At 61.8% G+C, this 56,170-nt stretch carries 55 protein-coding genes, 2 riboswitches and 1 other annotated feature (1 of these 58 running past the window's edge); of the genes, 45 read left to right on the top strand and 10 right to left on the bottom strand.

Features of this window, described 5'->3' with window-relative positions:
• The first annotated feature begins 58 nt into the window (after window positions 1-58).
• From rdgB to LKD23_RS00500, 12 genes are all read left to right on the top strand, one after another.
• Window positions 59-700 (top strand): RdgB/HAM1 family non-canonical purine NTP pyrophosphatase, encoded by a 642-nt coding sequence (rdgB, locus tag LKD23_RS00555; RefSeq protein ID WP_227619858.1) that lies wholly within the window; start codon window positions 59-61, stop codon window positions 698-700.
• Between the two features lie 249 nt (window positions 701-949).
• Complete coding sequence (locus LKD23_RS00550) at window positions 950-1,246, top strand: YhbY family RNA-binding protein (RefSeq protein WP_227619857.1); 297 nt, start codon at window positions 950-952, stop codon at window positions 1,244-1,246.
• A complete protein-coding gene (nadD, locus tag LKD23_RS00545; RefSeq protein WP_227619856.1) occupies window positions 1,246-1,923 on the top strand; it encodes a nicotinate (nicotinamide) nucleotide adenylyltransferase in 678 nt (225 codons plus the stop codon). Before LKD23_RS00550 ends, nadD begins: the two co-directional genes overlap by 1 nt.
• Window positions 1,877-2,452: a bis(5'-nucleosyl)-tetraphosphatase (symmetrical) YqeK gene (gene yqeK / locus LKD23_RS00540; protein ID WP_227619855.1), complete on the top strand. Its 576-nt coding sequence runs from the start codon at window positions 1,877-1,879 to the stop codon at window positions 2,450-2,452. Before nadD ends, yqeK begins: the two co-directional genes overlap by 47 nt.
• Before the next feature lie 98 nt (window positions 2,453-2,550).
• On the top strand, window positions 2,551-3,963 hold the full coding sequence (locus tag LKD23_RS00535; protein ID WP_227619854.1) for an LCP family protein: 1,413 nt from the start codon (window positions 2,551-2,553) through the stop codon (window positions 3,961-3,963).
• A 15-nt stretch (window positions 3,964-3,978) separates the two neighbouring features.
• Window positions 3,979-4,359, top strand: coding sequence for a ribosome silencing factor (gene rsfS / locus LKD23_RS00530; RefSeq protein ID WP_149793852.1), 381 nt, complete (start codon window positions 3,979-3,981; stop codon window positions 4,357-4,359).
• Between the two features lie 161 nt (window positions 4,360-4,520).
• Window positions 4,521-7,070, top strand: coding sequence for a leucine--tRNA ligase (leuS, locus tag LKD23_RS00525; RefSeq protein WP_227619853.1), 2,550 nt, complete (start codon window positions 4,521-4,523; stop codon window positions 7,068-7,070).
• Window positions 7,071-7,192: 122 nt separating this feature from the next.
• Complete coding sequence (rpsU, locus tag LKD23_RS00520; RefSeq protein WP_005928271.1) at window positions 7,193-7,369, top strand: 30S ribosomal protein S21; 177 nt, start codon at window positions 7,193-7,195, stop codon at window positions 7,367-7,369.
• Window positions 7,370-7,496: 127 nt separating this feature from the next.
• Window positions 7,497-8,000, top strand: coding sequence for a YqeG family HAD IIIA-type phosphatase (locus LKD23_RS00515; RefSeq protein WP_227619852.1), 504 nt, complete (start codon window positions 7,497-7,499; stop codon window positions 7,998-8,000).
• The gene (locus LKD23_RS00510; RefSeq protein ID WP_227619851.1) at window positions 7,997-8,866 is read left to right on the top strand and encodes a TIM barrel protein; all 870 of its coding nucleotides are present in this window, start codon (window positions 7,997-7,999) and stop codon (window positions 8,864-8,866) included. Before LKD23_RS00515 ends, LKD23_RS00510 begins: the two co-directional genes overlap by 4 nt.
• Window positions 8,867-8,996: 130 nt before the next feature.
• On the top strand, window positions 8,997-9,554 hold the full coding sequence (efp, locus tag LKD23_RS00505) for an elongation factor P (protein ID WP_015563681.1): 558 nt from the start codon (window positions 8,997-8,999) through the stop codon (window positions 9,552-9,554).
• A gap of 84 nt (window positions 9,555-9,638) precedes the next feature.
• Window positions 9,639-10,223, top strand: a complete 585-nt coding sequence (locus tag LKD23_RS00500; protein WP_227619850.1) for a CD1247 N-terminal domain-containing protein — start codon at window positions 9,639-9,641, stop codon at window positions 10,221-10,223.
• 101 nt (window positions 10,224-10,324) lie between these two features.
• On the opposite strand, the gene argS is transcribed toward LKD23_RS00500, so the two are convergent.
• From argS to LKD23_RS00480, 4 genes are read right to left on the bottom strand one after another with little or no spacing between them, the layout of a single operon-like run.
• On the bottom strand, window positions 10,325-12,139 hold the full coding sequence (gene argS / locus LKD23_RS00495; protein ID WP_227619849.1) for an arginine--tRNA ligase: 1,815 nt from the start codon (window positions 12,137-12,139) through the stop codon (window positions 10,325-10,327).
• A gap of 33 nt (window positions 12,140-12,172) precedes the next feature.
• A complete protein-coding gene (locus tag LKD23_RS00490) occupies window positions 12,173-12,640 on the bottom strand; it encodes a YwiB family protein (protein ID WP_227619848.1) in 468 nt (155 codons plus the stop codon).
• 15 nt (window positions 12,641-12,655) lie between these two features.
• Complete coding sequence (gene murI / locus LKD23_RS00485) at window positions 12,656-13,480, bottom strand: glutamate racemase (RefSeq protein WP_227619847.1); 825 nt, start codon at window positions 13,478-13,480, stop codon at window positions 12,656-12,658.
• Window positions 13,473-14,573, bottom strand: a complete 1,101-nt coding sequence (locus LKD23_RS00480) for a D-alanine--D-alanine ligase family protein (RefSeq protein WP_227619846.1) — start codon at window positions 14,571-14,573, stop codon at window positions 13,473-13,475. Before LKD23_RS00480 ends, murI begins: the two co-directional genes overlap by 8 nt.
• Before the next feature lie 305 nt (window positions 14,574-14,878).
• Here LKD23_RS00480 and rpmG point away from each other — a divergent pair, with 305 nt between their 5' ends.
• The 9 genes from rpmG (at window position 14,879) to LKD23_RS00435 (ending at window position 21,571) form a co-directional block, all read left to right on the top strand.
• Entirely contained in the window at window positions 14,879-15,028 is a 150-nt protein-coding gene (gene rpmG / locus LKD23_RS00475) for a 50S ribosomal protein L33 (RefSeq protein ID WP_005920501.1), read from the top strand.
• A gap of 17 nt (window positions 15,029-15,045) precedes the next feature.
• Window positions 15,046-15,297 (top strand): preprotein translocase subunit SecE, encoded by a 252-nt coding sequence (gene secE / locus LKD23_RS00470; protein ID WP_227619845.1) that lies wholly within the window; start codon window positions 15,046-15,048, stop codon window positions 15,295-15,297.
• A gap of 28 nt (window positions 15,298-15,325) precedes the next feature.
• Window positions 15,326-15,856 (top strand): transcription termination/antitermination protein NusG, encoded by a 531-nt coding sequence (gene nusG / locus LKD23_RS00465; protein WP_022257697.1) that lies wholly within the window; start codon window positions 15,326-15,328, stop codon window positions 15,854-15,856.
• A 137-nt stretch (window positions 15,857-15,993) separates the two neighbouring features.
• Window positions 15,994-16,419, top strand: a complete 426-nt coding sequence (rplK, locus tag LKD23_RS00460) for a 50S ribosomal protein L11 (RefSeq protein WP_227619844.1) — start codon at window positions 15,994-15,996, stop codon at window positions 16,417-16,419.
• Between the two features lie 57 nt (window positions 16,420-16,476).
• Complete coding sequence (rplA, locus tag LKD23_RS00455; protein ID WP_227619843.1) at window positions 16,477-17,169, top strand: 50S ribosomal protein L1; 693 nt, start codon at window positions 16,477-16,479, stop codon at window positions 17,167-17,169.
• 67 nt (window positions 17,170-17,236) lie between these two features.
• Window positions 17,237-17,375, top strand: a sequence feature (ribosomal protein L10 leader region).
• A 40-nt stretch (window positions 17,376-17,415) separates the two neighbouring features.
• Window positions 17,416-17,931 (top strand): 50S ribosomal protein L10, encoded by a 516-nt coding sequence (gene rplJ, locus LKD23_RS00450; RefSeq protein WP_227619842.1) that lies wholly within the window; start codon window positions 17,416-17,418, stop codon window positions 17,929-17,931.
• Window positions 17,932-18,002: 71 nt separating this feature from the next.
• Window positions 18,003-18,377, top strand: a complete 375-nt coding sequence (rplL, locus tag LKD23_RS00445) for a 50S ribosomal protein L7/L12 (RefSeq protein ID WP_227619841.1) — start codon at window positions 18,003-18,005, stop codon at window positions 18,375-18,377.
• A gap of 131 nt (window positions 18,378-18,508) precedes the next feature.
• Window positions 18,509-18,594: riboswitch (ZMP/ZTP riboswitch) on the top strand.
• A 50-nt stretch (window positions 18,595-18,644) separates the two neighbouring features.
• Entirely contained in the window at window positions 18,645-20,306 is a 1,662-nt protein-coding gene (locus LKD23_RS00440; protein WP_227619840.1) for a formate--tetrahydrofolate ligase, read from the top strand.
• A 239-nt stretch (window positions 20,307-20,545) separates the two neighbouring features.
• Complete coding sequence (locus LKD23_RS00435) at window positions 20,546-21,571, top strand: hypothetical protein (protein ID WP_227619839.1); 1,026 nt, start codon at window positions 20,546-20,548, stop codon at window positions 21,569-21,571.
• Window positions 21,572-21,625: 54 nt separating this feature from the next.
• Here LKD23_RS00435 and LKD23_RS00430 read toward each other — a convergent pair whose 3' ends face one another.
• Window positions 21,626-22,648, bottom strand: a complete 1,023-nt coding sequence (locus LKD23_RS00430) for a SpoIID/LytB domain-containing protein (protein ID WP_227619838.1) — start codon at window positions 22,646-22,648, stop codon at window positions 21,626-21,628.
• Window positions 22,649-22,796: 148 nt separating this feature from the next.
• Between LKD23_RS00430 and LKD23_RS00425 the strand changes: the two genes are divergently transcribed.
• The 6 genes from LKD23_RS00425 (at window position 22,797) to gpmI (ending at window position 30,201) form a co-directional block, all read left to right on the top strand.
• Window positions 22,797-23,579, top strand: a complete 783-nt coding sequence (locus LKD23_RS00425; RefSeq protein ID WP_227619837.1) for a hypothetical protein — start codon at window positions 22,797-22,799, stop codon at window positions 23,577-23,579.
• 197 nt (window positions 23,580-23,776) lie between these two features.
• Entirely contained in the window at window positions 23,777-24,808 is a 1,032-nt protein-coding gene (gene gap / locus LKD23_RS00420; RefSeq protein WP_227619836.1) for a type I glyceraldehyde-3-phosphate dehydrogenase, read from the top strand.
• 223 nt (window positions 24,809-25,031) lie between these two features.
• Window positions 25,032-26,270 (top strand): nucleotide sugar dehydrogenase, encoded by a 1,239-nt coding sequence (locus LKD23_RS00415; protein WP_227619954.1) that lies wholly within the window; start codon window positions 25,032-25,034, stop codon window positions 26,268-26,270.
• 235 nt (window positions 26,271-26,505) lie between these two features.
• Complete coding sequence (locus LKD23_RS00410; RefSeq protein WP_227619835.1) at window positions 26,506-27,714, top strand: phosphoglycerate kinase; 1,209 nt, start codon at window positions 26,506-26,508, stop codon at window positions 27,712-27,714.
• 84 nt (window positions 27,715-27,798) lie between these two features.
• The gene (gene tpiA, locus LKD23_RS00405) at window positions 27,799-28,569 is read left to right on the top strand and encodes a triose-phosphate isomerase (protein ID WP_227619834.1); all 771 of its coding nucleotides are present in this window, start codon (window positions 27,799-27,801) and stop codon (window positions 28,567-28,569) included.
• A 105-nt stretch (window positions 28,570-28,674) separates the two neighbouring features.
• Window positions 28,675-30,201, top strand: coding sequence for a 2,3-bisphosphoglycerate-independent phosphoglycerate mutase (gene gpmI / locus LKD23_RS00400; RefSeq protein WP_227619833.1), 1,527 nt, complete (start codon window positions 28,675-28,677; stop codon window positions 30,199-30,201).
• 71 nt (window positions 30,202-30,272) lie between these two features.
• Here gpmI and LKD23_RS00395 read toward each other — a convergent pair whose 3' ends face one another.
• The 3 genes from LKD23_RS00395 to mtaB form a co-directional block, all read right to left on the bottom strand.
• Complete coding sequence (locus tag LKD23_RS00395) at window positions 30,273-30,764, bottom strand: pilin (protein ID WP_227619832.1); 492 nt, start codon at window positions 30,762-30,764, stop codon at window positions 30,273-30,275.
• Between the two features lie 273 nt (window positions 30,765-31,037).
• Window positions 31,038-32,591 (bottom strand): 4Fe-4S dicluster domain-containing protein, encoded by a 1,554-nt coding sequence (locus LKD23_RS00390; protein ID WP_227619831.1) that lies wholly within the window; start codon window positions 32,589-32,591, stop codon window positions 31,038-31,040.
• A gap of 246 nt (window positions 32,592-32,837) precedes the next feature.
• Window positions 32,838-34,133 carry a tRNA (N(6)-L-threonylcarbamoyladenosine(37)-C(2))-methylthiotransferase MtaB gene (gene mtaB, locus LKD23_RS00385; protein ID WP_227619830.1) on the bottom strand — a complete coding sequence of 432 codons (1,296 nt, stop codon included), beginning with the start codon at window positions 34,131-34,133 and terminating at the stop codon, window positions 32,838-32,840.
• Between the two features lie 176 nt (window positions 34,134-34,309).
• Between mtaB and LKD23_RS00380 the strand changes: the two genes are divergently transcribed.
• The 8 genes from LKD23_RS00380 (at window position 34,310) to plsY (ending at window position 41,929) form a co-directional block, all read left to right on the top strand.
• Window positions 34,310-35,566 (top strand): D-alanyl-D-alanine carboxypeptidase family protein, encoded by a 1,257-nt coding sequence (locus LKD23_RS00380; protein WP_227619829.1) that lies wholly within the window; start codon window positions 34,310-34,312, stop codon window positions 35,564-35,566.
• Window positions 35,567-35,786: 220 nt separating this feature from the next.
• The gene (locus LKD23_RS00375; protein WP_227619828.1) at window positions 35,787-37,118 is read left to right on the top strand and encodes a glucose-6-phosphate isomerase; all 1,332 of its coding nucleotides are present in this window, start codon (window positions 35,787-35,789) and stop codon (window positions 37,116-37,118) included.
• A 63-nt stretch (window positions 37,119-37,181) separates the two neighbouring features.
• Window positions 37,182-37,586 (top strand): ATP-binding protein, encoded by a 405-nt coding sequence (locus LKD23_RS00370; protein ID WP_227619827.1) that lies wholly within the window; start codon window positions 37,182-37,184, stop codon window positions 37,584-37,586.
• A 213-nt stretch (window positions 37,587-37,799) separates the two neighbouring features.
• Complete coding sequence (locus tag LKD23_RS00365) at window positions 37,800-38,231, top strand: YceD family protein (protein WP_227619826.1); 432 nt, start codon at window positions 37,800-37,802, stop codon at window positions 38,229-38,231.
• 26 nt (window positions 38,232-38,257) lie between these two features.
• Complete coding sequence (rpmF, locus tag LKD23_RS00360) at window positions 38,258-38,437, top strand: 50S ribosomal protein L32 (protein WP_015563707.1); 180 nt, start codon at window positions 38,258-38,260, stop codon at window positions 38,435-38,437.
• A 102-nt stretch (window positions 38,438-38,539) separates the two neighbouring features.
• A complete protein-coding gene (locus tag LKD23_RS00355) occupies window positions 38,540-39,871 on the top strand; it encodes a DUF512 domain-containing protein (protein WP_227619825.1) in 1,332 nt (443 codons plus the stop codon).
• A 33-nt stretch (window positions 39,872-39,904) separates the two neighbouring features.
• Window positions 39,905-41,248: a ribosome biogenesis GTPase Der gene (gene der, locus LKD23_RS00350; protein WP_227619824.1), complete on the top strand. Its 1,344-nt coding sequence runs from the start codon at window positions 39,905-39,907 to the stop codon at window positions 41,246-41,248.
• Between the two features lie 18 nt (window positions 41,249-41,266).
• Window positions 41,267-41,929, top strand: a complete 663-nt coding sequence (gene plsY, locus LKD23_RS00345) for a glycerol-3-phosphate 1-O-acyltransferase PlsY (RefSeq protein ID WP_227619823.1) — start codon at window positions 41,267-41,269, stop codon at window positions 41,927-41,929.
• A gap of 73 nt (window positions 41,930-42,002) precedes the next feature.
• Here plsY and LKD23_RS00340 read toward each other — a convergent pair whose 3' ends face one another.
• Window positions 42,003-42,593, bottom strand: coding sequence for a transporter (locus LKD23_RS00340; protein WP_227619822.1), 591 nt, complete (start codon window positions 42,591-42,593; stop codon window positions 42,003-42,005).
• Window positions 42,594-42,883: 290 nt separating this feature from the next.
• Window positions 42,884-43,252 (bottom strand): RidA family protein, encoded by a 369-nt coding sequence (locus LKD23_RS00335; RefSeq protein ID WP_015563712.1) that lies wholly within the window; start codon window positions 43,250-43,252, stop codon window positions 42,884-42,886.
• Window positions 43,253-43,560: 308 nt separating this feature from the next.
• On the opposite strand from LKD23_RS00335, the gene LKD23_RS00330 reads away from it, so the two are divergent.
• From LKD23_RS00330 to cobJ, 10 genes are all read left to right on the top strand, one after another.
• The gene (locus tag LKD23_RS00330; RefSeq protein ID WP_227619821.1) at window positions 43,561-46,260 is read left to right on the top strand and encodes a helicase associated domain-containing protein; all 2,700 of its coding nucleotides are present in this window, start codon (window positions 43,561-43,563) and stop codon (window positions 46,258-46,260) included.
• 41 nt (window positions 46,261-46,301) lie between these two features.
• Window positions 46,302-46,519, top strand: a riboswitch (cobalamin riboswitch).
• A 176-nt stretch (window positions 46,520-46,695) separates the two neighbouring features.
• The gene (locus tag LKD23_RS00325; RefSeq protein ID WP_227619820.1) at window positions 46,696-47,940 is read left to right on the top strand and encodes a sirohydrochlorin cobaltochelatase; all 1,245 of its coding nucleotides are present in this window, start codon (window positions 46,696-46,698) and stop codon (window positions 47,938-47,940) included.
• A gap of 123 nt (window positions 47,941-48,063) precedes the next feature.
• On the top strand, window positions 48,064-48,909 hold the full coding sequence (locus LKD23_RS00320; protein ID WP_227619819.1) for an iron transporter: 846 nt from the start codon (window positions 48,064-48,066) through the stop codon (window positions 48,907-48,909).
• 30 nt (window positions 48,910-48,939) lie between these two features.
• Entirely contained in the window at window positions 48,940-50,073 is a 1,134-nt protein-coding gene (locus tag LKD23_RS00315; RefSeq protein WP_227619818.1) for an ABC transporter substrate-binding protein, read from the top strand.
• A gap of 13 nt (window positions 50,074-50,086) precedes the next feature.
• Window positions 50,087-51,106 carry a FecCD family ABC transporter permease gene (locus LKD23_RS00310; RefSeq protein WP_227619817.1) on the top strand — a complete coding sequence of 340 codons (1,020 nt, stop codon included), beginning with the start codon at window positions 50,087-50,089 and terminating at the stop codon, window positions 51,104-51,106.
• A complete protein-coding gene (gene cbiD / locus LKD23_RS00305) occupies window positions 51,103-53,067 on the top strand; it encodes a cobalt-precorrin-5B (C(1))-methyltransferase CbiD (protein ID WP_227619816.1) in 1,965 nt (654 codons plus the stop codon). Before LKD23_RS00310 ends, cbiD begins: the two co-directional genes overlap by 4 nt.
• Window positions 53,028-53,729, top strand: coding sequence for a precorrin-2 C(20)-methyltransferase (gene cobI / locus LKD23_RS00300; RefSeq protein WP_227619815.1), 702 nt, complete (start codon window positions 53,028-53,030; stop codon window positions 53,727-53,729). The genes cbiD and cobI overlap by 40 nt, the downstream gene beginning before the upstream one ends.
• A gap of 5 nt (window positions 53,730-53,734) precedes the next feature.
• Complete coding sequence (gene cobM / locus LKD23_RS00295; RefSeq protein WP_227619814.1) at window positions 53,735-54,502, top strand: precorrin-4 C(11)-methyltransferase; 768 nt, start codon at window positions 53,735-53,737, stop codon at window positions 54,500-54,502.
• Window positions 54,499-55,491 carry a cobalt-precorrin 5A hydrolase gene (locus LKD23_RS00290; protein ID WP_227619813.1) on the top strand — a complete coding sequence of 331 codons (993 nt, stop codon included), beginning with the start codon at window positions 54,499-54,501 and terminating at the stop codon, window positions 55,489-55,491. The genes cobM and LKD23_RS00290 overlap by 4 nt, the downstream gene beginning before the upstream one ends.
• Window positions 55,488-56,170, top strand: partial view of a precorrin-3B C(17)-methyltransferase gene (gene cobJ / locus LKD23_RS00285; RefSeq protein WP_227619812.1) — the 5' portion only. Its footprint extends 61 nt past the window's final position; the window shows 683 of its 744 coding nt (coding positions 1-683); it begins with the start codon at window positions 55,488-55,490; its stop codon lies beyond the right edge, outside the window. The genes LKD23_RS00290 and cobJ overlap by 4 nt, the downstream gene beginning before the upstream one ends.

Raw genomic sequence — 56,170 nt, 5'->3', positions numbered from 1 at the left:
ACAGTAGTGCCCTGCTGCCGAGGGCAGGGGGCAACAGACATAGAAAGGGAGCAACCCGATGAGAATTTGTGCAGCTACCGGCAACGCCGGAAAGCTCCGCGAGCTGCGGCGCATCCTCGAGGCACAGGGCCACGAGGTGGTCAGCCAGAAGGAGCTTGGCATCACCATCGAGCCGGACGAGACCGGCACCACCTTTGAGGAGAATGCCCTCATCAAGGCCGAGACCATCTGCAAGGCCAGCGGCCTGCCCACCATCGCCGACGACTCCGGCCTCTGCGTGGACGCGCTGGGCGGTGCGCCCGGCGTCTACAGCGCCCGCTACTGCGGCCATCACGGCGACGACGAGGCCAACAACGACAAGCTTCTCGAGGAGATGAAGGACGTCCCGGCGGAGCAGCGCGGCGCGAAGTTCGTGGCAGCGGTCTGCTTCATCCTGCCCACCGGCCAGCATCTCACCTGCCGGGGCGAGTGCCCGGGCAGGGTGGCCTTCGAGCGGCTGGCCGGGGACTACGGCTTCGGCTACGACCCGCTGTTCATCCCGGCCGAGTGCGGCGTGGGCAGGACCGGCAAGCGCCCCAACACAGAGGGCCGCAGCTACGCCCAGCTCACCCCCGACGAAAAGGACGCCATCAGCCACCGCGGCAATGCGCTGGCCCAGATGGAGAAGCAGCTGCCGGAGTTTTTGAAGAAAGCGGAGTGATGTTCTCTTTTGCCGCCAAAAGAGAACCAGAAAACCGCCAGCGATTTCGACGCGCTGGATCCACGAGAAAGGGGCTGCTCGCCCCTTTCAGACCCCAAAGGAGTAGTCGAAACGGAAAAAAGCTAGCCGCTTCGCTAAACGCTTTTTTCTCGTTTCTCCGATTTGAAGTCGCTGCGCGACGGATGTTCCTTTTTTGCAACCAATACTGAATATTAAAATAAAACGAATCACAAAGGAGAAACTACAATTATGCTGACGAGCAAACAGCGCGCGATCCTGCGCGGCAAGGCAAACACCATGGACCCCGTATTCATCGTGGGTAAGGGCGAGATCGACGAGACCATGATCCAGGGCGTCAAGGACTGCCTCGAGGCCCGCGAACTCATCAAGCTGAAGGTGCTGGAGAGCAGCATGTACAACGCCCGTGAGGCTTCCGTCAAGCTGGCGGAGGCCACCGGCGCCGACTGTGTGCAGGTCATCGGCTCCAAGTTCGTGCTCTACCTCCAGAAAAAGAAGGACAGCGCCTACGCCGACCTGCTGAAGTAATGCGGGTCCTGCTTTACGGCGGCTCCTTCGACCCCCCTCACTACGGCCATATGAACAACCTCCGCGCCGCCGCCGCCCGGGTAAGGCCCGACCGCGTGGTGGTCATGCCGGCGGGCGTCTCGCCCTTCAAGCAGGGTACGACCGCCTCCGGCCCGCTCCGGGTGGAAATGTGCGGGTGCTTTGCCGCGCTGGCCCGGGAGCTGGGCTTCGGCCTCGAAGTCAGCGGCTGGGAAGTGGAGCAGGCCGCGCTGGGCAGGAAAAATTACAGCGTACTCACGCTGGAAAAGCTGGCCCGGGAGAACCCCGGCGATGAGCTGTATCTGGCCATCGGCAGCGATATGCTGCTCAGCTTCGACGGGTGGTGCCGCTGGGAGGACATCCTGAAGCTGGCCCGTCTGGTGGTCACGAGCCGGAACGTCGGCGACGACCCGGCGCTCCACGCAAAGGCCCGCCAGCTGGACGAAAGCGGGAGCCGCATCCTGTTCGCGCCGGTGGAAGCTCTGCCCATGGCGTCCAGCGCCCTCCGCGCCCGGCTCGCGGCCGGAGAGGAATGCGAAAAAGAGCTTCCGGCCTCGGTGCGCCGGGTCATCCGGCGCGAGGGGCTTTACACCAAAGGAGAAGAAGTCACAAATGAACCAGAAACAGGCAAAAGAGCTTGTGCGCAGCCGGTTGAGTGACAAGCGCTACGAGCATACCCTGAATGTGAAAAAGATGGCCGTCAAGCTGGCCAAGCGCCACGGCGTGGATGAGAACAGGGCCGCGCTGGCTGCGCTGCTCCATGACGCTGCGAAAGAGATCTCCAAAGACGAGATGCGTGCGCTGATGCGCCAGTATCCCCAGTACGCCGAGGGCGGAGAGGCCCGGCCCACCCCGGTCTGGCACGGCATCTGTGCCGCCATCCTCGCCCGCACCCAGTGGGGCGTGGAGGACGAAGCCATCCTCTCCGCCATCGCCTGCCACACGGCGGGCAAGGCGGGGATGTCCAAGCTGGATAAGGTGGTCTATCTGGCCGACATGACCAGCAAGGAGCGGGACTGGCCCGGCGTGGGCAAGCTGCGGAAGCTGGAGCTGAAGGACCTCGACGCTGCTATGCTGGCGGCCCTCCGGCAGACCAACGATTTCGTCCTCTCGCAGGGCAAGCCGCTGGACCCCGAATCCGCTGCTGCCTACGAGGACATCCTGAACCATCAGAAAAAAGAATGCTGATTGCGAATCGTGGGGAAGAATGGTATACTAAAAAGAGCACAGGAGCTTTGGCCGACGGCCGGCCTGCTCCCTAAAACGCTTGGAAGGAATAAGATGGAATGAGTCAGAATCCGCGTCATATCAAGACAGACCGTTCACTCAACCGCCCGACGGAACAGCGGGCCGAAAAAGCCTCCGCGTCCCGGCCTGTGCAGCCTGCCCAGCCGGACTTCTTTGCAGAGGAAGGACCCGCAGAGCCGCTGCGCCGCGCAGGCGCAGGCGGCGGCGCAAAGCCGCCCCGTGCCCCGTCTCCCGCAGGCAGAAGCGAGCCGCCCCGCCGCCGCAAAAAGAAGAAAAAGACCCCGCTCTGGCTCCCGCTGGTCGTGACGCTGGCGGTGCTGGCCGTCATCTCAGGCGTGGTGGTGTATGCCGCCAGCATGGTGAACCGGGTGGAGGAGAATATCCGCCCGGAGGAGGATGCTCCCTCCATCATCGAGGAGATCCAGACCCTCGAGGAATACAAGGGCGATGTGGTGAACATCCTCGTCTGCGGCATCGACTACGAGGAGGGCCGCAACTACTCCAACGACCCCACCTCCAACGACGGCATGACGGACATGATCCTCTACTGCCAGTTCGACATCAAGGGCGGTGCGCTGCGGATGCTGCAGATCCCCCGCAACAGCCTCGTGACCGCCAAGAGCCGCAAGGTCGCCCTTTCGAACGGCAAGACCTACGCTGCCACCAACTATCAGATCAACTCCGTGGCCCTGTCCAACGGCGGCAGCATCGCAGCGCTGGCTGAGGTCATCTATGACCAGTACAAGCTGCCCATCGACTACTATGTGACGGTGGATATGCAGGCGCTGGTGGAGATGGTGGACAACTTCGGCGGCATCGAGGTCTATATCCCCCACGATATGTCCTTTGCAGGCAGCGCTCTCAAGAAGGGCTACCGCAATCTGGACGGCACATCGGCGGAGTTCTTCGTCCGCTGCCGCCACGGTCAGGGCTACTCCAACTCGGACATCGACCGCCTGAATATGCAGCGCTACTTCTACGCCGGCCTGTTCAAGCGGGTGCGCAGCATGGGCATCACTGACGTGCTCAACCAGCTGCCGCTGGTCTTCAACAACTATATCCACACGGATATGGATCTGACCACCATCGCCAAGATGCTGGTGTCCTTCACCCGCATCGACAGCGCCAACATCATGCTGGCGCAGACCCCTGTTTTCATGGGCGTGCCCAATGTGGGCGCGACCGAGAGCTTTGACGGCTACTCCTGTGTGGTGCCGGACGCCGGTTCCATCGCAGAGCTGCTCAACACCTATTTCCGCAATTATACCGGCCCGGTGAGTGCCGACGAGCTGAACCTCGTGACGGACAGCTGGCCCCACGGCACCGCCTCCACCAGCGCCAACGTCCAGTTCGTGGGCCAGCTGGATAAGGAGTCGGACGACGCCATCCTCAGCGGCGACACCGATGTGGCAGGCGCGACCACCACCGACGGTCAGCCGGTCGGACAATGATAAGGAGAAACATCTATGGATAAGAACATCGACAGCAAGACCCTTGCCATTGAGATCGCAAAGATCCTCGACAAGAAGAAGGCGCAGGACGTGCGGGTGCTCAAGGTGGACAGCCTGACTGTCCTCACCGACTACTTCGTCATCGCTTCCGGTACGTCCACCACACAGGTCGGCTCTCTGGCCGATGAGGTGGAGTACGAGCTTTCCCAGAGCGGCATCGAGCCGCACACCACCGAGGGCTTCGACTCCAAGAACTGGGTGCTGCTGGACTATTCCAGCGTCATCGTCCATGTCTTCGTGCCCAACACCCGCACCTACTACGACCTCGAGCACCTGTGGGCCGACGGCGAACCCATCGACATCTCGGAGTATCTGACCCCGGATAACAGTCTGTAAGGAGAACGGCCTTGCCCTCTCCGTCAGCGCTGCGCGCTGCCACCTCTCCCAAAGGGAGAGGCTTCTGGCTCCCCCTTTGGGGGAGCTGGACGCGAAGCGGCCTGAGAGGGCAAGCCGCCTGAATATTTTGTAGCAAAGAAAGTCTGGAGCTGATTACAAAAATGAAGTATGATTACAAGGCCGTGGAGGCCAAGTGGCAGAAGGTGTGGGAGGACGAAAAGACCTTCCACGTTGAGATCGACCATGCCAAGCCCAAGTTCTATGCACTGGTGGAGTTCCCGTACCCCTCGGGTGCGGGCCTGCACGTTGGCCATCCCCGCAGCTACACTGCGCTGGATGTCGTGAGCCGCAAGCGCCGCCAGAACGGCTATAACGTGCTCTACCCGATGGGCTGGGACGCTTTTGGTCTGCCCACCGAGAACTTCGCCATGAAGAACCACATCCACCCGGCCATCGTCACCAAGAACAATGTGGACCACTTCCGCCAGCAGCTGAAGGCTCTGGGCTTCTCCTTCGACTGGGACCGTGAGATCAACACCACTGACCCCGAGTACTACAAGTGGACCCAGTGGATCTTCCTGCAGCTGTACAAGAAGGGTCTGGCCTACAAGAAGGAAATGAACGTCAACTGGTGCACCGGCTGCAAGTGCGTACTGGCGAACGAAGAGGTCGTCAACGGCGTCTGCGAGCGCTGCGGCAGCGAGGTCGTCCACCGCGTCAAGAGCCAGTGGATGCTGAAGATCACCGCCTATGCCGACAAGCTCATCGACGGTCTGGATGGTCTGGATTACATCGAGCGCGTCGCCACCCAGCAGAAGAACTGGATCGGCCGCAGCCACGGCGCAGAGGTCAACTTCGGCACCACCGCAGGCGATACCCTCACCGTCTACACCACCCGCTGCGATACCCTGTTCGGTGCGACCTACATGGTCGTCTCTCCCGAGCACGCCATCGTCAAGGAGTGGCTGGAAAAGGGCATCCTCAAGAACGCCGACGCAGTCAAAGCCTATCAGGCCGAGGCGGCCCGCAAGAGCGACTTTGAGCGCAGCGAGCTGAACAAGGAGAAGACCGGCGTCCGTCTGGAAGGCGTCATGGGTATCAACCCCGTCAACGACAAGGAGATCCCCATCTTCATCTCCGACTACGTCCTGTCCACCTACGGTACCGGCGCCATCATGGCCGTGCCTGCCCACGACACCCGTGACTGGGAGTTCGCCAAGAAGTTCGGCCTGCCCATCATCGAGGTCGTCAAGGGCAACACCCCCTCCAACCTCGACGAGGCGGCCTTCACCGATGTGGCCACCGGTACGCTGGTCAACTCCGGCTTCCTCGATGGCCTGTCTGTCACCGACGCCAAGAAAAAGATGATCGAGTGGCTGGAAGCCAACGGCAAGGGGCAGGATAAGGTCAACTACAAGCTCCGCGACTGGGTCTTCAGCCGTCAGCGCTACTGGGGCGAGCCGATCCCGATGGTCAAGTGCGAGAAGTGCGGCTGGCAGCCCCTGCCCGAGAGCAGCCTGCCTCTGACCCTGCCCGACATCACCGACTTTGAGCCGGGCCCCGATGGCGAATCTCCGCTGGCCCGTCATACCGACTGGGTCAAGACCACCTGCCCCTGCTGCGGCGGCCCTGCCACCCGCGAGACCGACACCATGCCGCAGTGGGCCGGTTCCTCCTGGTATTTCCTGCGCTATATGGATCCTCACTGCAAGGACGCCATCGCTTCCAAGGAGGCGCTGGAATACTGGTCTCCGGTGGACTGGTACAACGGCGGCATGGAGCACACCACCCTGCATCTGCTCTACAGCCGCTTCTGGCATAAGTTCCTCTACGACATCGGCGTCGTGCCCACCGCAGAGCCTTATCAGAAGCGCACGGCCCACGGCATGATCCTCGGCCTGAACCCCCACAGCTTCGTCAACCTGCCCGCTGAGGAGCAGGAGAAGCTGCTGAAGGAGTACGGCAGCCAGAAGGCCGCCGAGAAGGCGCTGGAGGAGAAGTACGGCGAGATGGCCCGCCATCCTATCGTCAAGATGTCCAAGTCTCTGGGCAACGTCATCAACCCCGATGAGGTGGTGGATACCTACGGTGCCGACACCATGCGTCTGTATGAGATGTTCATGGGCGACTTCGAGCAGGCTGCACCGTGGCAGACCTCGGCCATCGCAGGCTGCAACCGCTTCCTCGACCGCATGTGGGCACTGTCCGACAAGCTGGTGGAGGGCGAGGGCTACCGTCCTCAGATCGAGACCCTGATGCACCAGACCATCAAGAAGGTGGGCGCGGACATCGAGGGCCTGAAGATGAACACCGCCATCGCCCAGCTGATGACGCTGGTGAACGCTCTGTACGACAACGGCGGCGCGACCAAGGCTGAGTTCGAGACCGTCGTCCAGCTGCTGAACCCCTTCGCTCCCCATATGACCGAGGAGCTGTGGGAGAAGCTGGGCCACAGCCACGACGAGCAGCTGGCCTACTATCCCTGGCCCAAGTACGAGGAGGCCAAGTGCGTCGAGTCCACCGTGGAGATCGCCGTGCAGGTCAACGGCAAGGTCAAGGCCCGTCTGAAGGTGGCCGCAGACATCACCTCTGAGGACGCCATCGCCGCCGCAAAGGCTGACCCGGCCGTCGCCGAGGCTCTGGCTGGCAAGACTGTGGTGAAGGAGATCTACGTCAAGGGCCGTCTGGTCAATCTGGCAGTCAAGGGCTAAAGTTTTTTCAAAAAAACTTTCTGAAAAAGGTTGACGAACGCATGAAAATGCGCTATACTGTCTACTGTTAGTTACCATGTAACAACGAAATTCCTGCCTCACGGTCCAAGGGAGGGAATAAGATGTCGGAAATTCGTGTTAAAGAGGGCGAGTCGCTGGAGAGCGCACTGCGTCGCTTCAAGCGTAGCACTGCCCGCAGCGGTGTGCTCGCAGAGGTCCGTAAGCGCGAGGCTTACGAGAAGCCGTCTGTTAAGCGCAAGAAGAAGTCCGAAGCAGCCCGCAAGCGTAAGTTCAAGTAATTAACTGCTTGGAATCGCATTGTTGCTTTAGATTTCAAACGCGTTGCTAACGCCGATGTAGAGGAGCCTGAACTTCAGGCTCCTCTATTTTCATTTACGGCAGAGAGCAGAGAAAGGGAAAGCCGTTATGCTGATCACGCCCGAATATGTGTTTAAGGATGTCACCCACATCACCCTGGAGTTTCTGGCAGAAAAGGGAATCCGCGCCCTTGTGCTGGACATCGACAACACCCTCACCGCCGACCGCAGTCAGGAGCTGCCCGACGAGGTGGCCGGGTGGCTGACCCGGATGCGGGAGGCCGGCATCGGCCTTACCATCGTCTCCAACGGCGCAGAGAAGCGGGTCCGCCCCTTCGCCCAGAAGCTGGGGCTGGCCTATCTCTATCGCTCGGCAAAGCCCCTGCCCTTCGCCCTGATGGCGGCCCGCCGCCGGATGGGCGTGAAGCGCCGGGAGATGGCGATGGTGGGCGACCAGCTCTACGCCGACCGGATGGCGGCGGCCCTCTACGGCATCCCGGGGCTGATGGTCATTCCCCGCGGCCCTGACCTCGGCGCACAGGTGGTGCTCAAGCGCAAGTGGGAAAAGCGCCACTGGCAGGAGTATTACGACCGGGGAGGGAAGACGCTGTGAGCGAGTGTGATTGGAAAATACGGTTCGGCACCGCCGGTACCAGCGACAGCTTCGAGGCCAAGGGCTACAAGACCAGCCTCGACATCCCCGCCTACACGGCAGAGATGGGGCTGGACGCTTTTGAGTACCAGTGCGGCCACGGCGTCCGCCTCGGGGTGGATAAGGCCCGGAGGATGGCCGCAGACGCCGCAGAGCGGGGCATTCTGTTCAGCGTCCACGCACCTTATTATATCAGTATGTCCAGCCTTGAGGAAGAAAAGCGGCTGAACAGCGTCCGCTACCTCCTCCAGAGCGCCGAGGTCTGCCGGGCGCTGGGCGGCAGGCGGATCATCTTCCACTCGGGCAGCTGCGGCAGACAGAGCCGGGAAGCTGCCCTCGAAAAGGCGCTGGACACCATGCGCCGGGCTGTGGAAGCGCTGGATGAAGCGGGCTACGGCGATATGACCCTCTGCCCCGAGACCATGGGGAAGATCGGCCAGCTGGGCACGCTGGACGAGGTGCTGGCCCTCTGCGGGGTGGATGAGCGCATCACGCCCTGCATCGACTTCGGCCACCTGAACGCCCGGACGCTGGGCGGCATCCAGTCCAAGGCGGACTACGCCGTCCTCCTCGACCATCTGGGTGAGGCACTGGGAGATGAGCGTGCCCAGCGCTTCCACGTCCACTTCTCCCGCATCGAGTTCTCCGCCGGGGGCGAGAAACGCCACTGGACCTTTGCGCAGACTCAGTTCGGCCCTGAGCCGCAGCCCCTGATGGAGCTGCTGGCCGAGCGCAGGCTCGCACCGGTCATCATCTGCGAGAGCGCCGGCACGCAGGCCGAGGATGCGCAGGCGATGAAGAGGATGTATCAAGAGGCGAAGGGATGACCTCTTTGCACTTTTTGCTATTTTCAGCGTCTTTTTTGCCGAAACCCCTTGCCAAACGGCGCGGGATTGGGTAAAATAAATAGAGATATGCGTAATGCATCTGAGACATTAAACTAATGGAGGAATTCCTATGATTTCTGCAGGCGAGTTTCGCAATGGCGTGACCTTTGAGCAGGACGGCCAGGTTCTTCAGGTCGTCGAGTTCCAGCACGTCAAGCCCGGCAAGGGCGCTGCCTTTGTCCGCACCAAGACCAAGAACGTCATCACCGGCTCTGTGGTCGAGACCAGCTACAACCCGACCGCTAAGTTCCCGCAGGCTTTCATCGAGCGCAAGGACGTGACCTACAGCTATGAGGATGGTGACCTGTACCACTTCATGGACAACGAGACTTACGATGACATCCCCGTCAACGCAAGCGATGTGCCCGATAACTTCAAGTTCTGCAAGGAGAACGAGCTGTGCAAGCTGCTGAGCTACAAGGGCAAGGTCTTCAGCGTTGAGATCCCCAACTTCATCGAGCTGGAAGTCACCCAGACCGAGCCGGGCGTCAAGGGCAACACTGCCACCAACACCCTGAAGCCCGCTACCGTCGAGACCGGTGCTGAGATCCGCGTCCCCCTGTTCATCAACGAGGGCGACCACATCCGCATCGATACCCGCACGGGCGAGTATATGGAGCGCGTCTGATACGTTATCGATAAGACCGGGCAGCGGGCAACCGTTTGCCCGGTTTTTTCATAAAATGCTGTTTTGCGATAGGAGGTATTCCCTATGAAGGAAAAAGCTGCATACCTGAAGGGCCTGATCGATGGCCTTGGCATTGATGAGAGCACCAAAGAGGGCAAGGTCATCAAGGCTATGAGCGAGCTGCTGAGCGAGATGGCCGAGACTGTGGACAGCATCGACGAGGATGTCACCCATGCCTACGACCAGATCAACGACCTGAGCGAAGAGCTGGAAGACCTTGAAGCAGACCTGTACGAAGAGGACGACGCCGAGGACGAGGAAGAGGAGGACGACTCTGACGACGAGACCGAGGCCGACGACAACGCGGATGTGGCAGGTGAGCCTTACTACGAGGTGGCCTGCCCGGCCTGTGGCAAGACCGTCTATGTGAGCGAGGATGACCTCGACGTGGGCGAAGCCATCTGCCCCAGCTGCAAGGTGGCCTTTGAGGTCGCACTGGAAGACCCCGAGGACGACGAAGCAGCCGAGCAGGACGGTCCGGTGCAGTACGAAGTGACCTGCCCCGCCTGCGGCGCGACCTCCGTTGTGGACGAGGAAGCCCTGCTGGATGGCGAGCCTGTCTGCCCCAACTGCGGCAAGCCGCTGGACTTTGAGGTGACGGAGGAGTAAGCCCCGCCGCCGTTTCGGAAAACACAAGCCAAAAAGCGCCCCCGGAACTTGTTCAAGCTCCGGGGGCGCTTTGCTTATCTTATAAGGTACGGAGAGGCGGCTTACATCTTCTCAGGGACATTGATCTTGAACATGGTCAGTGCGTTGAAGATGACATTCTTGACGCCGATGCAGAGGGCCAGACGGGCCTGCTGGACGGCGGGGTCTGCGCCCTGAATGCGGCAGCTGCCGTAGAAGCGGTGGAAGGCGCTGGCGAGGTCGATGACGAAGCGGTTGATGCGGCTGGGGTCGTACTTCTCGGCGGCCATGACGATCTCCTGCGGGTAGGCGGCCAGCATCCGGATGAGGTCCATCTCAGACGGCTCGGTCAACAGGGTGGCGTCGATCTGCTCCGCGCCTGCGAAGGCCACGCCTTCGCTCTCCATCTTCTTAAGGATGGAGCAGATGCGGGCGTGTGCGTACTGGACGTAGTAGACCGGGTTGTCGTTGTCGGTCTTGACGGCCTGATCGAGGTCGAAGTCGATGCCGCTGCCGGCGTCGTGCATATTGAACAGGAAGCGGGCGCTGTCGATGGGCACCTCTTCCAGCAGGTCGGTCAGGGTGATGGCGTTGCCGGTGCGCTTGGACATACGGACGGGCTGGCCGTCCCGCATTAGGTTGACCATCTGCATCAGGACGACGTCGAGATCCTCGCCGTGGAGGCCGATGGCGTCCATAGCGCCCTTCATGCGGGCGACATGGCCGTGGTGGTCTGCACCCCAGACGTCGATGGCCTTAGCAAAGCCGCGGGTGGCCAGCTTGTTGTAGTGGTAGGCGATGTCGGCGGCAAAGTAGGTGGGGATGCCGTTGGCGCGGACGAGGACCTCGTCCTTGGCCTCCTCCTCGGTGCCGTCGTCGGTCTTCTTCTTGTTGACGGTGCCGTACTTGGCGGCGTACTGGGCGCTGCGGTACATCACAGCGCCGTCCTCGGCCTTATAGCAGGCCCCCAGCTCCAGCAGCTTGTTCACCACGGCCAGCACAGCGCCGGACTCGTGGAGGGTGCTCTCGTGGAACCAGACGTCGTAGTCGATGCGGTACTTGCCGAGGTCGCGCTTGAGGGCAGCGATGTTCTTGGGCAGGGCGTAGGCCACGAGGGCGTCCTTGAGGGCGGCGAAGGCCTCGCTTTCAAAGAGGGTCTCCTCGTCCATCCCCTTGCAGGCAGCAACGTACTTGTCACCGTTCTGCTCGGCAAACTCGCCGGCCAGAACCTTGATGTCGCCGCCCTGATAGCACTCGGCGGGCAGGGGATAGGCCTCCTCGCCGCAGTACTGCTGGAGATAGCGGACGGCGAGGCTCTTGCCGAACTTCTGGATCTGGTTGCCCGCGTCATTGATATAGAACTCGCGGGTCACGTCGTAGCCCGACCAGTCGAGGACAGCGGCCAGACAGTCGCCCAGAGCGCCGCCGCGGGCGTTGCCCATGTGCATGGGGCCGGTGGGGTTGGCAGAGACGAACTCCACATTGTACTTTGCGCCCTTGCCGTGGTCGGTGCGGCCATACTCCTTGTTTGCGCAGGCACCCAGCACGACGCCGGCCCAGAAGGAGGGGGCAAGGAAGAGGTTGATGAAGCCGGGGCCGGCCACCTCGACCTTGGCGAAGACGCCGCCGGTCAGGTCGGGCAGGTGGGCGATGAGGGCGTCGGCGATCATCTTGGGGGCCTTGCGCCAGGTGCGTGCACCGGCCATGGCGATGTTGGAAGCGATGTCGCCGTTCTTGACGTCGGCAGGGATCTCCACGATGAAGGTGGGCAGCTCAGCCTCGGGCAGAGCACCGTCGGCCATTGCGGCCTTGGCGGCGGCAGTCAGCAGGGCACGGGCCTCGTCCAGCGCGGTCTGCCGGGGGTTGTAGTTCTGGTAGGTCTTTTCAAAGTCGGTCATTGGTATGATTCCTTTCATTTGAGGTGCATATCCTTAGTTGACGTGCTGTACCGTCATTTCCAGCGTGTTGCGGCTGACGATGCGGGCATCGTCGGCGTCCAGCAGGTAGCTGAAAGAGGCGCTGCCGCCTTTTTCGGTCAGCTGACAGTCGATGCCGTCGCCGGTGACGCCCAGCGTCAGAGAGCCGACCTCCGTCTCATAGTGACAGAGGTTGCGGCGGTCGCGCTCGATGAGGAGCTGGCTGTTGGCCCGCCCGAAGCGGAGAAGAGCCACTCGGCTGCCGTCCTCGGCGATCTTGATGGTGGTGGTGCAGCCCTCGAAGCCGATGGTCTGTGTCTCCTTGTAGGAGATGTAGTAGCTGCCGTTCTTTTTGGTAAAGCTGCCCCGGGTCATCAGCTCGATGTGGTCGCGGTCCTCCTCGCGGATGACGCCCTCGTTGTCGAACTGGTCGATGGAGCTTTTGATGCGGATGATGTAATTTTCAATGGGTGATCTGCTCACAGTTTTGTGTCCTTATCAGTATTTTTCAATGGCGACCTGATCGATGAGTCCACCCTTGTACTCCCCGAGGAAAAGGTCGGCGGTCTGGGCGAAGCTGTCGGGCACGTCGCTGACGTAGAAATGGGCCTCGCCCTTTTCGTGGTCACCCTTCAGGCCGTGCTCGCTGAGCGTCCGTTCCAGATGATGGGCGGCGGTCTGGGCCGGGTCCACGAGGGTGACGTTCTTGCCCATGTACCAGCCGATCATCTCCTTGAGCAGGGGATAGTGGGTGCAGCCGAGGATGAGGGTGTCCACCCCGGCCTCCCGCACCTCGGCCAGATACTGCGCGATGACCAGACGGGTCACCTGCTGCTTGTCGAGGGCACTGTGGTCCACATAACCGGCCTCCACGAGGGGGACGAAGAGGGGACAGGGACGGGCGGTGATCTCCACGCCGGGGACAAGCTTCCGCAGCAGGGTCTCATAACTGCGGGAACGGATGGTGGCCGCCGTGCCGATGACACCGATACGGCGGTTGCGGGTGACGAAGGCGGCCTCCCGGGCGGCGGCGTCCACGACGCCCAGATAGGGGACGGGGAGCTTCGCGGCCTCGGCGGCGGGGTAGATGCTGGACACCGTGCCGCAGGCGGCCATGATGCACTTCACATCCTTCGACAGCAGGAAGGCGATGTCCTGCCGGGCGTACTGCAAAATAGTCTCAGGGCTGCGGCTGCCGTAGGGGACGCGGCCGGTATCGCCGAAATAGACGATGTTCTCGTGAGGGAGGCGCTTGCGCAGCTCCCGCACGCCGGTCAGCCCGCCAAGGCCGCTGTCGAATACGCCGATGGGACGGTTATCCATGCTGCTTTTCCGTCCTTTCCAGAGCCAGAGCGATGAGGCGGTCGATGAGGGCGGGCACGGGGATGCCCTCGTGCTCCATCAGCTTGGGATACATACTGATGGGGGTAAAGCCGGGGAGGGTGTTGATCTCGTTGATGAGGACGCGGCCGGTGTTCTTCTCTACGAAGAAGTCGCAGCGGGCCAGACCCTCGCAGCCCAGTGCGGTGTAGGCCATGGCGGCGTAGGTCTTCACCTCGTCCAGCTTTTCTTCGGGCAGCTTTGCCGGGATGACCACCTGACTGACGCCGTTCTTGTACTTGTCGTCGTAGGTGTAGAATTCCGCACCTGCCAGAATTTCGCCCGGGCGGGTGGAGACGGCGGGGTCGGAGCCGATGACGGCGCACTCCACCTCGTGGCCGTCCACGAAGGCCTCGAAAACCACCTTGCGGTCGTTTGCCAAAGCCAGACGGATGGCCTCCTTCAGCTCAGTGCGGTCGTGGGCCTTGGTGATGCCCACGCTGGAACCGGCGTTGGCGGGTTTGACGAAGATGGGCCAGCCCAGCTTGGCGATGACGCCGTCACAGACGCCCTCGGGGTCGCACTCGATCTCCCAGCGGGTGGCGGAGAGCCACTTGGTGTGGGGGATGCCGGAAGCGTCGAACATAGCGTTGGCCACTGCCTTGTCCATGCAGACGGCGCTGGCCAGAACGCCGCAGCCGACGTAGGGGATGCCGGCCAGCTCCAGCAGGCCCTGCACGGTGCCGTCCTCGCCCCACAGGCCGTGGAGGACGGGGATGACCACATCGGCGCGGACCTTCTCCACCTGCCCGGCGGGGGTGAAGAGGATGAGGCCGTGGTCGGCGCGGTCGGGGCTGACCACGCAGGGCATATTGCCCGGAAGCTCTTCCCAGCTGCCGTCGGCCATCTGGGCCGAGGTGGCTTCGGTGTAGAGCCAGCGGCCATCTTTCGTGATGCCGATGGTCAGCAGCTCGTAGCGCTGGCGATCGAGCTGGTCCACGAAGGTGCCGGCGGACACGCGGCTGACCTCGTGCTCACTGGACATCCCGCCGAACAGGACGACGACGCACATTTTATGTTCAGAATCGGATAACATAATCGATCTCTCCTGATCTCAGGGCCGCTGCACCCGGCAGACAGGCCCAAAATTTAGTCTATATCCATAGATACACTTATTATATAATATTTATGTCCGGGATGCAAGCGCCGCTGCACAGACAGGCCGGGAGAAAGAAAAAGCAAAAAACCAGAAAAAACGCAGGATTTCCGCTTGACGAATGGAAAAAGACGTGATACAATGATAACACCTCTTTTGCGGGGTTATTAAGTGCGCCTGTTTAGAGGGCACACCCGCAAGCCGAGGGAGGTTCAAAACAACCGTTATAATGGAGGTGTCAACAAATGACCGTTAAAATCACTCTGGCCTGCACCGAGTGCAAGCAGCGCAACTACAACACCACGAAGAACAAGAAGAACAACCCCGATCGTCTCGAGATGAAGAAGTACTGCCGCTTCTGCAAGAAGCACACCGTTCATCGCGAAACCAAGTAAGAAAGGCGGACAACATCATGGCAGACAAAACCGAGAAAAAGCCGGGCTTTGTGGCCAGAATGAAGGCCGCCGTGAAGGGTTTTGCCGCAAATGCGGCAAAGTTCTTCCGCGACACGAAGAGCGAGCTGAAAAAGGTCGTGTGGCCGTCTAAGGCGGACATCAAGACCAACACCGTCGTGGTGCTCGTGACTGTGGCGATCGCAGCCGTCGTGATGATCGCACTGGATGCCGTCTTCGGCGGTGTTCTGGGCCTTGTCATCGGCGCTTGAATCATCTTGAAACGGAGGGTCAACCAGAATGGAAGAGCAGTCCAATGAGGCTCTTTGGTATGTCGTGCATACCTATTCCGGCTACGAAAACAAAGTGGCAACGGACTTACAGACTATGGTGGAGAACCGCCGCCTGCAGGATCTGATCTGCGACATCAAGGTCCCGACCGAGATGGTCCCTGAGATCAAGGACGGCAAGGAGCGTATGGTGGAGCACAAGCTGTTCCCCGGCTACGTTCTGGTCAAGATGGTCATGAACGACGACACTTGGTATGTCGTGCGCAACACGCGCGGCTGCACCGGTTTCGTCGGCCCTGCCTCGAAGCCTGTCCCCCTGACCGCTGAGGAAGTGGAGAAGATGGGCGTCGAGAAGGCGGCTCCGCTGACCGTCGATTTCAAAGTCGGCGATACCGTGCAGATCACCGCCGGCCCTCTGGAAGGCTTTATGGGCCTTGTGGAGGGGATCGATACCGAGAGCTTCAAAGTCAAGCTCAAGGTCAATATGTTCGGCCGCGAGACGCCCGCAGAGGTGGACATCGCGCAGGTCGAGCTGCCGTAACCAACCGGCACAGACCGTTCTACCAAGGTAAGACCGCAGTGCGGTTCTTATAGAGCGTGCACATCGGGTGCGCGCTCGTGGGAGGCGCGGAGACACCGCGCCGCAACTCACCACAGATTTTTGGAGGTGCATTTACTATGGCACAGAAAGTTACTGGCTACATTAAGCTGCAGATCGAGGCCGGCAAGGCGACTCCGGCTCCCCCTGTTGGCCCTGCTCTGGGTCAGAAGGGCGTCAACATCATGGCCTTCACCAAGGAGTTCAACGAGCGTACGAAGAACCAGATGGGTTATGTCATCCCCGTCGTCATCACCGTCTACGCTGACCGCTCCTTCAGCTTCATCACCAAGACTCCTCCGGCAGCTGTTCTGATCAAGAAGGCCGCTGGCATCAACACCGCTTCCGGCAAGCCCAACAAGGAAAAGGTCGCTACTCTGACCGCCGCTCAGGTGGAAGAGATCGCCAAGACCAAGATGCCCGACCTGAACGCTGCTTCTCTGGAAGCTGCATGCAGCATGGTCCGCGGCACCTGCCGTTCCATGGGCATCACTGTCGAGGGCTGAGACATAAACAGTGGGAGGGCATAACACTGCCCGCATGACCACACAGGAGGATATACAATGAAACATGGCAAGCACTATGTCGACGCTGCAAAGCTGGTCGATTCTACTAAAATGTACGATGTGAACGAGGCTCTGGAGCTGGCTTGCAAGACCGCTTCTGCCAAGTTCGACGAGACCGTCGAGCTGCACGTCCGTCTGGGCGTCGATGGCCGCCACGCTGACCAGCAGGTCCGCGGCGCTGTCGTCCTGCCCAACGGCACCGGCAAGACCGTCCGCGTCTGCGCCATCGCAAAGGGCGCTGCTGCCGCTGCTGCTGAGGCAGCCGGCGCTGATATTGTCGGTGATGATGAGCTGATCGCAAAGATCGCCGGCGGCTTCATGGACTTCGACGTTGTCGTCACCACCCCCGACATGATGGGCCGCGTCGGCCGTCTCGGTAAGGTGCTGGGCCCCCGCGGCCTGATGCCCAACCCCAAGGCTGGTACTGTCGCTCCCGATCTGGGCAAGGCAGTCACCGAGGCCAAGGCTGGTAAGATCGAGTACCGTCTGGACAAGCAGAACATCATCCATGTCCCCGTGGGCAAGGCTTCCTTCGGTGCAGAGAAGCTGTACACCAACCTGGATACCGTCATGAGCGCCATTGCAAAGGCTAAGCCCGCCGCTGCAAAGGGCACTTACTTCAAGAGCGCTACCATCGCCACCACCATGGGCCCTGGCATCCGTCTCAACACCCTGAAGTACGGCGTCTGATTTTTGGATCAAGAGTACTTTTTTGAAAAAATTCAAAAAAGTACTTGACAACTCCGCACGTTTGCGGTAAAATAATTATGCTGTTTTTGAGACAGCAGGTGCTGGAGTCCAGCGTAAGGCTATGCCGCCTGCCGAGAAACGTGCGTAAAGTTGCTTTATGCCTCTTTCTCGGCCAAGTGCGGGAAAGAGGCTTTTTTCGTTGCTCACCAGCTTTCGATATAAGTTTTTGAAACGAGGTGAAACCGAATGCCCAGTGCAAAGATTCTTTCTGAGAAGCAGGCTTACGTCGCTGATCTGAAGGCAAAGTTTGAGAGTGCGGTTTCCGGCTGCGTCGTCGCTTACGGCGGCATCAACGTCGAGAACGACACCAAGCTCCGTAAGGAGCTGCGTGAGGCAGGCGTCGATTACATGGTCGTGAAGAACACCATGCTGCGTCTGGCTGTCAAGGGCACTTCTCTGGAGGCCCTGGCTGAGCAGTTCAAGGGCGATACCGCTATCGCTTTTGCTCACGAGGAGGACCCCATGTCCGCTGCCCGCATCCTGTGCAAGTATCAGGATGGCGATAAGTCCAAGAAGTTCGTCGTGAAGGCAGGCTTCATGGAGGGCAAGGTCATGGACGCTGCCGAGACCAACGCCATCGCAAAGCTGCCCAACCGCGAAGGCATGCTGTCCATGTTTGCAGGCGCCCTCACCAGCACTCTGTCTGGTCTGGCTGTTGCAATGCAGGCTTATGCCGACAAGCAGGAGGAGCCTGCTGCCTAATGGCTGCATGACCGCTGCTTAAAACACATCTGAAACAAACAACAAACCATTTATATTGGAGGGTTACTACTATGGCTTCTGAGAAGATTACTGCCATCATCGACTCCGTCAAGGAGCTGTCCGTTCTGGAGCTGAAAGAGCTGATCGACGCATACTGCGAGGAGTTCGGCGTTTCTGCTGTTGCTGCTGCTGCTCCCGCTGCTGCTGGCGCTGCTGCTGCCGCTGAGGAAGAGAAGACCGAGTTCGACGTCATCCTGGTCGAGGCTGGCGCTGGCAAGATGGGCGTCATCAAGCTGGTCAAGGAGATCACCGGTCTGGGCCTGAAGGAGGCTAAGGCTATCGTTGACGGCGCTCCCAAGGCTGTCAAGGAGAAGGCTTCCAAGGCTGAGGCTGACGACATCAAGAAGAAGCTGGAGGATGCCGGCGCTAAGGTTGAGGTTAAGTAATTTAATCTCCCCGAAGTTGGCTTCTTGAATTTCGATTCTTGAACAAAGAGGCGCTCTCGCTGCAAGGCGGGAGCGTCTTTTTTCGTTTGTGCTTGACAAACCCTGCGCGGGTGTGTTATCTTTTAGATGTTAGCTGACCCTTCTGCTGACGGATCTTGTGGAGCACCACAGTGCGGAAGGGAAGAAAAGCTTTTTGCCGACCGTCTGGGCAGCCTTGCGTAATGGTGCGCAAAGCTGCCTTTTTTGTTATCAAGGAGGATGCTGAACATGAAGTCTGACATCGAGATCGCACAGGAAGCCAAAATGAAGCCCATCGCAGAGATCGCCGCCGGTCTGGGCCTTGCCGACGAGGACGTGATCCCCTATGGCCGCTACAAGGCCAAGATCAACCACCGCCTCATCCATAAGGCCTCGAAGCAGGGCAAGCTGATCCTCGTCACGGCCATCAGCCCCACCCCCGCAGGCGAGGGCAAGACGACCACCAGCGTGGGTCTGGCCGACGCCATGAATGCGCTGGGCAAGAAGACCATGCTCTGCCTCCGCGAGCCTTCCCTCGGCCCCGTTTTTGGCGTCAAGGGCGGCGCAGCCGGCGGCGGCTATGCGCAGGTGGTGCCGATGGAGGACATCAACCTCCACTTCACCGGTGACCTTCACGCCATCGGCGCAGCCAACAACCTGCTGGCCGCGATGATCGACAACAGCATCCAGCAGGGCAACCCCCTGAACATTGACCCCCGCCGCATCACTTGGAAGCGCTGCATGGACATGAACGACCGTCAGCTCCGCTTCATCGTGGACGGTCTGGGCGGTAAGGTCAACGGCACTCCCCGGGAGGACGGCTTCGACATCACCGTCGCCAGCGAGGTCATGGCCATCTTCTGCCTCGCTACCAGCATCTCCGACCTGAAAGAGCGCCTCGCCAAGATCGTCTGCGCCTACACCTACGACGGCAAGCCCGTCACCGCCGGGGAGATCGGCGCGGCCGGTGCCATGACCGCCCTGCTGAAGGATGCGCTCGACCCCAACCTCGTCCAGACCCTCGAGAACAACCCCGCCATCATCCACGGCGGCCCCTTCGCCAACATCGCCCACGGCTGCAACAGTGTCATGGCCACCAAGCTCAGCCTCTCGCTGGCCGATTACGTCATCACCGAGGCCGGCTTCGGCGCAGACCTCGGCGCGGAAAAGTTCCTTGACATCAAGTGCCGCTATGCGGGCATCGCACCCAGCGCCTGTGTGCTGGTGGCGACCCTCCGCGCCCTCAAGAGCCACGGCGGTGTGGCAAAGGCGGACTTGAACGCTCCCAACCTCGAGGCCGTCAAGAAGGGCGCAGCCAATCTCGTCCGCCACATCGACAACATGAAGAACGGCTTCGGTCTGCCCGTGGTGGTGGCAATCAACGCCTTCCCCACTGACACCGCCGAGGAGCAGGCCTACGTCGAGCAGGTCTGCGCCGAGCAGGGCGTGCCCTGCGTCCTGAGCGAAGTCTTTGCCAAGGGCGGCGAGGGCGGCAAGGCGCTGGCAGAGAAGGTGCTGGACATCATGGAGGACTGCTCCGTCCAGTACACCTACCCGCTGGAGATGCCCCTGAAGGATAAGATCAGCGCCATCGCCACGAAGATCTACCGCGCCGACGGCGTGAGCTACAGCGCTGCTGCCGCCAAGACGCTGGCCGAGCTGACGGAGATGGGTTACGGCGATCTGCCTGTCTGCATCGCCAAGACCCAGTACAGCTTCAGCGACAATGCCAAGCTCACCGGCGCGCCCACCGGCTTTACGATGGAGGTGCGTGAGGTGCGTCTGGCTGCGGGTGCCGGTTTCGTGGTGGTCATCTGCGGAAACATCATGACCATGCCCGGCCTGCCCAAGAAGCCCGCTGCCGTGGGTATCGATGTGGACGCCGACGGCAAGATCACAGGCCTGTTCTAAACGAAATTTCGTTCCATTCCTGCCCCTGCTGTCCTTCGGGACGGCGGGGGCTTTTTTGTAATATAGCCCAAAAAGTTAGCCGATAATTGTGCACCTTGCTCTGAAACTGTGTACAAAGGGTGTGAGATTTGAGAAAAAAGTCTTCATGTGGTTTACAAAAGTGTAACAAACTGTTATACTTTACAGCAGTGAATAATAACTGAAGGGATGAGTCAAACATGGAATGTGCGCCGCACCGGATGTGTAAGAAACTGATGGCCCTTGTGCTGTCGCTCGTGATGATGGCTGTGATGCTGCCGGGAGCGCTGGCCGTAGACCTCAATGTGGACGCAGGCTTCTACTTCAAACAGAGCCGGGGCGGAACCTGTACGCTGGCTTCTGCCGCCATGATGCTTCGCCGCCGCGCTTTTCTGGACGGCCTGACCGACTGGACGGATGTGACCGAGAACAGCGTCCGGGGCAGTGCATGGTCCGGGGGACTGGCCCACAGCTTCAACTATAATGCTATGCAGGTGGGCTACGCCACCCTGCCCTCCGGCACGGAAGCCAAGAAGCAGACGCTCATCCAGCTGCTGGCCGAGCACCCCGAGGGCATCGTCCTCTATGACCGCAGCCGTCCCCACGCTGTTCTCCTGACGGATTACACCGACGGCGTCTTCTATTGCTCCGACCCGGCCGGGAGCGTTTCGCTGGGCCGCGTGCCCATCTCGGCGGCAAGCATCTCCATCGCGGGGGCGTCCTGCTACTGGTACATCACCTCGGATCAGAATAGTGTCACGGCCTCGCCGGACAGCCTCCGTTTGGAAGGGATGCACTACCCGGTCAACATCCGCACCGGAAAGGGTATGAGCGTGAGCGGCATCGCCGCCAGCGCCTCGAACGCCGTACTGACGGAGGTCGAGGTGGTCATCCTTGACGCCAACGACCAGACCGTCCAGAGCGCCGAAGCGGCCCCCAACGTGTCCAGCTGGTCGCTGAAGAACCTCGACAGTCAGATCCGCTTCGGTGAGCTGCCGGAGGGCAGCTACACCTACATGGTCGTCCTGACGGACTCCAATGGGCAGACCCTCTGCTTCATGAGCGACTTCACGGTGTCCGGCAGCGCCAACAGCACCGCTGTCTACTGGTCGGTGCAGGATCCCTCCGGCTCGAAGGTGAGCCAGATCGTTCAGGAGGTCGAAGCGGCAGCTGTCGAGGCAGTGGAGTCTGGCTCTGAGGCCGTAGGCGAGACGAAAAAGAACATCTGGAGCTGGCTTCTGGGCTGAGTTTCCGAAATAAGAACAGGGTGGTCAGCACTTGCCGGCCACCCTGTTTTTGCGTCACCGGCAGAGCTGGGTGCCGGGGAAATAGTGGGCGAGGATGTCTGCATAGCCCTGCCCCTGCTCGGCCAGCGCCTTTGCGCCCCACTGGCTCAGGCCGACGCCGTGGCCGTAGCCCCGCGTCGTGATGCAGAAGCCGCCGTCCTGATACCGGAGGGTGAAGCAGGCGCTCCGCAGCCCCAGTGCCCGCCGGAGGGCCGCGCCGGAGACGGTCTGGCCGCAGACGGGCAGAGAGGCGACATAGCCGGAGGCCGTCAGGGTCGGTTCGCCGAACCATTGCCCGGGCGCGGCAGGGTCGGTGGCAATGCCCAGCCCTTCCGAAAGGAGCTGCCCCGTCTGCGCGGCAGAGAGGGTGAGCGTGACCTCGTAGTTGTCGGCGGACAGGTCGGTGCTGCTGTCCACCGGGACGAGATAGGGGAGGGCGCTGCCCCAGACGTTCTCGCTGGCCTCGGTGCGGCCGTTGGAGAGGGCAAAATAGCTCGTCCCTGCCGCTGCGCCGTCATAGCAGAGGACATCGCCGAGGACGGAATCCACAAGGGAGGAGAGCCGGGCATAATTGGCCTCGTAGTCGGTGCCCCAGTAGCTGTGGAGGACGGCGTCGGTCAGATAGCCCTGCCGCCGCGCCGGGTCGGCGGAGAGCCAGCTGCCGTTGGCCGCAGAGGCGTGGTCGCGGCAGTAGAGGGCGTAGCTGTGGGCTGCAACGATCTGGGCTTTGAGGGCCTCGTCCGGCCACGAGAGCGGCATCTCAGCCGCCGCTGCCCCGATGAGATAGTCCCGCTTCGGCACCTGCTGCACTTCGCTGGTGGTACTGTCCTCGATGAGAAAGAGGTCTGCATCGCCCTCGTAGGCGGCAGGAGCGGCCTCCGGGGCGGCTGGAGCGGCGCTGGACGCGGGGGAAGGAGCGACATCCGCCCTGCGGCCCAGCACCGCCCGGGCCAGCCGATAGCCCGCCAGCGGCAGAGCGCTGCCCAGCACGAGGAGCAGGGCGCAGAGGAGCAGAAAGGCTTTTTTCACTGAGAACATCCCTCCCGGACAGACATTTTACTCTCAGTCTACCGGCTGACGTCAGCAAAAAAGCGCACAAGAAAGGAATGCCTTGCATTTCAGCCGAAAGCGCGTTATCATATTCTATAAGATTCTCCCCAGAGGGGATAAAATTCGAGGATGACAGATGAATTCTTTGATCTTGGTTTCGCTTATCCTGAGTGTGCTGCTGGGCATTTTCCGGGGCATCGACCTGACGTTCTGGACGGACGCAGAAACGGGCCTCTGCGTGGTCGGTCCGGTCTGGCTGCGATATGCGGCGCTGGCTGCGGTGGTCGGCATCGCTGTGGCGGCGGGCCGCAGCAGTCAGCCGAAGCCTGACGCGCTGCGGGGGCGGTGCATCCCCTCCGGCGTCGCGGCACTGGCGGCAGCGGTCTGCTATGGAGAGACCGCTGTGTTGCGCATCCTCTGGATGCACAGCAGCGTGGTGATGCTCCTGCGCGCAGTGCTGGAGGCGCTGTGCGCGTTCTGGATGCTCGGGCTGGGGCTGAGCTGGCTGCGGAAGGATTGGAAGGCCCCCACCCGCAGCCTCACGCCCGCCGTGCTGGGCAGCGTCATCTTTTACTGGTGCGTGCTGGCCCGCTTCATGGAGAACAGCTCCAGCTGGCACCGCGTCGCCCCCACTGCGATGGTCTGGCAGCTGCTGGCGGGGCTGGTGTTCCTCTCGGCGCTGGCCCGGGCGCTCTATCTGCCCGGCACCTCCGATGGCCGCACCCTCTGCGCCGGGGCACTGGCGTCCTTCGCGCTCTGCCTGTGCTGGGAGATGCCCAGTGTGGTGCAGATGCTGGCAGAAAACGGCAGCGCCGCCCTCCTGACACCGGAGCTGCTGTTCCGGCTGGGGCTGTGCTGTGTGGGTGTGCTGGGGGGCTTGTGCGCCGTGCGGTGCTGCCGTGCTGGACAGGGTGCATAAACCCATCAGCAGCCGGTTGGTTGAATTGCTCAAAACAGCACACCATTCCCGGATAAAATAGTACAAAAGCAAAAAAGTGTGAAAACGACTTGTTAATTTTTTGGCAGGCACTTGAAACTTTTGCCGTTTTGGTCTAAAATAAGAGTACCGTGAATTATCCGAATCAGGGTAAGAAACATTTAGGAGGTACTATTAACATGGCTGTTAGAGTTGCTATCAATGGTTTTGGTCGTATTGGCCGTCTGGCTTTCCGTCAGATGTTTGATGCTGAGGGTTACGAGGTCGTCGCTATCAACGACCTGACCAGCCCCAAGATGCTGGCTCACCTGCTGAAGTACGATACCGCTCAGGGCTCCTTCTGCGGCAAGATCGGCGAGAATAAGCACACCGTCGAGGCTACCGAGGATTCCATCATTGTCGATGGCAAGGAGATCAAGATCTACGCTGTCAAGGACGCTAAGGATGCTCCTTGGGGCAAGCTGAACGTCGATGTCGTTCTGGAGTGCACCGGCTTCTACACCAGCAAGGAGAAGAGCATGGCTCACATTCAGGCTGGCGCTAAGAAGGTCGTTATCTCTGCTCCCGCAGGCAACGACCTGAAGACCATCGTTTACTCCGTCAACGAGAAGACCCTGACCAAGGAAGATCAGGTCATCTCTGCTGCTTCCTGCACCACCAACTGCCTGGCTCCTATGGCCGACACCCTGAACAAGACCTACCCCATCGTCTCCGGCATCATGACCACTGTTCATGCTTACACCGGCGACCAGATGATCCTGGATGGTCCTCAGCGCAAGGGCGACCTGCGCCGTGCTCGTGCTGGCGCACAGAACATCGTCCCCAACAGCACCGGTGCTGCTAAGGCCATCGGTCTGGTCATCCCCGAGCTGAACGGCAAGCTGATCGGCTCTGCTCAGCGTGTGCCTGTCCCCACCGGCTCCACCACCATTCTGGTCGCTGTCGTCAAGGGCAAGGACGTCACCAAGGAGTCCATCAACGCTGCTATGAAGGCTGCTACTTCTGAGTCCTTCGGCTACAACGAGGATCAGATCGTTTCCTCCGATGTCATCGGTATGCGTTACGGCTCTCTGTTCGATTCCACCCAGACCATGGTCGCTAAGATCGACGACGACACCTATCAGGTTCAGGTCGTGTCTTGGTACGACAACGAGAACTCCTACACCTCTCAGATGGTCCGTACCATTAAGTACTTTGCTGAGAACTGCTGATCACAGCTCTACGCTCAAAAGTGCTTGAGGTGGCGTGCTGAAAAGCACGGATGCCAATAAGTGAGTTCAACACCCTTCCTTTTACGGGTTTCCGTGAGAGGAAGGGTGTTTTTTGTTTATCCTTGCTTGCTGTTCGGCCCGCTTCATGATACAATAAAACAGAAGCCGCCGAACATTTTATAGTTGTGTCGTAGGAGCGAAAGCCATGAGAGCATTCGAAAAACTGAACATTGCCGTTGCGGGCACAGGCTATGTCGGCCTGTCCATCGCCACCCTGCTGAGCCAGCACCACCATGTTACCGCTGTGGACATCGTGCCGGAGAAAGTGGAGCAGATCAACCACAAAAAGTCTCCCATTCAGGATGACTACATTGAACGATACCTTGCGGAAAAGGATCTCGACCTGACCGCTACGCTGGACGGGGAAGCGGCCTACCGGGACGCGGACTTCGTGGTCATTGCCGCCCCGACCAACTACGACAGCCGGAAGAACTTCTTCGATACCTCTGCGGTGGAGGCGGTCATCCAGCTGGTGATGAAGGCGAACCCCGAGGCCATCATGGTCATCAAGTCCACCATCCCGGTGGGCTTCACGGCTTCGGTTCGGGAAAAATATCAGTGCAGGAACATCATCTTCAGCCCGGAGTTTCTGCGGGAGTCCAAAGCGCTGTATGACAATCTCTACCCCAGCCGCATCATCGTGGGTACGGATATGCAGGACGACCGCCTTGTGGAGGCGGCCCACACCTTCGCCCATCTGCTGCAGGAGGGGGCCATCAAGAAAGATGTCGAGACCCTCTTCATGGGCTTCACGGAGGCAGAGGCCGTCAAACTGTTTGCAAACACATATCTGGCGCTCCGCGTCTCCTTCTTCAACGAGCTGGACACCTATGCCGAGATGAAGGGCCTTGACACCCAGAAGATCATCGAGGGCGTCTGCCTCGATCCCCGCATCGGCACACATTATAATAACCCCAGCTTCGGCTACGGCGGCTACTGCCTGCCCAAGGACACAAAGCAGCTTCTTGCCAACTACGCCGACGTGCCCGAGAACCTCATCGAGGCCATCGTGGAGTCCAACCGCACTCGCAAGGACTTTATCGCCGACCGGGTGCTTCAGATGGCGGGCTACTACAGCTATGGGGAGGAGAACGAGTACGACGCAAGGGAGGAGAAGCCCTGCGTCATCGGCGTCTACCGCCTGACCATGAAGGCGAACTCCGACAACTTCCGTCAGTCCTCCATTCAGGGCGTCATGAAGCGGATCAAGGCCAAGGGCGCGACCGTCATCATCTACGAGCCGACGCTGGAGAATGGCACGACCTTCTTTGGCAGTGAGGTGGTAAACGACCTTGAGGCGTTCAAAAAGCGGAGTCAGGCCATCATTGCCAACCGCTATGACAGCTGCCTCGATGATGTACAGGAGAAGGTCTACACCCGCGACCTGTTCCGGAGAGACTGAGCCTCGCAGCCCGGCTTTGTCGGGCGGACGCGGGATGGAAAGGCTGCTCTTTGTCAAGCCACTGTCAAAATAGACACAATTCCAGAATATCCCGGGAAAAGTTTGTTAATAAATTATCCATCCGCCGTCCTTGCAATACACACACATTTTGTTTATAATAGTGTCATAGGGGTCAAGGCCCCGAGAGTGAGCGAAATTCGATTCCGAAGAATGAATTGAGAGGAGAATAATCACTATGGGTTTAGGTAAAAAGACGATCGACGATCAGAACTACTGCGGCAAGAAGGTCCTTGTCCGCTGCGATTTCAACGTCCCCATGAAGGACGGCGTCATCACCAACGAGAACCGTATCAATGCGGCTCTGCCCACCATCCAGAAGCTGGTCAATGACGGCGCAAAGGTCATCCTGTGCAGCCATCTGGGCAAGCCGAAGAACGGCCCCGAGGCAAAGTTCAGCCTCGCACCCGTTGCTGTGGCTCTGAGCGCAAAGCTGGGCAAGACCGTCGTGTTTGCTGACGACGACAACGTCGTGGGCGAGAATGCAAAGGCTGCTGTCGCTGCCATGAACAACGGCGACGTCGTCCTGCTGCAGAACACCCGTTTCCGCAAGGAAGAGACCAAGAACATCCCCGAGTTCTCTCAGGAGCTGGCTTCTCTGGCCGACGCTTATGTTGACGATGCATTCGGCAGCTGCCATCGTGCACACTGCTCCACCGCAGGCGTCACCGACTACATCAAGGACACCGCTGTCGGCTACCTGATGGAGAAGGAGATCAAGTACCTCGGCAACGCCGTGAACGATCCCGTCCGTCCCTTCACCGCCATTCTGGGCGGCGCAAAGGTCGCTGACAAGCTGAATGTCATCTCCAACCTGCTGGAGAAGGTCGATACTCTCATCATCGGCGGCGGCATGGCCTATACCTTCATCAAGGCACAGGGCTATGAGGTCGGCAAGAGCCTGTGCGACGACTCCAAGCTGGACTACTGCAAGGAGATGATGGCAAAGGCTCAGGAGAAGGGCGTCAAGCTGCTCCTGCCCGTCGATACTGCCTGTGTCGAGAACTTCCCTGACCCCATCGACGCTCCCGTCGAGACCACCGTTGTCCCTGTCACCGCCATCCCGGCTGACATGGAGGGCTGCGACATCGGCCCCGAGACCATGAAGCTGTTTGCCGATGCGGTCAAGGCTTCCAAGACCGTCGTCTGGAACGGCCCCATGGGCGTCTTCGAGAACCCGACTCTGGCAGCCGGCACTCTGGCGGTGGCCAAGGCAATGGCTGAGAGCGACGCTACCACCGTCATCGGCGGCGGCGACAGCGCAGCAGCTGTCCAGCAGATGGGTCTGGGCGATAAGATGACCCACATCTCCACCGGCGGCGGCGCTTCTCTGGAGTATCTGGAGGGCAAGGAGCTGCCCGGCATCGCAGTCATCCAGAACGCATAATTCCGGCATCATAAATGGGTGCGGCGGCTGTTTCGCCGCCGCACCTTTCCGTTTTTATCAATAAGAAGGTAAGGAGAACATATCATGGATAAGGCAAAGCGCAAGGCTATCATTGCTGGCAACTGGAAGATGAACAAGACCGCCTCCGAGGCTGCTGTTCTGGTGGACGAGCTGATCCCCGCCGTCAAGGACGCATCCTGCGAGGTCGTCATCTGCACTCCCTACACCGATCTGGTCACGGCTGTGGCAAAGACCAAGGGCACCAACATCCATGTTGGTGCTGAGAACGTCCACTTCGAGAAGTCCGGTGCCTTCACCGGCGAGATCAGCGCAGATATGCTGGTGGATCTGGGCGTCGAGTACGTCATCGTCGGCCACTCCGAGCGCCGCCAGTACTTCGCCGAGACCGATCAGACCGTCAACAAGCGCGCTCTGGCCGCTCTGAACGCCGGCCTGAAGGTCATCATCTGTGTGGGCGAGAGCCTGCAGCAGCGTGAGGAGGGCGTCACCGAGGAGCTGGTCCGGATGCAGACCAAGATCGCCCTGCGTGATGTCACCGCCGAGCAAATGGCAAATGTCGTCATCGCCTATGAGCCGATCTGGGCCATCGGCACCGGCAAGACCGCCACCGCCGAGCAGGCCGAGGAGGTCTGCGCCCAGATCCGCAAGGTCATCGGCGAGGTCTACGGCGAGGCTGTGGCCGAGGCTACCACGGTCCAGTACGGCGGCAGCATGAACGCCAAGAACTGCGAGGAGCTGCTGAGCAAGAAGGATGTGGACGGTGGCCTCATCGGCGGCGCATCCCTGAAGGCTCCCGACTTTGCTGTCATCGTTAACGCCGCCTCCAAGGGCTGAGCGTAAGCGCTGACGGAAAAAACACTTTCTCTGCGCCCGGCTGCGCCGCATTTCCGGCATCGAGCCGGGCGCTGTTTGTTGAACTTTCAAAGGAGACTCATTTTTATGTCCAAAAAACCTGTTCTGCTCTGTATCATGGATGGCTTTGGCTGGACCCCCAACGAGACCTACGGCAACGCCGTGGCCGCAGCCAACAAGCCCTTCATCGATTCCCTGATGGCAAAATACCCCATGACCACCATTGACGCCTCCGGCATGGCAGTCGGTCTGCCCGACGGTCAGATGGGCAACTCTGAGGTGGGCCATACCAATATGGGCGCTGGCCGCATCGTCTACCAGCAGCTGACCCTCATCACCAAGTCTATCCGCGACGGCGAGATGCTCAAGAACCCCGTCCTCGTCAAGAACATGAAGGCCGCCATCGACGCGGGCAAGGCCATCCACCTGATGGGTCTGGTGGGCACCGGCGGCGTCCACAGCCACGCAGACCACTGGTTCGGCGTGCTGGAGATGGCAAAGCATATGGGAGCGAAGGAGGTCTACCTCCACTGCATCACCGATGGCCGTGACACCGACCCCCACTCCGGCAAGGGCTTCCTCGCCGATCTGCAGGCTAAGCTGGACGAGCTGGGCATCGGCAAGATCGCCAGTGTCTCCGGCCGCTACTACGCAATGGACCGCGACAACAACTGGGACCGCGAGGAGAAGGCCTACGCAGCCTTCGTCTACGGCGAGGGCAACCACGCCGCCAACGCACAGGAGGCCATTGAGGCATCCTACGCCGACGATAAGACCGACGAGTTCGTTCTGCCCTGCGTCACCTGTGAGGGTGGCCGCGTGCAGGATGGCGATACCGTCATCTTCATGAACTTCCGCCCCGACCGTGCCCGTCAGATGACCCGTATCTTCTGCGACGACGCCTTCACCGGCTTCGAGCGCCGCGGCGGCCGCAAGCAGGTCAACTACGTCTGCATGGCAGAGTATGACGCCACCATGCCCAACTGTGAGGTCGCATATCCTCCCGTCGAGCTGAAGAATGTTCTGGGCCAGTACCTGTCCGAGAACGGCAAGACCCAGCTGCGCATCGCCGAGACCGAGAAGTACGCCCACGTCACCTTCTTCTTCAACGGCGGCGTTGAGGCTCCCTACGAGGGCGAGGACCGCTGCGTCATCCCCAGCCCGAAGGTAGCCACCTATGACCTGAAGCCTGAGATGAGCGCCCCCGAGGTAGCCGACGAATGCGTCAAGCGCATCGAGAGCGGCAAGTATGACGTGGTCATCCTGAATTTCGCCAACTGCGATATGGTCGGCCACACCGGCGTCTTTGAAGCAGCAGTCAAGGCCGTCGAGGCTGTGGACACTGCCGTCGAGAAGGTCGTCACCGCTGTGCTGAACGCTGGCGGCTGCGCCTTCCTGACCGCCGACCATGGCAACGCCGAAAAGATGAAGAACCCGGATGGCACCCCCTTCACCGCCCACACCACCAACGTCGTGCCCTTCGTGGCCATCGGCTGCGGCAACGTGAAGCTGCGCGAGGGCGGCTGTCTGGCCGACATTGCCCCCACCATGCTGCCCTACATCGGCCTGCCCATCCCGGCCGAGATGACCGGCAAGAGCATCATCGCCGAGTAAGCACTACCTGAAACAAAGTAAGCGCCCCGCAGTTCTGTTGCAAACTGCGGGGCGCTTTTTGTGCTGTGTGTTCAGCGCTCGACCCAGACGGACATCCGCGCGCTGGTGGTGATGTCACCGAGGAGGACGGTATCCATCTTGATGCTGCAGGTGACGGCCAGCGCCTGATTGGAGTCGCTGCCGGTGAGCACCGAAGCGGGCAGGTTTTTGAGGGTCAGCACGGCAGTGCCGTTGGACAGCTCGCCGCTCAGGGTACCCTCATAGTTCACCTCACCGATGCGGATGCCGGTGAGGGAACCGGTCATGTTCATGGAAGAGATCTGCTTGACCGGAAGCTCGAGGGTGAAGGTGCCGTTGGGCTGGCGGGTGAGGGTGGCTTCGCGGGCGGTGTCCACGGCGCTGTCGGCCATCGACTCCTTATCCCCGGTCTCCCGCCAGAACCGGATGCCGACACTCATCTTGACGGCGGCGGCACTGGCGCTGACCGCCAGCGTCAGGAGGAGCAGCAGCGAGACGAGGACCGCCCCGGCGCGTCTGTTCAGATGCTTTAAAGAAATCATCATATCAAAGATCGACCTTTCCAGCCGCAGGTGCGGCTCTATTCGTGCGCTCTGCGCGGAGGGGGCATTTGCTTCCTGCTGCGCAGCCGGAACGAACGAGAAGGATTTATCACCGCAAAAATAACATATTCAGAAGAAAAAGTCAATCTGCCTTGTCATTGTTTCACAAAACCGTTTCACATTGGACATATTTTGTATAGCAAAAACCGCAAATGCGGCCGAGGACGCAAAAAAGCCGCCTCCCGGCGGGCGGGAGGCGGCAGAGGTCAGGGAAGATCAGACCTCAAAGTCGGGGTCGTCCTTCAGCACATGGATGCTGGTCATAAAGGCGCTCTGCTCAGGATCCTGGAACGGAGCCTCCTTGACGTACTTGTTCAGTGCGATGGCAGTGCGGGCGGGGTCGGCGATGGTGCCTGCGCCGCCGATGCAGCCGCCGGGGCAGCCCATGCCCTCCAGCAGGTAGCCGTTGTACTTGCCCGCCTTAGCCAGCATCAGCAGCTTCTTGCACTCGGCGAGGCCCTGTGCAGACGCGATCTTGACGTCCATATCGGGGTTCCACTCCTTGATCTTATCGGCGACAGCCTTGGCGACGCCGCCGGACTGTGCGAAGCCGCGGCCTGCGCCGGAAGCATGCACCAGATCGATCTCATCGGGATCGACCTCGAGATTGGCCACATCGATGTCCTTGGCCTCGATGATGCCGGCCAGCTCCTCGAAGGTCAGCACGAAGTCCACATCAGAGCGGACGGTGCGGCGGGAAGCCTCCAGTTTCTTGGCGGCGCAGGGTCCGATGAAGCACATACGGGCCTCGGGGTCGGCCTGCTTCATCATGCGGGCAGTGAAGACCATGGGGGTCATGGTCATGGAGATGTTCTTGGCCAGATCCGGGAAAGCGGTCTTGGCCATCATGCTCCATGCCGGGCAGCAGGAGGTAGCCATGAAGTTCAGCTTGCCGGGCACCTCTTCGAGGAAGTCGTGGGCCTCGTCCACGGTGCACAGGTCAGCGCCGATGGCGACCTCGACGACGTCACAGAAGCCCAGAGCCTTCAGCGCAGCCTTGAGCTTGCCGGTAGAGGCCAGCGTCGGAAACTGGTTGACGAAGGCAGGGGCGACGAGGGCGTAGATGCGGTCGCCGCGGTTAAAGCCCTGAATGAGCTGGTAGATCTGGCCCTTGTCGGCGATGGCACCGAAGGGGCAGTTGACCAGACACTGGCCGCAGGACACGCACTTGCTGTAGTCGATCTCAGCGCGGCCCAGCTCGTCGGAGTGGATGGCACCCATGCCGCAGGCAGCGGCGCAGGGGCGCTCGGTCTTGACGATGGCGTTGTAGGGGCAGACGGTCACGCAGCGGCCGCACTTGATGCACTTGTCCTGATCGATGGTGGAGCGACCGCTCTCCCAAGTGATGGCCTTCTTGGGGCAGACTTCCATACAGGGGTGAGCGAGGCAGCCCTGACACAGGTCGGAGACCTTGACCAGCTTCTCGGGGCAGCGGTTGCAGGCGAACTTGATGACATTCACCAGCGGGGGGTCGTAATACTTATCGGCGATGGAAGCGTCCTCCAGACCGGAGACGACGCTGTTGTGCTCGTCCATGCGGCGGGTGGGCAGGCCCATGGCCAGACGCACGCGCTCCTCGACGATGGCGCGCTCAAGGAAGATGTCCTTGCGGAGCTTGCCTTCCTCACCGGGGATGATGGTGTAAGGGATCTTGCGCATCAGGTGGTTTGCCTGCTCGCCCTTGACGTTGGCATAGGCCATCCGTGCGACCTCGGTGAACACCTGGCGGCGGATCTGGATGACCGTCGTATTGATTCCTCTGAAACTCATTCCAATCTCTCCTTGCTTTGAAACAACAGAACAAAAGGCCGCCGGTACGCGGCTTTATCCGGGACGGGTCGGTACTGGGCTGCTGCAAACAGCCCGATGCCCCGAATGATCCACTTTTATTGTAACATAAACCTTTCGGGATGAAAAGGGGAAAGTCCAAAATTCGTTATGAAATTCACAACTGGTATATCTTGCACAAATGCGAATATTTGGATTTGTACAAAATAGCAAAGAAATGGCTAAGACTCAGGCCAGCTCTGCCCGGACGCGCTCGCCATCGTAACGACCCAGCCGGACATGGACGATCTCGCCGCTCTTGCGGCCCGGGGCTGATACCACGACGGGGATGTACAGCCGGGTGTAGCCGGTGAAGAGGGTGCCGGACAGGGGCGTTTCCAGCAGCACGTCGTCCTCGCTGCCCTCGTAGGCGGCCAGCACCTCGCGGCGGATGTCCTCGGCGATGGCGTTCATCTCCCGGCTGCGGGCCTGCTTCTCCCGCTCGTGCACCTGATCGGGGAAGTCGTAGGCGGGGGTGCCGCTGCGGCGGGAGTAGGGGAAGACATGGACCTTCAAAAAGCCGATCTGCTTCAGGAAATCGCAGCTCTCCCGGAAATCTGCCTCCGTCTCGCCGGGGAAGCCGCAGATGCAGTCGGTGGTGAAGCTGACCGGACGCCCGCCGTAGGCGGCACGGAGCTGGCTGACCACCTCGGCATACTGCTCGGCGGTGTAGACGCGGCGCATCCGGCGCAGCGTGGCGCTGCAGCCGCTCTGCAGGCTCAGATGGTACTGAGGGCAGAGCTTGTCCACCGCAGCCAGCCGGGTGATGGACTCGGGCGTCAGCATATCGGGGTCGAGGCTGCCCAGACGGATCCGCTCGATGCCCTCCACCTCGGCGCACTTCTCCACCAGCTCTACGAGGTCGGTGCCGGTGTCGAGGCCGTAGCTGGGCAGGGAAATGGCGCTGAGCACCACCTCCCGGTAACCGGAGGCGGCCAGCTGGCGCAGCTCGGCGAGGATGCTTTCCTCCGAGCGGCTGCGCACCGGGCCGCGGGCACGGGGGATGACGCAGTAGGCGCACTGGCGGTTGCAGCCGTCCTCCACCTTGATGAAAGCGCGGGTGTGGGTCTCGAACCGCTCCACCGGCAGCTCCTCGAACTGCTCGCCCTTGGCGTGGGGGGCGATGGCGACGATGCGCTCGTGGCCGTCCAGCAGCTTGAGCACATTGTCGAGGATGGCCTTCCGGTCGCCGTTGCCGCAGACGAGGTCAGCCTCCATGAACTGTGCCGCCTCCTCCGGGAAGGCCTGCGGATAGCAGCCGGTGAGGACCGTCACAGCGCCGGGGTTCTCGCGCTTGGCCCGGCGGAGCCACTTGCGGCTCTTCTGATCGCCGAAGTTGGTGACGGTGCAGCTGTTGACGACGAAGACGTCGGCCTCTTCGCCCTCCGGCACGATGGTAAAACCGGCGGAGCGGAACATCTGCTCCAGTGCGCCGGTCTCGTTCAGATTGACCTTGCAGCCAAGGGTATAAAAACAAACTCGCATGGGGGTGTCCTTTCCAGAACCTCTCCGGCATGGTCGGGCAGATGCGGGGCGGAGAGGCTATTACCTTATAACAAACCATCCTATTATAGCAGATTTTTCCCGGAGAGAAAAGGGCATTCCGCCCTCTTTTTTTGCATAGAATGCAATCAGACAGACATTGCGGGGAGGGACAAGGGATGGAACGAAAGAATTTTGCGGCGCTCTGTGCCGCCGTGCTCTGCTTCTGGCTGTTTGCACTGGCCCTTGGCACAGCGGAGGGGGTGGGGCTGCGGGTCGTCATGCACCCGGAGGAGAGGGCCGTCAGCGCCGATGCAGGGGAGGCGGCAGAGGGGACGGTTCTCCCGGCGGCGGCTGCCGCGCCCCAGCTCTCGCTCAACTGCCGCGCCGCCATCCTCATCGAGCAGGGCAGCGGCCGAGTGCTCTACGAGAAGAACGCCGACGAGCGGGTGCCCATCGCCTCCATCACCAAGGTCATGACCCTGCTCCTCACCTTCGAGGCCGTCCACGACGGGCGGCTGACGATGGAGACGCCGGTGCCGGTCAGTGAGCACGCCTATCATATGGGCGGCAGTCAGATCTGGCTCGAGCCGGGGGAGCATTTTACGCTGGACGAGATGATAAAGGCCATCTGCGTCTCCTCCGCCAACGACGCGGCCGTGGCTGTGGCCGAGCTGGTGGGCGGCAGCGAGCCGGCCTTCGTGGAGCAGATGAACACCCGCGCCGCTGCGCTGGGGATGGAGCAGACCACCTTCCGCAATGCCTGCGGACTGGACGCCGAGGGCCATCTTTCCACCGCCCGGGACGTGGCCGTCATGAGCCGCACCATCCTGAACACCTGCCCCGAGGTGCTGCATTATACCGGTATCTGGACGGATGCCCTCCGGGGCGGGCAGACCCAGCTCGTCAACACCAACAAGCTCCTCCGCCGGTACGAGGGCATCACCGGCCTCAAGACCGGCACCACCGGCGGGGCGGGCATCTGCATTTCAGCCAGTGCCACCCGAAACGGGCTTTCCCTCATCGCAGTCGTCTTGGGGGCACCGTCCAGTGCTGACCGCTTCGACGCCGCCACGACACTGCTGGACTACGGTTTCGGGGCCTATGAGGCCGCACCCCTGCCGAAGCTCGAGGTCCAGCCGCTCCAAATCGCGGTCAAGGGAAGCGCGGCGGGCAGCGTCCCGCTGGATTACACGGCTCTGCCCGGGACGGTGCTGGTGGAGAAGGGGACGGCCTCCGCTCTCCACACCGAGCTGACCCTGCCGCAGGAGCTGGAAGCCCCGGTGGAGCAGGGGCAGACAGTGGGCAAAGCCGCTGTTTATCAGGGCGAAAGCCTTTTGGAGGAGTATGAGGTGCGTGCTGCCGCCGATGCACCCAGAATGACCGTCCGGGATGCCGTCGGGCTGCTGTGGCAGAGCCTCGTCGGCGCGTCCTGACCGAAAACGGCGCACTACCGGCCAAAAACGGTTAGCGCAGGCAAAGAACGGCTTGGACGTTTGTATAAAAGATGTAAGAGATGACAAAACAACACTATTAAAATTGTATGAAAAGCGAGGATTTTGGCCTTGACTTTGCCCGGCGGGAACGGTACACTTATACCAAGACAAACCCTCGCCGGGCAGAGTGCCCGTAAAATGTTTTGGAGGTTTTGATAGAATGAGTCTCGCTCTGAATACGAAGCACCTCTCCAGCTTTATCAAGGAAGAGGAATACAAGGCCATCTACCCGCAGGTGGAGGCCGCACACAAGACGCTGGAAGCCAAGAACGGCCCCGGCAGCGACTTTTTGGGCTGGATGTATCTGCCCCGCGATTACGATAAGGAAGAGTTCGCCCGCATCAAGGCCGCAGCAGCCAAGATCCGCGAGGACTCCGACGTTCTGGTGGTGGCCGGCATCGGCGGCAGCTATCTGGGCGCACGCGCCGTCATCGAGGCTGTCAAGGGGATGTACCACAACGAGCTGGACAACGGCCTGAAGATCTACTTCTGCGGCAACAGCATCAGCCCCACCTATCTGAATGACATCATCGCGCTGTGCAAGGGCAAGCGCTTCTCCATCAACGTCATCTCCAAGTCCGGCACCACCACCGAGACCTCTCTGGCCTTCCGCGTGCTGCGCAAGCTGCTGGAAGACGAGATGGGCGTGGAAGAGGCCAACAAGCGCATCTATGCCACCACCGACCGCGCCAAGGGCACCCTCAAGCAGCTGGCTGACGCACAGGGCTGGCCCACCTTCGTGGTCCCCGACGATGTCGGCGGCCGCTACTCCGTCCTTTCCGCTGTGGGCCTGCTGCCCATCGCCGCCGCTGGCATCAGCATCGACGAGGTGATGCAGGGCGCAGCCGACGCCATGGAGCGCTTCTCCGTCCTCAGCCCCGACAACGACGCTTACAAGTATGCTGCCATCCGCAACATCCTGTACCGCAAGGGCAAGAGCATCGAGATCCTCGAGTGCTATGAGCCGAACTTCACCCTCATGAACGAGTGGTACAAGCAGCTGTTCGGTGAGAGCGAGGGCAAGGACAACAAGGGCCTGTTCCCCGCAAGCTGCATCTTCTCCACCGACCTGCACTCCATGGGCCAGTTCATTCAGGAAGGCGCCCGCACCATGTTCGAGACCATCGTGGACGTCAGAAAGCCCGCACAGGATCTCTTCATCGAGAAGCTCGAGGGCAACTTCGACGGCCTGAACTTCCTCGCCGACCAGAACATGAGCGTGGTCAACCGCAAGGCCATGGAGGGCACCATCCTCGCCCACACCGACGGCGGCGTGCCCGAGGTGGTCATCGAGGTGGACGACCTGTCTGCTTATAATGTGGGCTACCTCATCTACTTCTTCTGGCGTGCCTGCGCCTGCAGCGGCTATCTGCTGAGCGTCAACCCCTTCAACCAGCCGGGCGTCGAGAGCTATAAGAAGAATATGTTCGCACTGCTGGGCAAGCCGGGCTACGAGAACCTGACCGCTGAGCTGGAAGCAAAGCTGAAGTAACATCTGGCGGAACAAAAAATGATCTCCCGCCGCGAGGCGTGGAAAATACAGGAGGACAGAACTATGATTAAACTGATTGTTGGCACCAAAGGCTCCGGTAAGACCAAGGCTATGATCGACATGATCAATGATTCGGTCAAGACCTCCAAGGGCAACGTCGTTGTCGTCGAGAAGGGCATGAAGCTGACCTATGAGATCCACAATGCAGCCCGTCTCATCGATCTGGACGAGTACAAGATCGCTGGCGGCGAGATGCTGTACGGCTTCGTGGCCGGCCTGCTGGCAAGCAATTATGACATCACCGACCTGTACATCGACGGCATCCTGAAGGTGCTGGATCACGACATCAACCGTCTGGGCGTCGTTCTGGACGAGGTGGCTGCTGCCGCCGGCGACTCCGTCAAGGTCACGGTCACGGTCAGCGCCGACGAGTCTGCTCTGCCCCACGATGTGAAGAAGTACCTGTAAAACGCTGAAATTTCTGATTTGAACCATCCCAGACAGGCAGGAAACCGGAGAATTTGAAATTTTTTCGGTTTTCTGCCTGTTTTGGTGTTGACAAAGGGCTGCGTTGGCGCTATACTAACAAAGCAGCCTTTTATGAGGTGTACTATGCAATTTGACCTGAGAAAGTTTATCGTATCCGGCACGAAACCTTATGTTGCAGAGTTTCAGTGTGATTTGTCTGCCAAGGATTTTGCCGGTGCAAGGATCGAGCAGCCGGTGTCGGCCCGCTTTGAGGCGGTGCCGGATGGCGACGAGATCCGGATGACGCTGCGGGCAAACGCATTGGTGCACGGAGAGTGCGCCCGCTGCCTCGACCCGGTCGAACGGGAAGAGACGGTGCAAGCAGAGTGGACGGTCAGGGAGCGCGATCTGGATGACCCAGATTTCGACCTGCCCCTCGACGAAAAAGGACATCTGGATGTAGACGAATGGCTCTGTCAGGAGTTTATGTTCCAGATCCCCACGGTGCTGCTTTGCAGCGCTGACTGCCCGGGCTTGTGTCCCCGGTGCGGGAAGAAGATGGCCGAATGTACCTGCCCTCCGGCAGAAGCTGAGGCCGAACCCGCAGACGCAAGGCTAGCGATACTCAAATCACTGCTGAACTGACAAACCCATCAAGGAGGTGCAAAAATATGGCAGTACCTAAGAGACATCTTTCCAAGGCCCGCCGCGACAAGCGTCGCAGCAATGTTTGGAAGCTGGAGGCCCCCGCACTGGTGAAGTGCAGCAACTGCGGCTCTCTGAAGCTCCCCCACCAGGCATGTGGCAACTGCGGTTACTACAAGGGCGAGGAAGTCATCAAGAAGGGCTAATTTGCGCAGAATTGGTGGCACATTGGTGTTATGTACAGAAGGGGAGGGCGCAATGCCTTCCCCTTCTTGCTTTGTCTGGGAACGAAACTGTGAGGTGAAAGCATGGCCATCCGGATCGAGCGTGTGGAAGAGGGCAGCGAGGCCGCTGTCCTCGGCCTCGCTGGCGGCGACGAGCTGCTGAGCGTGGACGGCAACGAGCTGAACGACACGCTGGACTACGATTTTTATACCGACAGCAAGAGCTTCCACCTCAAGGCGAGGGTGGCAGACGGCATCCGGGAATGGGATGTCCGGCGGGAGGAGCGCGGCCCCTTTGGCTGCGACTTCTCCACCTATCTGGGCGACCAGAAGCACTCCTGCTCCAACCACTGCATGTTCTGCTTCATCGACCAGCTCCCGCCGGGGATGCGGGAGAGCCTCTACTTCAAGGATGACGACGAGCGGCTGTCCTTCCTGTTCGGCAACTATATCACCATGACCAATATGCAGGACCACGAGATCGACCGCATCATCAAGATGCACATCTCGCCCATCAACATCTCCGTCCATACGACGAACCCCCAGCTCCGGGTCCGGATGCTGGCCAACAAGCGGGCGGGCGAGGTGCTCCAATACCTGCCCCGTCTGGTGGAGGGCGGCATCGCCGTCAACTGCCAGCTGGTGCTCTGCCGGGGCATCAACGACGGCGACGAGCTGCGCCGCACCCTCACCGACCTGCTGGAGCTGACCCCGATGGTGCAGAGCGTGGCAGCGGTGCCCTGCGGCGTGACGGATTACCGGCAGAACCTGTTCAAGCAGACGCCCTACGACGCCGAGACCAGCGCCGCCGTCATCGACATCATGGAGGAGTTTGGGGATGAGTGCAAGCGCCGCCACGGCAAGCGCATCATCTACCCCAGCGACGAGTGGTACCTCAAGGCGGGCCGGCCCATCCCGGCCCCGGAGTTCTATGAGGACTACGACCAGCTGGAAAACGGCGTGGGAATGATGAGCCTCTTCCGGCAGGAATTTCTGGCCGAGCTGGAAAAGCCCCACCGTGTCTATGGCTCCAAGAAGCTGGACGTCGTCACCGGCACGATGGCGTCCCCCCTCATCACCGAGATGATGGACGAGCTGCACCGTCAGTACCCCATGATCGAGGTGACAGTGCATACCATCAAAAACAACTTCTTCGGCGGCAACGTCGGCGTGGCGGGCCTCGTCACGGCGACGGACATCATCGCCCAGTGCGAGGGCAGGCTGACCAGCGGCACGCTGGGGGTGCCTGCCGTGATGCTGCGGGAGGAGAAGGACACCTTCCTCGACGATGTCACCATCGAGCAGCTGGGCCAGCGGCTCGGCGTGAAGGTGGAAGTCCTGCCCGTCAGCGGCGGCGACGAGGCCAAGGCCCTGCTGCGCAGCGGCCTCCACATCGCCCGCCGGAGAAGACCGTAATCGTTACCCCTTTTGTGAAAGGAGGAACCCCCTATGAGCAAACCGATCGTAGCTGTGGTGGGCCGTCCCAACGTGGGCAAGTCCACCCTGTTCAATAAGCTCTGCGGCCAGCGTCTGGCCATCGTGGAGGATACCCCCGGCATCACCCGCGACCGCATCTTCGCCAACTGCGAGTGGAGCGGCCACGAGTTCCTGCTGGTGGACACCGGCGGCATCGAGCCGAAGGCCACCGAGGGCATTCTGGCCCATATGCGCGAGCAGGCCCAGATCGCCATCGACACCGCCGACTGCATCATCATGGTGGTGGATGTCCGCAATGGCCTGACCGCTTCCGACGAGGACGTGGCTCATATGCTGCGCCGCAGCCATAAGCCCATCATCCTTGCCGTCAACAAGTGTGATAATGTGGGCCAGACCCCCATGGAGCTCTATGAGTTCTACAACCTCGGCTTCGACGAGGTCATGCCCATCTCGTCCGTCCACGGCCACGGCACCGGCGACCTGCTGGACGCCGTCTGTGCTCACCTCGATTTCAGTGAGACCGTCGTGGAGGAGGACCGCATCCCCGTCGCCATCATCGGCCGCCCCAATGTGGGCAAGTCCAGCCTGACCAACCGCATCCTCGGAGAGAACCGGATGATCGTGGCCAACGAGGCCGGCACCACCCGCGATGCCATCGACACCCCGGTGGACAACGCCTACGGCAAGTTCATCTTCACCGATACCGCCGGTCTGCGCAAGCGCAGCAACATCACCGACGGCCTCGAGCGCTACATGGTCGTCCGGGCACTGGCCGCTGTGGAGCGCAGCCGCGTGGCCCTCATCCTCGTGGACGCCACCGTCGGCTTCACCGAGCAGGACAGCAAGGTGGCCGGTTATGCCCACGATCAGGGCAAGGCCTGCATCATCGTCGTCAACAAGTGGGACGCCGTGGAGGGCAAGGAGACCAACACGATGGAGCTGCAGCGCCGCGGCTATGCCGAGTGCTTCAGCTTTATGGGCTATGCTCCCATCATCTTCATCTCGGCCCAGACCGGCTACAACGTCAACAAGCTGATGCAGCTCATCCGGGATGTGGACAGCCAGAACGGTGCCCGCGTGCCCACCGGCGTCCTCAACGAGATGCTGGCCCGTGCGACCGCCCGGATGCAGCCGCCCAGCGACAAGGGCCGCCGCCTGAAGATCTTCTACCTGACGCAGGCCTCCACCCGTCCGCCGACGTTCGTGGCCTTCGTCAACGCAAAGCACCTGTTCCATTTCAGCTACCAGCGGTATATCATCAACCAGATCCGCGAGAACTTCGGTCTGGAGCACACCCCCATCCGCCTTGTCGTGCGGGAGCGCGGCTCCGGCGAGGTGGGCGCAAAGGACGTATAAGGGAAGGAGCCTTGCTGCATGACTGCATTTCTCATCGTGCTGGCTGTCGCTGCCGAAGCCTACCTGCTGGGCAGCGTGGACACCGGCATCCTCGTCAGTAAATACCTTTATCATGACGACGTCCGCACCCACGGCTCGGGCGCTGCCGGAATGACCAATATGCTGCGCACCTTCGGCAAAAAGGCCGCTGCCCTCACGGCGGTGGGCGATGTGCTCAAGGGCGTCGTGGCTGTCTGCCTCGGCCGGTGGCTGTTCAGCCATCTGCCCACCGATGCGGCCATCTCGCCCTATCTGGGCGTCTACCTCGCCGCCATCCTCGCCGTGGTGGGCCACTCTAAGCCCATCTACTTCGGCTTCAAGGGCGGCAAGGGCGTGCTGGTGGCCGCTGGTGCCATCCTCGCCGTCCAGCCGGTGCTGCTGCCGGTGCTGGCGCTCATCTTCCTCGCCTGCCTGCTGCCCACCGGTATGGTGTCGCTGGGCAGCATCACGATGGCTGCAGCCTATCCGGTGCTGACGCTGGTGTACAGCCTCCTGCACGGCCTGCCGACGCAGGACGTCGTGGTCTGCACCGTGGGCGCTGCCATCGTGGGCGGCATGGTCATCTGGATGCACCGCACCAATATCCAGCGCATCCGGGACGGCAAGGAGTACCGTTTCGGTCAGAAGCACAAGAGCAAGTAACCGCAAAAAGCAACGCCCCGCAGGGCGCTCGTTTCATCGAGCTGCCTGCGGGGCGTTTTGCTGTTTGGCAGAGTTATTCCGCGTCGGCTTCCTGAAGGGTCTCGGTGTTGTCCTCGTACTCGGGGTCTTCGATGGCGATGGTCTTTTCCCGTTCAGCAGACTTGCTGCTGAGGTGCTTGCGCAGCCGGGCGGCAAATTCGTCTTCCGGGATGCCGCTCTGGGAGGGGGTGAGGTCGGGTGCGGGGTGGCCATCGGGCAGGTGAGCGCCGAAGGCCGGGACGAAGAAGAATTTCCGCACGACGAAGATGAGGGCGATGGCCCCCACGCTCAGCAGATTCTCCAGTGCAGATTCGTGGCCCACCACCATGTGGCGTGCGATGGCGTAGAGCAGCACTTCGAGGCTGGAGCCGGGGCTGTGCTTGGCCAGCATCTTGATGAACTCGATGCCGATGACGATGTCCAGTGCGCGCTGTAAGAAGATGCTCACCTCGACGTCGTTGCCGTCGAACAGCAGACCGGGCATCCATTGCAGCAGGGGGATCATCGACAGCAGCAGGCCGATGAGGACGAGGCCGGACAGCAGGATCTCGAGCAGCGTGGCGGCGCTGATGATCCGGTTGCGCAGTTCGGCGCGGTTGTGGCTTTCGACACGGGAATTGGACATGGCGGGGACCTCTCTTTCGAATCTGACCGGAAATATTTTATAGCAAACCAACTTTTTAATGCAACAGCAACAATGTTGGTTTGCATATCGCAGATATGCTGCTTCAGTTGTGCTAATTTCTAATCTTGCGATACAATAGTTTGATTCTATTGTAACAAAAGTGAAAAGTGAAGTCAATTCTCCGGAAAAGAAAGTAAGCCGCCATGAAAAACTGGAATCGATAGTAGCACAAAAAGGCCGTCCGCACCCCGGAGAGGGTGCAGACGGCCTTTTTGCAGACCGGGAAAAACTTATGCTTCAGCGATGGCCTCGATCTCGCAGAGCACGCCCTTGGGCAGGTCCTTCACCGCCACGCAGCTGCGGGCAGGCTTGGAGGTGAAGTACTTGGCGTACACCTCGTTGAAGGCGGCAAAGTCGGCAATGTCGGCGAGGAAGCAGGTGGTCTTGACCACCTTGTCGAAGCCCACGCCCGCAGCCTCAAGGATGGCGCCTACATTGCGGCAGCTCTGGTCTGCCTGTGCAGCGATGCCCTCAGCGACCGCGCCGGTGGCGGGGTCTACCGGGATCTGGCCGGAGGTGAAGACGAGGCCGCCCACGGTGTAGCCCTGAGAGTAGGGGCCAATGGCGCCGGGGGCTTTTTCGGTGCTGATGATGTTCATATCGATTACCTCACTTGTCCTGAATAGGGATGTCTCCCGCAAAAGGGGAGCGGATGCCAAGAGTCTACCACCAACGGCCTCTGCCGTCAACTGTTGCTGGGGAGAAGATTTTTCAGGAGATTTTAGAGATATTTGCAAAATTGCCTTGACAAGAAATAAACTTTTATGATAATAATAGGATATGAAACTAACATTTTAACGAAAAAGAACGCAGGCGCAGCGCAGGCAGGGCAGTCCGCTTTGCGCAGGCGCATTTCTTTTTTGCAGAAAAAACGATTTCTGAACCACCGGGAGGGGCAGAAAAGGATATGTCGATTTTAGTGCATGATTCAAACAAAGCGGCCTGCCGTGCGGCGGCAGCCGCCTTGCAGCAGGGCTGCCGGGCCGCGCTGGTGCGTCCGGCGGGCACCGGCAAGGGCCGCATCGTGTGGGAGATGCTGGCAGAACAGCCTGACACCCGCGTCCTCTGGGTGGCCTCCTGCGCCGCGCGGCTCGAACTGCGCCGCGGGCTGGCGAAGGAGCTGGGCAAAACGCTGGACGGCAGCGTCCGGCTGATGGACTGTGAGCAGCTGGCTGCACAGAGCGCGCTGGGCTGGGTGGCGCTGGCAGAGTTCCGGCCCGGTCTGTTGGTGCTGGACGGCTGGCGGGAGATGAGCGCACGGGACTGGACGGACTGCGTCCAGCTCCTGTTCCGCCTCTGCCCGGAGGCCAAGGTGCTGGCGCTGGCCGAGCCGGACGCCCCGGGCGAGAGCTGCCGCGCTGCCGAAGAGCTGCTGGGCGATGCTGTGGTGGAGCCGCTGACGCTGGGCGGGGCACTGGCCGATGGGCTGCTGCCCATGCCGGCCTCCTACACGGCGCTGCTCTGGCCGCAGGAGACCGCAATGGCCCGCCTCCGCGCCGAAGTGAAGAATCTCCGCGTGCCCGGCACGCCCGACCCCAACGCCGAAAAATATCAGGCACTGAGCCTTGCTGTGGAGCAGATGCCCTCCGTGGAAGTGCTGCTGGCGCGGTGGCTCCCCGATGCCGCCGGGCGGTATCTCGTCCTCTGCGAGGATGCCCAGACGGCGGCGCAGATGGCCCAGCAGGCCGAAGCGCTGTTTGGTGCGGGGGTGCATACCTGCTGCGCCGATGCGCTTTCCAGCGATGCAGAACCCTTCCTGACCGACGAGGCCGACGCGCTGCGGCTGCTGGTCTGCGTCAACAGTCCTGCTGTCGAGACGCCGCTGACCGGCATTTCAGGCGTTGTCCTCGTCCGCCGCACCGCTGAGGCACCCGCCTATCGGCAGATGCTGGCCCGCGCCCTCGCGGCCTGCGGCAGTGTGCCGGTGGCAGAGCTGAGCGCTGCCTTCGAAGGACTGACCTGCGTGCCGCAGCTCCGGAAGGAGTGCGGCGAGAAGCCATTCCCGCTGTCTGAGCCGCTGTCCGCCTGCCGCCGGGCCTACCGGCAGCTTCGCCGGGCACTGGACGCCGAATGGGAGCGCTATTTTGCCGCCGCGAAACAGATGGCCGCAAAGAAGCTGCCGCTGGATGTGCCCCGCGCCTACACCTTTGAGGGAGTGGCCGTGGGCCGCTGGCTGGAAAACCAGCGCCTCGTGCGGGCCGGAAAGAAGAATGGCCGCCTCACTGCCGAGCAGGTCGCCCGGCTGGACAAGATCGGCATGAACTGGAAAAAGCGCCTTGAGCTGGCGTGGGAGAACGGCTGGGCCTCGGCCCGGCGGTACCGCGACAGCCACGCCGACCTTCTGGTGCCGGTCCACTATAAAGATAAGAACGGCTTCGCGCTGGGCGAGTGGATCGTCTACAACCGCCAGCGCTATCAGGGCGGCAGCCTCTCAGATGACCGCATCGAGCGGCTGGAATCGCTGGGCATGGTGTGGGACACCGGCAGCATCCTCTGGGAAAAGAACTATGCCGCTGCCGTCCAGTACCATCTCGAGCACGATGACCTCGAGATCCCCGTCAAGTACGTCACGCCGGACGGCATGGCGCTGGGCGTCTGGCTGGGCAGCCAGCGGGCCGCCTATAAGGAAGGAACCCTGACCGCCGCCCAGATCGAAAAGCTGGAAGCCCTCGGCGTGGACTGGGCGAACCGGAACGACCGCAAGTGGCAGACTGCCTACGAGGCCGCCGTGAAATATTACAGCGCCCATGGCAACATCGATGTGCCCACCGAGTACATTGATGAGGACGGCATCCTGCTGGGCAAGTGGGTGTCCCGCCAGCGGTATGCATGGCAGAACCCCGAGCGCAGCAGTGCCCGGGTCACGCCGGAGCGGAAAGCCCTGCTGGATGAGCTGGGCATGATCTGGGAAAAGACCGACTCGTGGCAGCACCGCTACGAGCTGGCGGCGGCATACAAAAAAGAGCACGGCAGTCTGGCCGTCCCGGCGCAGTACCGGACGGAGGACGGCATCTGGCTGGGCAGCTGGCTCTCCCGCCAGAAGCTGATGCTGCGGGAGGGCAAAAAGCTCTCCGCGGAGCGCTGCGCCGCCCTCAGGGAGCTGTTTCAGGGCGAGAACACCCGCCGCCTTACGGCCACTGTGCCGCCTGCGTGCAGCGTGCGGGAGCAGAACTGGCTGGACAACTATCAAAGCGCCAAGCGCTATGCCGAAAAGAAGGGCACCCTTCTCGTGCCCGCCGGATATGTAGACGAGAGCGGCTTCCGGCTGGGCGTCTGGATCTCGAATCTCCGCGCTGCCCGCAAGGCCCGGCCTGAGTCCTTTCAGGTCACGCCGGAGCATATCGCCATGCTGGACGCCATCGGGATGCAGTGGGACGCCAGGGAGGCCAAATGGGACGGGGCGTTCCGCCGCGCCGAGGAATACCGCGCCGCCCACGGCGACCTTCTGGTGCCGGTGAACTACAAGACCGGCGACGGCTTCTGCCTCGGCGACTGGGTCCGCCGGATGCGGGAGAGCTATGCCGCCGCCGATGACCGGCTGACAGCCGCCCACATCCAGAAGCTTGAGGCGCTGGGGATGGTCTGGACGATGCCGCAGGAGAGCTGAGATATTGCTTTTTGAGGTGAGGTGTGCTATACTTCCTCTCGTCTGAATAGAAAACAGCAGGTGCCTGCCGCCAAGGGCTTGTCCTTTGGCCGGGAGGGTAAAAGGGAAGCGGGTGAGAGTCCCGCGCGATCTCGTCACTGTGATAAGGGAGTCCGCTGCCTTGGCGCACGTCGTCGGTCACTGGGAGCTTTGCTTCTGGGAAGGCGGCAGCGGATGATGAGCTTTCAGTCAGGAAACCTGCCCGCTGTTGGTACAGGAGCGCCAAGCTCCGGATCACGAGGAATTGGTCGTACCAAAAAGCCCGAATCGTTCAAAGGGTCTTTTTGCTGTGCCTTCCGCGCGGCAGAAAGGCCCTTTTTCGTTTGAGCTGGCCCCCGTTTCGTACCCTTTCTATCGGAAATACCGATCCCACCCAAACAGAAAGGACTCAAAACAATGCGTAAAGCAACCAACAAGAACTGGCAGCGCGTCACCGCCGCTGCCGCCGCACTGGCCCTGTGTGCCGGTGTGCTCACCGGCTGCGGTGCATCTTCTTCTACTGCTGCCAGCAGCGCCGCAGCAAGCTCTGCTGCCGCCAGCGAGGTGAGCAGCGAGGAGGCCGATGAAATGGCAGCAAAGAACGTGGCAGATCTCATCGACGCCATCTATGTGCAGGAGCGCAACGAGAACACCGACGCCCAGTGCGAGGCCGCCAAGGCCGCATGGGACGCCCTGACCGACGCCCAGAAGGAGCTGGTCGAGGGTGAAGAGGCTGACCCCGATTACTTTGGCCGCGACACCGGCGATGCCTCCAAGGACGACCCCCGCAATGAGGACAACATCGGCGACAACGAGATCCTCGTCGTCAGCTTCGGCACCTCCTTCAACGACAGCCGCGCAGCGGACATCAAGGGCATCGAGGATGCCATTCAGGCCGCTTACCCCGACTGGTCTGTCCGCCGTGCCTTCACTGCACAGATCATCATCAACCATGTGCAGGCCCGTGACGGCGAGAAGATCGACAACATGGAGCAGGCTATGGAGCGCGCTGTCGCCAACGGCGTGAAGAATCTGGTCGTCCAGCCCACCCACCTGATGCACGGCGCGGAGTACGACGAGATGATGGAGCTGGTGGACAGCTACCGCGACAAGTTCGAGTCTGTCGCTGTCGCCGAGCCTCTGCTGGGCGAGGTGGGCAGCGATGCCACCGTCATCAACGCCGACAAGGAGGCTGTCGCCAAGGCAATCACCGCTGAGGCCGTCAAGACCGCTGGCTTCGACAGCGTGGACGCCGCTGCTGCGGATGGCACCGCCTTCGTTTTCATGGGCCACGGCACCTCTCACACCGCAAAGGTGAGCTACAGCCAGATGCAGGCTCAGATGAACGCTCTGGGCTACAAGAACGTCTTCATCGGCACCGTTGAGGGTGAGCCGGAGGAGACTGCCTGCGAGAACGTCATTGAGGCCGTCAAGGCCGCCGGCTACACCAAGGTCGTCCTGCGTCCCCTGATGGTCGTTGCAGGCGACCATGCCAACAACGATATGGCGGGCGATGACGATGATTCCTGGAAGAGCCAGTTCGAGGCCTCCGGTGCATTCGACTCCGTCGAGTGCCAGATCGCAGGTCTGGGCGAGATCGCTGACATCCAGCAGCTCTACATCGCACACACCAAGGCCGCTGTCGATTCCCTGAACGGCTGATTCTGACCCTATGATTGCCCGGAAAGGAGTGCCTTTTCGGGCAATTTCTTTTTCGGCCTGCTTTGAAATCAGGCCATTGCGTGTTATAATCTTTTTGGTACGATATAAGTCGAGGTAACTGCTATGAAACTGAAAAATAAATGCTCTCTTCTGCTGGCCGGTGTGATGCTGGCCGGTGCACTCGTCGGCTGCGGCGCATCCAGCGCCCCGGCCAGCTCTGCCGCTTCCTCCGAGGCGGCGGCCTCCTCTGCCGTGAGCGAGGCTGCTTCTGCCTCCGCTGAGGCGGCGCTGCCCGACGGCACCTACACCGCTGATTTTGACACCGACAGCTCCATGTTCCACGCCAATGAGGCATTCGACGGAAAAGGCACGCTGACCGTGAAGGACGGTCAGATGACGCTCCACGTCAGTCTCGCCTCCAAGAACATCGTCAACCTCTACGTCGGCACGGCAGAGGACGCGGCCTCCCACGAGGCCGACTGGCTCCAGCCCACCACCGATGTGGTGAACTACAGCGACGGAACCTCGGATGAGGTGTACGGCTTCGACATCCCGGTGGAGGCACTGGACACGGACTTCTCCGTTGCCATCCTCGGCAAGAAGGGCAAGTGGTACGACCACACCGTCAGCGTCCGCAATGCACAGCCCACGATGGAGGAGGCCCTTGCCGACGGCGCCTACACCTGCGACGTGACCCTTGAGGGCGGCTCCGGCCGCGCCACCGTGGAAAGCCCTGCGGCCCTGACCGTGGCCGACGGCAGGATGACCGCCACCATCGTCTGGTCCAGCCCCAACTACGACTATATGCTGGTGGACGGCGAAAAGTATCTGCCCACCAACACCGAGGGCAACTCCACCTTCGAGATCCCCGTCGCCGCCCTCGACACCCCGCTGGATGTGGTGGGTGATACCGTCGCCATGAGCACCCCGCACGAGATCGAGTATACGCTGACCTTTACGCTGAAGTAAACCGCTTCGCAGACTGAGAGGTTAAAGCCTATGAAGCGCCGCAATTTTCTGAAAGCCCTGCCCGCCGCCGCACTTGCCCTCGCTGGCTGCGGGCAGGCAGAGACCGCCCCGGCCAATACGGCCTCTCTCGTGTTCGACCACAGCTATCCGCTGGACTATGCGGCTCAGTTCTCCGCCGACTGCTATGAGGGGGGATATGTGCTGGTGAACATCCCGGACAGCGGCAGATTCCTCATGATCCCCGAGGACGCGGCAGAGGTGGATGACCTGCCCGCCGATGTTGTCCCGCTCCGCCAGCCGCTGGACAACATCTACCTCGTCTCCACCTCGGTGATGGATCTCTTCGTCCATCTGGATGCGCTGGACTGCATCGCCCTCTCTGGCACCAAGGCCGAGGGCTGGTATGTGGAGGAGGCCAAGCAGGCCATGCAGGAGGGCCGCATCGCCTACGCCGGCAAGTACAGCGCCCCGGACTATGAGCGGATCCTTGCTTCCGGGTGCAGCCTCGCCATCGAGAACACCATGATCCTCCATGACCCTGCGGTCAAGGAACAGCTGGAAAAGTTCGGCGTGCCGGTGCTCATCGAGCGCTCGAGCTATGAGAGCGGCCCGCTGGCCCGGATGGAGTGGCTCAAGCTCTACGGCATCCTGCTGGGCAGGACCGAGCAGGCGGAGGAAATTTTCCGCCAGAAGGTGGAGCAGGTGGCCCCCATCCTCGGGCAGGAGAGCACCGGAAAAACGGTGGCTTTCTTCTCCATCACGTCGAACAACCTCATCACCGTCCGCCGCACCAGCGACTATGTGGCCCAGATGGTGGGGATGGCGGGCGGCGTCTACATTTTTGACGACCTCGAGGGGGACAGCCCGGGCCAGTCCACCATCAAGCTGCCCCTCGAGACCTTCTACGCCCGGGCCAAAGACGTCGATGTCCTCATCTACAACAGCACCATCGAGGGCGTCGTGGAGACCCGTGACCAGCTCATCGAAAAGTGCCCCATGCTGGAGGAGTTCAAGGCTGTCCAGTCCGGCGACTGCTGGTGTACGGCCCAGAGCCTGTTCCAGCAGAGCATGGAGCTGGCCGACCTCATCTCCGATATGAACCTCGTTTTTACCGAGGGCAGGCCCGACCCGGCCTCCCTCCGCTTTTTGCAGCAGATCGTATAAAAGGAGCATTGCCATGACCACCACACGCCGCCTCAGCCTCGCCTACCTCGCCCTCACGGCGGGGCTTGCGGTGCTGTTCGCGCTCAACCTGTTCTGGGGCAGCGTGGAGCTGACGCCCGGGGCAGTGGCTGCAGCCCTGCTGGGCCGGGGTGGGGATGCGCTGGCTGTGGGCATCGTGCTGCAGCTGCGCCTGCCCCGGGCCGTCATGGTGGTGCTGCTGGGCGCGGCCCTCTCCGCAGCGGGTTACCTTTTGCAGACCTTCTTTGCCAACCCCATCGCAGGCCCCTTCGTCATGGGCGTGTCCAGCGGCGCGAAGCTGGCCGTGGCCCTCACGATGGTAGTCTTCCTGCAAAGGGGGCTGCTTACCGGTTCGGCCACCCTCATCATCGCGGCCTTTGCGGGCGCGATGGCGGCGATGGCCTTCGTGCTGGTGGTGGCCCGGCGGGTGCCCCGGATGAGCATCCTTGTCATCTGCGGCATCATGATCGGCTACATCTGCTCGGCCATCACCGACATCGTCGTGACCTTCGCGCAGGACTCCAACATCGTCAACCTCCACAACTGGTCGATGGGCAGCTTTTCCGGCATGACGTGGGCCAACGTGGGCGCTGCGGCCTGCGTGGTGCTGCCCGCACTGGCAGCGGCATTCCTCCTCTCCAAGCCCATGGCAGCCTACCAGATGGGGGAAAGCTATGCCCGAAGCGTCGGCGTGCCGGTGCGGGCCTTCTCGACGGCCCTCGTGCTCCTTTCCAGCCTCCTCTCCGCCTGCGTGACGGCCTTTGCCGGGCCGATCTCCTTCGTGGGCATCGCGGTGCCTCATCTGGTCAAGAGCCTGCTGGGCAGCGCCAAACCCCTCTATGTCCTGCCGGGCTGCTGCCTTGGCGGGGCGGCGTTCTGCCTGCTCTGCGACCTTATCGCCCGCAGCCTGTTCGCGCCCACCGAGCTGTCCATCAGCTCGGTGACAGCAGTTTTTGGTGCACCGGTGGTCATCTGGCTGCTGGTGCGCCGCCAGACAGAGGGAGGCCGGGAATGAGCGCAGAAAAAGCCTTCTGCCGCACCGATGACCTTGCCATCGGCTACGGCAAAACGCCCCTGATGGAGCACATCCGCCTCGGAGCCGAAAAGGGGAGCATCCTCACCCTCATCGGACCCAACGGTGCGGGCAAATCTACCCTCCTCAAGACGCTGGCGGCCCAGCTGGCCCCGCAGGGGGGCGCTGTCCTGCTGGACGGAAAGAGCCTTGCGGACTACTCCGGCCCTGAGCGCGCCCGGAAGATGGCCCTGATGGTGCCCCACACCCGCCGCACTGAGTTGACCACCTGTTTCGAGATGGCCTCCGCCGGGCGCTACCCCTACACGGGGCGGCTGGGCGTCCTCTCGGCGGAGGACAGGCGGCAGGTCCACGCCGCGCTGGCTCTCGTGGGGGCCGAAGCGCTGGCGGGACGGGACTTCAACTGCATCAGTGACGGCCAGCGCCAGCGCGTGCTGCTGGCCCGGGCCATCTGCCAGCAGCCGGAGCTGATCCTGCTGGACGAGCCGACGTCCTTCCTTGACATCAAGGGCAAGGCCGAGCTTCTGGCCATCCTGAAGAGCCTCGCCCGGGACAAGAAGATGGCCGTCATCCTCAGCCTCCACGAATTAGAGCTGGCCCAGAAGATCTCGGATAAGGTCGTCTGCGTCTCGGCGGCGGGCGTCTCGGACGTTATGACGCCCGGACAGGCGTTTGCCCGGGAAAACATCTGTAAAATTTATGATTTGAGCGACGAGCAGTACGCTTTTCTGTACGGTGAAGCGAAAAAGCCCGCCGAGACGGGGCAGTCCCGCTTTGAGCACTATGTCCGCAGCGGTCAGAAGCTCCTGCGCTGCGGCTACACCACCGGCACCTGCGCAGCGCTGGGAGCGGCGGGCGCAGCCCGTCTCCTCCTCACTGGCCGCGCCCCGGAGACGGTGGCCCTCCGCACCCCGAAGGGCATCGTGGTGGAGGTAGAGCCGATCTTCTGCCGCCGGTCGGGCGAGGGGGCAGAGTGCGCCATCCGCAAAGACGGCGGCGACGATGTGGACGTGACCACCGGCCTGCCGGTCATTGCCGGTGTGACCCTCCGGCCGGAGCTGGCCGGAGAGGTGCGCATCCACGGCGGCGAGGGGGTGGGCCGGGTGACGAAGCCCGGCCTCGACCAGCCGGTGGGCGAAGCCGCCATCAACCACGTCCCCCGGGCCATGATAAAGGAGGCGCTGGAAAAGGAGGCGGAGTCTGCCGGATATGCGGGCGGCTTCGATGTCACCATCTCCATCGAGGGCGGGGCCGAGACAGCCAAGCGCACCTTCAACCCCCACATGGGCGTGGAAGGCGGCCTCAGCGTCCTCGGCACCAGCGGCATCGTCGAGCCGATGAGCCAGCAGGCCATCCTCGACACCATCCAGCTGGAGATGGGGCAGGCCGCGCTTCGGGCAGGGACGCCCCGGCGGCTCATCCTCGCCCCGGGCAACTACGGGCTGGACTATCTCCACGAGAATCTGCCGGCCCTGAAGTGCATCCCGGTGGTCAAGACCTCGAACTTCATCGGCGATGCGCTGGATATGGCGGCGGCGTCAAAATTCGAGCAGGTGGTGCTGGTGGGCCACATCGGCAAGCTGGTCAAGCTGGCGGGGGGCGTCATGAACACCCATTCCCGCACGGCGGACTGCCGCACCGAGCTGCTCTGCGCCCACGCCGCTCTCTGCGGCGCGTCCCGGGACGTCTGCGCGGCCCTGATGAGCGCTGCCACCACCGACGCCTGCATGGAGATCCTAGACAAGGCGGGGATGAGAGAGCCGGTCCTGTCGAGCCTGCTGGACGCCATCCAGCTCCACCTCGACCGCCGCGCCGCCGGGGCGTTCCGGGTGGGCGCGGTGCTCTTCTCCAACCAATACGGCCCGCTGGGCCAGACCAAGACTGCAAAGGAGCTGCTGGACGAATGGAAAAACGGAACGGCGTCTTGTACGGCGTCAGTGTAGGCCCGGGCGACCCGGAGCTGATGACCCTGAAGGCGGTCCGCTGCCTCGAAAAATGCCCGGTCATCGCCGCACCCCAGACCGCCGGAGGCCGGATGCTGGCGCTGGACATCGCCCGGGGCGCGGTCGGGCTGGACGGCAAGACCATCCTGCCCCTGCGCTTTGCCATGAGCCGCGACCCGGAGGTGCTGCGCGCCTCCCATGAGGAGGCTGCCCGGGCGGTGAAAGAGTATCTGGATGCCGGGCAGGACGTCGCCATGCTCAACCTCGGCGATGTCTCGGTCTATGCCACCTTCGGCTATTTGCAGGAGATCTTAGAGGCGGAGGGCTATAAGACCGTGAGGATCCCCGGGGTGCCAAGCTTCTGCGCCGCCGCGGCCCGGCTGGGCCAGCCCCTGACGGGCGGGATGGAAGCGCCTCTGACCATCGCCCCGGGACGACACGCGGCCGAGGTACTGGCCGCACCGGGGACGAAGGTGCTGATGAAATCGGGCTGTCAGCTGCCGGAGACGCTGGCCGCACTGGCCGAAGCCGGGCTTCTGGGCTGCAGTGCGATGGTCTGCAACTGCGGCCTGCCGGACGAGGAGGTCTGGCCCGACCTGTCTGCCTGTGATGCCAGCCGTCCGGCGGGCTATTTTGCAACGATCTTAGTAAAGGAAGGGTAACAGATATGGTTCATTTTGTGGGAGCGGGGCCGGGTGCCCCCGACCTCATCACCCGTCGGGGCGCGGCCCTGCTGGCCGATGCCGACTGCATCATCTATGCGGGCAGCCTCGTCAACCCGGCCCTGCTGGGTCTGGCAAAGCCCGGCTGCGCCATCTACAACAGCGCCGAGATGACGCTGGAACAGGTGCTGGACACCATCCGCGCTACAGAGCAGGCGGGTGGCACCACCGTCCGCCTCCACACCGGCGACCCCTGCCTTTATGGGGCCATCCGGGAGCAGATGGATGCGCTGGACGCCGACGGCATCCCCTACGATGACACCCCGGGCGTGTCCAGCTTCTGCGGCGCAGCGGCGGCGCTCTGTGCCGAGTACACTCTGCCCAATGTGAGCCAGACCGTCATCATCACCCGGATGGAGGGCCGCACCCCCGTCCCCGAGGCCGAGCAGCTGGCAAAGCTGGCCGCGCATGGGGCCACCATGGTCATCTTCCTCTCCATCGGGCTGGTGGACAAGGTCCAGCAGGCCCTCCTTTCCAGCGGCGGCTACCGCTCCGACACCCCCGCCGCAGTGGTGTATAAGGCCACATGGCCGGAGCAGAAGGTGGTGCGGTGCACCGTCTCCACGCTGGCCGAGGAGACCCGCAAAAACGGCATCACCAAGACGGCCCTCATCGTCGTGGGCGATTTTCTGGGGCGGGATTACGACCGCAGCAAGCTCTACGACCCTGCCTTTACCACCGAGTTCCGGCAGGGGACGGAGGCCGGAAAATGAGCTGTGCGTATCTGGCCTTTACGGCAAGGGGCGAGGCACTGGCCCGTCGGCTGGCGGAGGCCCTGCCCGGCAGCGTGAGCCGCTGCGGCGGGGAAGTGACTCTGAAGGGCTGGACGGCGGAGCACTTTGCACAGAACGAGGCGCTTATTTTTGTAGGAGCTGTGGGCATCGCCGTCCGGGCCGTCGCGCCTTATTGCAAAAGCAAGGCCAGCGACCCGGCGGTGGTGGCTGTGGACGAGGGCGGGCAGTTCGCCGTGCCCCTGTTGTCGGGCCATCTGGGGGGCGCGAATGCGCTGGCCCGGGCGCTGGCGGAGGTCTGCGGCGCGGTGCCGGTCATCACGACGGCCACCGATGTCAACGGCCTTTTTGCCGTGGACCTCTGGGCCAAGGCGCAGGGCTGCGCCCTCCTTGAGCCGGAGCGCATCAAGCGCGTCAGCGGCGCTCTGCTGGCCGGACAGACCGTCCGGTACTGGTCGGCGTGGCCGGTGGCGGGGGAGGCCCCCGCCGGGGTGGAGCGGGCCGGGACGCCCGAGGCCGCCGATTTCGCCCTCACCCTCACGCCGGAGGGCGGGGCGCTCCACCTCGTGCCCCCCATCGGGGTGCTGGGCGTGGGGTGCCGCCGGGGCACGACGGCAGAGCGGCTGGAAGAGGCGTTCTCGGCCTTCTGTGCCTCGTCGGGCCTCAGCCCGGCGGCAGTCTCGGCGGCTGCCAGCATCGACCTGAAAAAAGAGGAGCCGGGGCTTGCACAGTTCTGCGAAGCCCACGGCTGGCCCATCACATTCTATTCGGCAGACCAGCTGCGGGCCGTGCCGGGGCAGTTCACCCCCTCGGCCTTCGTGGCCGGTGTCACCGGCGTGGACAACGTCTGCGAGCGGGCAGCGGCAAAAGCCTCGGGCGGGGCGCTCCTGCTGCCCAAGACAGCGGGCGGCGGCGTGACGCTGGCGCTGGCCGTCCGCCCCTTTGCACCCGATTGGAGGACAGAGCAATGAGTGAGAACCGAAAGACCGTGTTCGTCGTGGGGCTTGGCCCCGGCGGCGGACAGTTTCTGACCGTGCAGGCGCAGAGCGCCTTGCAGCAGGCCGAGGTGTTGTGCGGCTATACGGTCTACATCGACCTTGTGCGCCCCCTCTACCCGGAAAAGGAGTGCTACGCCACCGGCATGACCCGGGAGCTTGACCGCTGCCGCTGGGCGCTGGATACCGCCCGGGCAGGCCGGGACGTGGCGCTGGTCTGCTCCGGCGACGCCGGGGTCTACGGCATGGCAAGCCCTCTTCTGGAGCTGGCCGAGGCGTATCCGGATGTTGATGTGGAGGTCGTGCCCGGCCTGACCGCCGCCCTCAGCGGCGGGGCGGTGCTGGGGGCACCGCTGGCCCACGATTTCTGCGTCCTCTCTCTGTCCGACCGCCTCACGCCATGGGAGGTCATCGAAAAGCGTCTGGCCTGCGCGGCGCAGGGCGATTTCGCGCTGGCGCTGTACAATCCCTCCTCCAAGGGCCGCCCCGACTACCTGCGCCGGGCCGTGGACATCCTGCTGGCCCACGGCAAGGCCCCTGACACCCTCTGCGGCTGGGTGCGGAACATCGGCCGGGAGGGACAGGAAAAGCAGCTCCTGCCCCTCAGCCAGCTCCGGGACACCGAGGTGGATATGTTCACCACCGTCTTTGTGGG

The sequence above is a fragment of the Faecalibacterium butyricigenerans genome (genome assembly GCF_020687345.1).
Lineage (GTDB): Bacteria > Bacillota > Clostridia > Oscillospirales > Ruminococcaceae > Faecalibacterium > Faecalibacterium butyricigenerans.
Note: the sequence above shows the minus strand (reverse complement) of the source record. Positions and strands in the feature narration are given on the sequence as shown.

Coding starts and splice junctions, on each gene's coding strand:
- LKD23_RS00435 (WP_227619839.1), top strand. CDS start 20,546: ATGTGTAAGAAACTGATGGCCCTTGTGCTGTCGCTCGTGATGATGGCT.
- LKD23_RS00440 (WP_227619840.1), top strand. CDS start 18,645: ATGAAGTCTGACATCGAGATCGCACAGGAAGCCAAAATGAAGCCCATC.
- gap (WP_227619836.1), top strand. CDS start 23,777: ATGGCTGTTAGAGTTGCTATCAATGGTTTTGGTCGTATTGGCCGTCTG.
- rpmG (WP_005920501.1), top strand. CDS start 14,879: ATGACCGTTAAAATCACTCTGGCCTGCACCGAGTGCAAGCAGCGCAAC.
- LKD23_RS00430 (WP_227619838.1), bottom strand. CDS start 22,648: ATGTTCTCAGTGAAAAAAGCCTTTCTGCTCCTCTGCGCCCTGCTCCTC.
- LKD23_RS00330 (WP_227619821.1), top strand. CDS start 43,561: ATGTCGATTTTAGTGCATGATTCAAACAAAGCGGCCTGCCGTGCGGCG.
- LKD23_RS00425 (WP_227619837.1), top strand. CDS start 22,797: ATGAATTCTTTGATCTTGGTTTCGCTTATCCTGAGTGTGCTGCTGGGC.
- rpsU (WP_005928271.1), top strand. CDS start 7,193: ATGTCGGAAATTCGTGTTAAAGAGGGCGAGTCGCTGGAGAGCGCACTG.
- LKD23_RS00390 (WP_227619831.1), bottom strand. CDS start 32,591: ATGAGTTTCAGAGGAATCAATACGACGGTCATCCAGATCCGCCGCCAG.
- LKD23_RS00380 (WP_227619829.1), top strand. CDS start 34,310: ATGGAACGAAAGAATTTTGCGGCGCTCTGTGCCGCCGTGCTCTGCTTC.
- cobM (WP_227619814.1), top strand. CDS start 53,735: ATGGTTCATTTTGTGGGAGCGGGGCCGGGTGCCCCCGACCTCATCACC.
- LKD23_RS00310 (WP_227619817.1), top strand. CDS start 50,087: ATGACCACCACACGCCGCCTCAGCCTCGCCTACCTCGCCCTCACGGCG.
- LKD23_RS00290 (WP_227619813.1), top strand. CDS start 54,499: ATGAGCTGTGCGTATCTGGCCTTTACGGCAAGGGGCGAGGCACTGGCC.
- LKD23_RS00535 (WP_227619854.1), top strand. CDS start 2,551: ATGAGTCAGAATCCGCGTCATATCAAGACAGACCGTTCACTCAACCGC.
- yqeK (WP_227619855.1), top strand. CDS start 1,877: ATGAACCAGAAACAGGCAAAAGAGCTTGTGCGCAGCCGGTTGAGTGAC.
- LKD23_RS00375 (WP_227619828.1), top strand. CDS start 35,787: ATGAGTCTCGCTCTGAATACGAAGCACCTCTCCAGCTTTATCAAGGAA.
- gpmI (WP_227619833.1), top strand. CDS start 28,675: ATGTCCAAAAAACCTGTTCTGCTCTGTATCATGGATGGCTTTGGCTGG.
- nusG (WP_022257697.1), top strand. CDS start 15,326: ATGGAAGAGCAGTCCAATGAGGCTCTTTGGTATGTCGTGCATACCTAT.
- secE (WP_227619845.1), top strand. CDS start 15,046: ATGGCAGACAAAACCGAGAAAAAGCCGGGCTTTGTGGCCAGAATGAAG.
- rpmF (WP_015563707.1), top strand. CDS start 38,258: ATGGCAGTACCTAAGAGACATCTTTCCAAGGCCCGCCGCGACAAGCGT.
- rdgB (WP_227619858.1), top strand. CDS start 59: ATGAGAATTTGTGCAGCTACCGGCAACGCCGGAAAGCTCCGCGAGCTG.
- LKD23_RS00500 (WP_227619850.1), top strand. CDS start 9,639: ATGAAGGAAAAAGCTGCATACCTGAAGGGCCTGATCGATGGCCTTGGC.
- rplL (WP_227619841.1), top strand. CDS start 18,003: ATGGCTTCTGAGAAGATTACTGCCATCATCGACTCCGTCAAGGAGCTG.
- nadD (WP_227619856.1), top strand. CDS start 1,246: ATGCGGGTCCTGCTTTACGGCGGCTCCTTCGACCCCCCTCACTACGGC.
- rplK (WP_227619844.1), top strand. CDS start 15,994: ATGGCACAGAAAGTTACTGGCTACATTAAGCTGCAGATCGAGGCCGGC.
- rplJ (WP_227619842.1), top strand. CDS start 17,416: ATGCCCAGTGCAAAGATTCTTTCTGAGAAGCAGGCTTACGTCGCTGAT.
- plsY (WP_227619823.1), top strand. CDS start 41,267: ATGACTGCATTTCTCATCGTGCTGGCTGTCGCTGCCGAAGCCTACCTG.
- LKD23_RS00355 (WP_227619825.1), top strand. CDS start 38,540: ATGGCCATCCGGATCGAGCGTGTGGAAGAGGGCAGCGAGGCCGCTGTC.
- LKD23_RS00335 (WP_015563712.1), bottom strand. CDS start 43,252: ATGAACATCATCAGCACCGAAAAAGCCCCCGGCGCCATTGGCCCCTAC.
- LKD23_RS00515 (WP_227619852.1), top strand. CDS start 7,497: ATGCTGATCACGCCCGAATATGTGTTTAAGGATGTCACCCACATCACC.
- LKD23_RS00325 (WP_227619820.1), top strand. CDS start 46,696: ATGCGTAAAGCAACCAACAAGAACTGGCAGCGCGTCACCGCCGCTGCC.
- LKD23_RS00410 (WP_227619835.1), top strand. CDS start 26,506: ATGGGTTTAGGTAAAAAGACGATCGACGATCAGAACTACTGCGGCAAG.
- rsfS (WP_149793852.1), top strand. CDS start 3,979: ATGGATAAGAACATCGACAGCAAGACCCTTGCCATTGAGATCGCAAAG.
- tpiA (WP_227619834.1), top strand. CDS start 27,799: ATGGATAAGGCAAAGCGCAAGGCTATCATTGCTGGCAACTGGAAGATG.
- LKD23_RS00550 (WP_227619857.1), top strand. CDS start 950: ATGCTGACGAGCAAACAGCGCGCGATCCTGCGCGGCAAGGCAAACACC.
- argS (WP_227619849.1), bottom strand. CDS start 12,139: ATGACCGACTTTGAAAAGACCTACCAGAACTACAACCCCCGGCAGACC.
- der (WP_227619824.1), top strand. CDS start 39,905: ATGAGCAAACCGATCGTAGCTGTGGTGGGCCGTCCCAACGTGGGCAAG.
- efp (WP_015563681.1), top strand. CDS start 8,997: ATGATTTCTGCAGGCGAGTTTCGCAATGGCGTGACCTTTGAGCAGGAC.
- murI (WP_227619847.1), bottom strand. CDS start 13,480: ATGGATAACCGTCCCATCGGCGTATTCGACAGCGGCCTTGGCGGGCTG.
- LKD23_RS00395 (WP_227619832.1), bottom strand. CDS start 30,764: ATGATGATTTCTTTAAAGCATCTGAACAGACGCGCCGGGGCGGTCCTC.
- LKD23_RS00370 (WP_227619827.1), top strand. CDS start 37,182: ATGATTAAACTGATTGTTGGCACCAAAGGCTCCGGTAAGACCAAGGCT.
- LKD23_RS00320 (WP_227619819.1), top strand. CDS start 48,064: ATGAAACTGAAAAATAAATGCTCTCTTCTGCTGGCCGGTGTGATGCTG.
- leuS (WP_227619853.1), top strand. CDS start 4,521: ATGAAGTATGATTACAAGGCCGTGGAGGCCAAGTGGCAGAAGGTGTGG.
- cobI (WP_227619815.1), top strand. CDS start 53,028: ATGGAAAAACGGAACGGCGTCTTGTACGGCGTCAGTGTAGGCCCGGGC.
- LKD23_RS00340 (WP_227619822.1), bottom strand. CDS start 42,593: ATGTCCAATTCCCGTGTCGAAAGCCACAACCGCGCCGAACTGCGCAAC.
- mtaB (WP_227619830.1), bottom strand. CDS start 34,133: ATGCGAGTTTGTTTTTATACCCTTGGCTGCAAGGTCAATCTGAACGAG.
- rplA (WP_227619843.1), top strand. CDS start 16,477: ATGAAACATGGCAAGCACTATGTCGACGCTGCAAAGCTGGTCGATTCT.
- LKD23_RS00480 (WP_227619846.1), bottom strand. CDS start 14,573: ATGTTATCCGATTCTGAACATAAAATGTGCGTCGTCGTCCTGTTCGGC.
- cbiD (WP_227619816.1), top strand. CDS start 51,103: ATGAGCGCAGAAAAAGCCTTCTGCCGCACCGATGACCTTGCCATCGGC.
- LKD23_RS00315 (WP_227619818.1), top strand. CDS start 48,940: ATGAAGCGCCGCAATTTTCTGAAAGCCCTGCCCGCCGCCGCACTTGCC.